We start from the raw sequence: 57,671 nt of genomic DNA on the forward strand, positions 1-57,671 counted from the left end.
TGCCAACACCGTGTATAATTAATTGCGGCTGAATTTCCTCTCGGAAATTCAATCTTATTAATTATCTTTCGGTTACGGCGGAAAATGACTGCGTCCTTTCCCGCAACTAATCATACACAAGACCGTTAGCAAACATATGACCGACAAATGAAAATATTGAAAACCATCATATTTACTCTTCTTATTTTTAGTTGTTCTAACAAGTCAAGAATTACAGAATTTGAAAACATTCTAGGTAAGGAGAATAGTGATACACTTGATTGGCTGGTAACTGATTTTGAAACAAACTATCTACAAAAAAAATATTCGAACTCGACTCTTGAAAAAGCTTATATAAAATATTTGACCGAAATTGAATCGGATTCATTCGGAAATTGGGAAAGACCATCTATTGAGAGTGTAAAAAAATTTAATGATAGCAAATTAAAAGAACTCGTTTATGGAATACCTGATTCCATATGGGTTGTGCCAATACCGAGCAATTACAGAACTGAATATAGAATTAGAAGGAAATATTTGAATTTAAAAGGAAAGTATGATACTGGAACTTCAGAAGTTTCCATACCTAAAGTTCATGATGAGGATTCTTTAATTGAAACGCTTAAAAATCATTACGACATAAACTATTTTGGCAAATATAGGGAAGCGTTAAAACAAGTTTCCAAAAAAGAAAAATTTGTCGAAAAATATCTTGAAATGACCCAAGCGGCTGGAATAATAGACCAAAGAGGAATCGCCTATGAGATGTTAATTTCGGATTTGGATTTTGACAATTATTTCATAAAGCGCCTTATTATAACTGAAATTGTACATAGATTATAAAAAAATACGTTTGCTAACAAAGTGTAAAAATAATTGCTTGGTTCCTGCCTACTCGGAAAATCCTACGGATTTTCCTCTGGTTCGTTCCATTTTTACTAAGTTAGTTGCTCGCACACGCAACTATCCTTACACAAACCGTTAGCACCAATTTGAGAACGACAATGAGAAAACCAATATTTTTAGTTTTAATTTTAGCCATTCTTTCTTGCCAAAGTAAGAAATCTGAAAAACCTCAAAATGCGGAATTGAATACTGAAACGGAAATTATCAAACCTGAAAAATTAGTGCTTAACGATACAGTTGTTTATTTAAGCGGAGATAATGACTTGGCTCTTATAAAGCTGACTTTAATTCCAAATGGAACTTTTGATTTTTATATGAGCATTTATCCTGAACCAATGCAAGACGCTGAACCAGAATCTGACATAATAAACTCGAACGGAACTTGGAGCGGAAATGGAAAAACTGTATCGCTAAACTTTGCGGAACGAAAAAAAGACACACTGAATTTAAATGACCTTTTTGACTCAAACTATAAGGAAGGAAATGAATTTAAGGTTATTGACCAAAATACTGTTGAGATAGACTATTCTTTGGACAAATTAAATATTTGGGGAATTAGTTGTTATAAAACTGAAAAATAAAAACTGGTGCTAACATCGGCTATAATTCAGCGTGGCTTATGCCCTATTCTGGAAAATATGTAAATTTAACCAAGCTGATTTCTTACGCGGAATGTCCTACGGACGATTCCACGCCGAAATCATAGCCCAACCGTTGGCGTGCATTTAAGCAGAACGCATTGACAGAAAAAGAGAAAATAGGACATTTAGTTAGATTCGGACTCGCTCTGAAAAAAATTCCATTGACGGAAATTAGCAAATGGGCTGATTACCAAATTGAAAATGGAAAAAATGACAACCTGTATTTTGATTTATCTTTTGCAAAATCGACCAACGAAGTAATTGAATTTCTGACCAAAGACATTGAATGGAATTTTAAATCGTCAGAAATCCGAGAATTAATTCTTGGATATTACAATGAGTATCTGAAATCTGACAACTCAAATTGGAAAAAAATCCAAAAAGAACTAATAGATTTCTATAATTACATTGAATATGAAGATTCAAATGAGCGTGTAGAGGATTTTATTTATTACTTAATTGACGATTACCATTTGAGAAATGACGGATTTGGAGGCTCTTTAACAATGCCTGATTTCTTAACCGAAAAACTATCTGAATTTGACACCTATCAGGAATTACAAAAATTGCTGAAACGGAATAAAATGAATGGATTTGAAATAAAAAACGACACGCCAACAACGTGTAAGCGCAATAACGGCTGAATTTCCTAATCGGAAATTCAACTCGTTTTGCTAAATTAGGTGCGTCAGCGGAAAATACTCGCGCATTTTCCCGTTACTGACGCTTACACAAAACCGTTGTATGCCATTGCGGAAAAGCCAACCGCACATTAAGCACATTTGGTTTTTGCCGACACACAATCCAACCCTAAAAAACCAAAAGAGCTTAACCTTCCCACCGTTCCCAATAGTTACGAGTTTGACTTTCTTCTGGTCGGATACATGACTTGTTACTCTTTGAATTGACCGATTTCTTCTCTGAGCGTCTGATTGATATTTTGGATTAGGTCATTTTGGACTTTCATAATTCTTAATAAATCATGCATTGCGTTTAGATTATCTAATTGTTTGTAGATAATCTCTTCTAAATCGGCTTTGGTATATCTTTTGCTCATATCAATTGTTTAGTTTTCATAAACTATAGTTCTTAATTCTGGACTAAAGTAACTATTTTCTGGATTAAACCAAAATTATAGTCCAGAAATTCTAAACTAAAATTCTAAACAGCTAAATTTGAATATCGAAAATCGAAAAAAAGAATGACTGAACTCGGGCAATATTTATCAAAGAAATCAGCAAGTAAAGCAGGTATTTCCAAAAAGACTGGAATTAGTAAATCCAGAATTAGTGAACTTACCCTTAACCCATCTACTCAACTTCGAGCGTGGGAATTATACCTCATTGCTTTAGCATTAGATGTAGATCCTGGAGAAATGTTCAAAGACATTTTTAATGAATTAAAATTACCAAACGAATAATGGCAAAAGTACCTTTCAAAGTTTCTGCAAGGGCAGGTAAATTATTAGGTAGAGAAAATTTCTCTAACCCTGAAGGTGCTATTATTGAACTAGTAAAAAACTCTTATGATGCTGATGCAAATAATTGCTTTGTGTTTTTCGATATTCCAACCAAAAAAATAAAGGACAGTAAGGGTGAAGAATTTGAAGTTCCTATAAAAGAAAAAAGCGTGTTGTATGTGATAGACAATGGTGAAGGAATGACTGAAAAAGTCATTAAAGATCATTGGATGCAGATAGGAACTGGGAATAAGGAAAAAGATTATATCTCTGACGACAAACGAACGAAAACTGGTGCAAAGGGAATTGGAAGATTTGCTTTAGATAGACTTGGATATGAAACAGAAATGTGGACGGTATCAAAAAAATCTAATGACCAAACTGGCTCATTTTGGAAAATGGATTGGAATCAATTTGACCACTCGGACAAATCAATATCTCAAATTGAAGCAGAACTAGAGCCTATAAAAATTGACCTTAAGGATAAAATTAAAGAACTCACAAACAATAATGCATCTATAGCAAAGATCACCAAAGATGTAAATTTTGATAAAGGTACTATCATCAAAATATCTAATTTAAAAGATGACTGGTTTGATGAAGAAACTTCTTCTGTTTTTAAAAGCTTAGAAGCATTAATTCCTCCGAAGGAATTGAATATTCCTTTTGAAGTTCACTTTAAACATATTCAAATACCTAAAGAGTTTGGAAAAGTCGAAACAGCGTTTTTTAATGATTTCGACTATAAATTAAAAGCTTCTTATGATTCTAAAAAGCTAAATGTTGATTTTGAAATAACAAGAAACGAAATTGACATCAAGCTTCTAAAAAAGAATTACCCAAATGTTTATAAAGGAAAAAGTAAGCCATATGATTTGAAAACATTGGAAGCTAAAACTTTTAAGTATTCTAAGTCAATAGACAAAGTCCTAAAATGGAAACTGAATGATTCAAACAAGAAATTATTAGAAAATGTAGGGAGTTTTGACTTGACGTTCTATTATTTAAAGTTTTCAAATTCTATAAAAGAAGGATATCCTTTCAAAACGGTTGTTGCTAGTGAGAGAAAATCAACATTAGATAGATTTGGAGGAGTTAAAATTTATAGAGATTCTTTTAGGGTAAGACCTTATGGAGACCCTACAAATGACTGGTTGAAACTAGGGGCAAGAGTTGCTCAAAGTCCTGCAGGTGCTGGACAAAGAATTGGAGATTGGAGAGTCAGGCCTGAACAAACAGCAGGGATTATTACTATTTCAAGAAAAAGCAACCCATTATTAATAGATAAATCCGACAGGGGAGCATTGCAAGAAAATGATGCTTTCGACACATTTAAAAAAATCATTGTTGCGGTAATTCATGAATTTGAATTTGATAGAACAAAAATTTTAAACCCTCTCTTTCTCAAGAATAAAAAAGATAAGGAAGCTAAGAAAGAAAAGGAAATACAAAAGAGAGCTGAAGCACTTGCAGATAAGATAGTAGAACAAAGGAAGAAAGTAGAAGAATCTATTTATGGGAAAAAAGTATCTAACGATTTATTCCAAGAAAAGAAAGAAGAGGAAGAGCGAAAAACTTATGAAGAAGCATTCAAAGACACTTTTAAAGCTATAGATGAGGAAAAAGAACAACGAGAAAATGAGGAAATTGTTCAGGTTAGATCCCTAGCAAGTTTAGGCTTGGTTGTATCTTCATTTGCTCACGAACTTAAAGAAATAAAAGATGATGCAATAGAGGCTAAAAACTTAGAGAAGATATTCAAATCAGTAGTTTCAAAAGAGAAAAAAACATCAGAAGAATATAATGACGGGATTGATATTATCGAGTTATTAGATGAAAACTCTAACAAAATAATTCATTGGGTAGACTATGCGTTAACAGCGATAAAAAAAGACAAAAGGACAAGAGGTAAATTTGAATTCTCTCCATTCTTTAAATCATTAAAGAAGTCTTGGGCTAGAATATTTAAGAAAAAGGATATTCAATTGAACATAGTTGACAATATTGAACAGATGCCCTATAATTTCAGAGCTTTTGAAATGGATATATCAACTATTTTCACGAACCTAATTAATAATTCAATTGACTCGTTTAATAACTTAACAGAAATTCAAAAACGAAACATTGAAATTGAAATTAATCTCAATGGTGATTTCATTGAAATTCTATATTCTGATAATGGAATAGGATTAGATAAGGTTTTTGAAGACGACAAAGATGAAATCTTCTTACCATTCAAAACTTCAAAAAGAGATCGTAAAGGAAAAGAAATTGGTACTGGTTTAGGTATGTATCTTGTCAAATCAGTAGTTGATGATAATAACGGAACAATTGATATTCTTGATCCTGAAAAGGGGTTTTCAGTTTTAATATCGTTTCCAATAAGAAAAAAATAAACTATGGCTGCAAAATATAAAATCGGATACATTGACGAAGACATTAAACAAGTTAAAAAGTACCGAAGAAGATTTCGAGATTTTGACATTGAAATAATCGGGTATGAATTTCATCAAGGAATGACCTTGGAAGAATTAATGAGTCAGGTATATGAATCTGATATTGATTTACTAATGATTGATTATAAGCTAAATGAGACAAATCAAGTAACATTTAATGGAGAAGCTGTAGAAAGTGAATTTTATGATAAGAAACCTTTGTTTCCTCATATTATTTTCACTAATAAGGTTGACCAAGCAGAACCATTTGTTGAAGATTGGAAAATCATTTTCGATAAAGACGATATTTTTAGTGAAGGTGAAGAAGACGAAAAGAAAGTACAACATTTCATTACAACACTTATTAAGAGTATTGAGCAATACAGAAATCATGTAGAGAAAAAGAAAAAAGTCGTTGCGGATTTATTAGAAAAGGGAGAACAGGAAGGCTTATCTGCTAGTGAAAAGGATTTGTTAATATCGAATCAAAATGAATTAGCAAATCTTGACAAAACAGAAAGAAGTGAAATACCAAAGCATTTGATAACCGAGAATAAATTAGAGGATTTATCAAAAACAAAAAAAGAAGCAGAAGAATTCTTGCAATCATTAATTGATAAAAGAAAAAAATAATTGGTTTATGACTGTAAGAGAAATATTGCCAATTAGAAGAACGGTTACGACAAAACAACCAACAGGGAAAAATTGGAGCGAACACAAACCAGATTTAAGGGAAGACTTTAATTGTTCTTGTGGATATTGTGATTCGTATGACGGTTTTAGGCATACATATTTTGAAGTAGACCATTTCATTCCCAAAAGTCTCTTTGAGAAGAATGGAAATATTGAATATTGTCAGTATGATAACCTTACCTATTCCTGTAAGTTTTGTAATAACAAAAAGGGAAGTTTATGGCCTTCAAAAGATGAAACTATTCCAAATATAAATGAAGAAGGATTTGTTGATGCTTGTTCAACTGAGTACGAGGATCATTTATATAGAACGTCATCAGGAAGTATTATGTGGAAAACTCCTCTAGGCAAATGGATGGCAACCAAAGCATTTAGGTTTGATGAGAGGGAACGTTCGATAATCGTGCTTTGGAATTTAAATGAATTAAGAAAGATTATCAATGCATTGATTATTGAACAAGAAAATTACCAAGCTGGTGACGAATCATATCAAATGATTAAAGAGAAGTTAGGTGATTATTCTTTAAAATATTTTATCTACCATCAAGAATTGATGGACTATTATAATGAATAAAAAAAATACTGGTTCATATTATACGCCTTCATATTTGGCAAGCTTTATCTCAAAAAGAGTTCTTTCTCATTTTGAGGATAAAACACGTATGTCTATTTTAGAACCAAGTGTTGGTGATGGTGCTTTTGTTTCTGAATTAGCCAAGACAAGTTCTATTAAAATCAAACTTTCTGCTCTAGATATTAATCAAGAAGAACTAGATAAAGCTTCTGAAAAGTGGCATAAGAAAAATGCATCATTTGTAAAAACTGATTTTCTTGATTTTTCCGACACAAAAAAGTATTCTGCAATTGTTGGAAATCCTCCCTATGTCAAAAAAAATCGGCTTACCAAGAAACAGATTGATTTAAGTAAAGAGATTCACTTTCAAGAGGGGCTCTCTGAAGCTTCCGTGAAAAATATTTGGACAACATTCTTAATTAAATCCAATAAACTGCTGAATAATAATGGCGTCCTTGCATTTGTTTTACCCTCCGAATTATTGCAAGTAAAATTTGCAGAAGAGGTTCGAGAATATTTGAAAAAAGAATTTCAAAGAATTGAAATCTTTACGTTCAATGATTTAATGTTTGAATGTAAGGGTCAAGATACGATTGTACTTTTTGCGTTTAAAAAATCAAATAATAAAGGTGAGTATTTTGCTAACATAGATTCAAAAGAGACACTTGAATCTGGAAACTTTACTTTGAAAAATAACAACTTACTTGTTACTTCCAATGTAAAATGGACACATCATTTTTTAACAGATGATGAATTGATATTTATAGAAAACCTCAAAAAAGAACTTCAAACAGTTAATCATTATACGGATTCCAAACCAGGAATTGTAACAGCTGCAAATAAGTTCTTCATTATTAATAAAGAAACTGAAAAGCAATATAATCTATCAAGATTTACCAAGCCAATCATTCAAAAAGGACTTTTTGTTAATGGTAGTGTTATTTTCAATAGTTCAGATCTCGAAGAACTAGAGGCTAATGATTATCCAACTAAATTATTACAACTTACTGATGAAGATAGAATCTCTAAGAAACTTAGGGAATACTTATCCCTCGGTGAGAAAGAAGAAATCCCTAATAGATATAAATGTAAGCTTAGGAATAATTGGTATGTTATCCCAAATATATCAGATGTGCCAGATGCATTTTTCTTTAAAAGAAGTCATTTATACCCTAAGCTGTTGAAGAATAATTCAAATGCTTTTGTGACTGATTCAGCGTATAAAATTAAAATGAGGGATCAATTTGATTTAAACAGTTTTATATTCTCGTTCTATAATACTTTAACTCTTTTATTGTCAGAAATAGAAGGAAGATACTATGGTGGCGGTGTTTTGGAATTAGTCCCAAGTGAATTTAAGAAACTGCCAATACCTTACGTTGAAATAAATAATACTCAATTTGAAAATTTCACAAAGAGATTTGAAAACAAGAAAAATATTGAAGAAATCTTCTCTCAAAATGATTTAGCAATACTTAATCCTACATTAGGGATTAATACTGAACAACTTGAAAAGCTGACTAAGATTAGAAATAAACTAACAAAGAAGAGAATGAGAAAATAAAGCCAACGCAAGTTCAAGCACATTGCAATCCTCGTTCCTGCGGTTGCAAAGAGCTTTCTCGCCAACGCTAAAAACGAAATGAATAAAATAAAAACGGCATACAACAAGGCATAAAATGCATAGCCACCCTTCGGGATGGCTACGACATCTTATACAAACCGTTAGCTGTAATACAAATGAAATGAGAATAATATCGATAATATTTTTAGTTCTTCTAGCTGTATCATGTGATAATAATAAGCAAAAAGAATTGACTGACCATATAAATCTACTTGAATCGGAGAACAAGAAATTAGTGGAAAGGATTAAACAACTGACTGAGACTCATATTATCGGAACTGTTATGGTTCCGTCATTTGACAAAGATGAATATAACCCTGATGAAAAAGGAAAAATTACCTTTAAGGCTTATAAATATGGCTATTTTGATTCTAATTACAGCGTACATGAAGTATTAAGTAATGGTGAAAACGGAAGAGTTTTGTTGGAAAATTTAAAAGACTCAAAATTTGAATATTCATTCGACCTTAGTAAAATGGAGTCTAACAAAATAAACTTATCTATGGTGTTTGAACTAAATAATACTTTAATAAACGTTCCTGCAAAAGCTGAAATAAAAATAAAGGAATAGAGTACTACAGCTAACATTGTATAAAAATAATGCGTAAGTTTATTCCTGAATCATGAGTTAGTGCTTGTTTGCTTGCATCTGATTTTCCTTCGGAAAATCCTCGCACTCAAACTACGCACTATTCTTATACGTAACCGTTGGCAAACATTAAAACCAAGAAAAATGGAAAATTGGAATTTTAAAATAAAAAAGAGACCAAAAGAAATTATTGAGAAATTAAAATCTGAACTTAATTCTATCGGAGGCTTCGTATTTGACGAAAAAAAACCGACAACTTTTAGTTTTAGAAAACGAATTCTTTACCCCTTCTATATGGTTTTTCAAAATTGGACTATTATCAACGGAAAACTATTGAATGATAATGTAGATAATGACACAAATGTCGAAATCTCATTTAATCAGCATTTTTTAATTCGATTAATAATATATATTCATATCATTTTTGGATTAGGACTTGTTTTTGGATTATTCCTAACAACGAAAAATTATATTTTCGGCGGACTAATAATCGCTTTAGGCATAGTTCTTTGGATTGCAGCTAACAGAAAATTTAAAAAGGATACTGAAAAATACAAAACCCTGATATCTGAAATATTAGACCTTTAAAAATAACGTTTGCCAACACCGGCTATAATCCATTGCTAACAACCAACCAAAACCAAAAATCAGTATATTTAACTTGACTCGATTCCTACTCCGAAAATCCTCGCAGATTTTCATCGCAACGGAATCATAGCCAAACCGTTGTGGGCAATTTGAAAAAAAATGACAATTACGGAAAACCTCAAAGATTTTTATAATCAAAAGTTTTAATTTATCCATTGGAAATAAATCGAAAAGCCAACTAAATTCAGAAGTAAGTAAAATATAAACAAAATTTAATAATGAAAAAAATACTACTAACCACTACCTTATCATTTTTCTTTGGTCAAATTTTATTAGCTCAAATAAATGCTACAACGGACGATGGAAAAAAAGTTTTGTTAAAAGAAAACGGAACTTGGGAATATGTTCAAGAGAAAATTAATGAAACTACTGAAACAACCGAATTAAGTTCAGATTGTTCAAACTACATTTTAACAGAAACTGATAAAATGACTGGAAAATCTTCAACTGGAGCGAAAGAAACTTTAATAATATCGCAAGACGGTGGAAAAACTGGTTTTGGAATTTTCGCGTTAAATAGTTCGAATTCCAATGCTTTAATTTTGTCCATTCAAGCAGTCGGTGCCGGAAGTTGTATAGACGATGATAATAAAATAAATATTCTATTTCGAGATGGTTCTCGACTTGAACTCTATAATGATGGAAAATTCAATTGCGATGCTAAAATGACGTTATATTTTGGTGGAATATTTGGCAAGAAAAAACAGTTAAATGAGTTGGCCACAAAAGAAATTGAAACTATGCGAGTGTGGACATCAAAAAGTTATGTAGAAAAAGATTTCACATCCGAACAAAGTAAACGACTAATGAAAACTATTAGTTGCTTAATGGCGGAATAAAAAAACTGCCCACAACAACGGCTATAATTCAGCGTGGCGACAGTACAAAAACCAAAAGTAAAAACATTAAATTAGCTTGATTTCTCTGCGGAATAGTCCTGCGGACGATTCCACGCCGAAATCATAGCCAAACCGTTGTAGGTAATTTTGAAAATGACAAAAAACATACTTTTAATACTTCTACTTATCTCAATCACATCATATTGTCAAACAATCAACACTTCGGAATTGTATGGCGATTGGATTAAGTATAAGATTGAGATGAAAGATAGCAGCAATTTAATTGACCGATTTTTGACTGATTCTTCATATGTAAATTACAGTTTTAAAAAACTGGAAATGTGCACAAATGGCAATCCAACTCATCGAGTAAACGAGGTTTGTTTTCCATACTCAATAAATCAAAATTTCATCAAAACATCTTCAACTTCTGGCTATGAAATTGAAAAAATAAAAAATGACACTCTCATACTTTGTGAATCGATTGACGGAATGGACAATGACAAGCTGAAAAGATTTTTTTTCGTCAGAGAACAAAAGCTGTTTAATGAAATTAAAGAAGCAAAAGGCGAAAGTAAAAATCAGATTGCAAATGAATTTTACACACCAACTTTAAAGTCAAGTTTAATGTTAGAGTTAAACAACGCTTTTAAGAATAAACACAGTAACTTTAAAGCCAAAGGAGTTATAACAATTGATTTAAAAAATAAAAAGGTTATTACTTTAATAAATTACTCTGATACTTCTGATTCAACCAAAATTGAACGAGTAAAAAAAGTAATTGACAAATCTTATAAACTTTGGAATATAGAAAGATTTAAACACCTTGAAATATTAGAAATGCCTTTTGTTTTAAAAGATGAAAAAACCAAGACTTTTCGCGGAATTTCAATGAAATTTTTCACTGATTCTTTTTATCAATTAGACCATTTTTATGGAGGAGATACGAGAATAATTCAAGAAGCCGGAGAATATTTCAATAAAGCAATAAATGATTATCAAAATAAAAATTATGAGAGTTCAATAAAAAATTTTACAAAGAGCTATGAGCTTGACCCAAAAAATATAGATGCGCTATACAATAGAGCTGCTATTTATTATGAAACTGGGCAATTGGAATTAGCTTGTAAAGATTGGAATGAACTATCTGAACTCGGACAGAAAAGAGGAATAGAATTATTAAAAAATAACTGTAAAAAAACTACCTACAACAATGGCTATAAGTAATTGCTTGTCCTCGCCTACTTCTGAAAATCCTTGCGGATTTTCAGTTTGGTGTGTACTTGCTAAGTTTTGTGCTAAACCACGCAACTACTCATAGCCGAACCGTTGCCAACCATTTGAGAAAAACGCTCTGAATTAAAAATGGAAATACAAAAAGACATTCAAAATATTATCGATTATTCACACAACTTTGCGGAAACGATGCTGAATAATGGAAAAGAATATTATCCTTTCGGTGCAAAAATTGACAATAACGGAGAATTAATTGCAGTTGGATACAAAGACAACGAAACGGATTTTCCTGAAAGCCAAAAAGTGATTGACGAACTGACAGCGGAATTTGAGCAAGAACTAAATGACGGACGAATAAGAGCATACGGACTGACCTATGATGTGAGAGTTCAAACAAATAGTTCAAAGGACAAAACAGATGCGATTCTGATTGATATTTATCATCGGAATTCAAATGAAATACCGAAATACTACTTTACCTATTCTTGGAATGAAAAGAGTGAATTGGTTTTTGGAGAAAGTTTTGGAATGAAAAAATAAAAACGGTTGGCAACAATGTATAACCGCAATTACGGCGGATTCGACTACGTCCGAATCCACTCGGAATTGCTAAAGTCAGTGCTAAACTGAAAATTAACGCATATTAACCCGTAACTGACGGTTATACGAGACCGTTGTATGCAATAGTGACCCGTCCTGAATAAAGGCTACATAATTTAACACAATTATGTATAAAAACGACAAAGTCATCAGACGGTATTCAGAACCTTTCAAACTGAAAATTTTAGACGAACTTACAACCGGAAAATTAAACAAAAACCAATTAGGTAAACTCTACGGAATCAATCCTACGACCATCAATGAATGGATCAGGAAGTACAATCGTAAAGACCTAATGAACACTAGAATTAAAGTGGAAACCAAAGACGAAATAACACGTATCAAAGAACTGCAAAAGGAAATCAAACAGCTAAAACAACTCTTGCTCAAAAAGGATCTGGATGCCTTGGTATTAGACTCCTACCTGGAAGTAGCGGCTGAACAACTAGGTTATAAATCAGTTACTGAACTAAAAAAAAAGCTAAATATCTAGCTCTAATTAAGGCCAAAGAAAAATCTAAGGGATTTGCTTCTTTAACTACTATAACACGCTGTTTCGGGCTTAAACGAGATGCTTATTACAAGTTCAAAGACAGAGCTGATAAACGTATCAAAATCGAACAACAGGTCATTGAAATAGTACAGAAAAGACGTAAATCCCTTCCCAGAGAAGGCGTTCGTAAACTTGCTAAAGCTTTAGATGAGGAATTCACTAAAGCAAACCTTAAAGCCGGTAGGGATACCCTGTTCAACATCCTTAGAAAACACAATATGCTTACACTTAGAAAAATACAGTAGCAGAACAACTAACTCTTACCACCGCTTTTATAAGTACAACAATATTATAAAAGATTTGGAAGTGACCAGGCCTAACCAAGTTTGGGCGTCAGACATAACCTATATCAGAACCGTAAAAGGGTTTTGTTATCTAGCCCTCATTACAGACATGCACTCCCGTAAGATCATTGGCTACGACTTAAGCAACAGTTTAGAGTTAGCCGGATGTGTCAGGACCTTGAAAAAGGCTTTATACCACGCCAAGGGCATTAAAGGGCTTATACACCATTCAGACAGAGGAATACAATATTGCAGCAATGTGTATACACAAATACTCAAAAGAAACAAAATTGGAATCAGTATGACCGAGGAAAACCATTGCTACGAAAATGCAATGGCCGAGCGTGTTAACGGCATCTTAAAGGACGAATTCTATCTCGACCAAACCTTTGATAGTGCAGCTCACGCTAAAAGAGCAACAAAAAATGCAATTAATCTATACAATGAAGTAAGATTACACTTATCTTTAAACTTCAAAACACCCAATATGGTATATAAATTAACAGCGTAAAACCAAGTTTAACCTGTAGCCATATTTCAGGACTAGACAGCGTAAAATCAATTTTAACCTGTAGCCATATTTCAGGACGAGACATTAAAACCATTCAATGAACAATGATTAAATTCTTTAGAAAAATTAGACAAAAACTACTCTCTGAAAATAAATTCAGCAAATATCTGTTCTATGCCATTGGAGAAATTGTTCTTGTGGTACTTGGAATCTTAATTGCTTTACAAGTCAACAATTGGAATGAAGGTAATAAGAAAAGAGAAATTGAAATTACAATCCTAAAAGAGATTAGGAATAATCTGATTTTCGATTTAGAGGATTTTGAAAGTAACATTGCGCATCTTAAAAATAAAACTACCTCCAGTGCATCCCTTTTAAAAGCCTTCGAAGACGATTTGGATTATAATGATTCTTTGGGATATTTCTTCTTTTATCTTAAGACCTATCCACATTTCAGTTACAAATCAAATGGTTATAAACTATTACTGTCTAAAGGACTCGATATTATCAAAAACGATACCATTAGAAATCGAATCACCGATTTATACGAAGACAGATATCAATATCTAAAAACCCAAGAAAGTGAGCGTATTAACTACAATAATTCGTTAGAATCTAAGATCTCACCCTATTATGGGACTCAGATTTTAATGTTGGAGCAGATACCTGCTGAACTTATCGTAAAAGGAAGCGTTGAAACTTTATTGAAATTTCAATTCTTTAGAAACATCAGAAATTACGAAATCTTAAAAAAGGATTTCGAATTGCACGGAATTATTAAACACATTGAAACTATGTCCAAAATACTCTCGGCTATTCATACAAGTGTAAAAAATGACAACTTAGAATTAATAAATATGATAGAAAAAGAATTGGAGATAATTAGTTCAAAAGTTAATAAAAATTTATGATTAAAACAAAATAACGAAGCACAACAATGCCTATAAGTAATTGCTTGTTCTCGCCTACTTCTGAAAATTCTCGTACACAAACACACAACTTTCCATATATAAACAGGTTCCACATTATATAAATCATGAGAAACACATTATTACTATTACTGATTCTATTCATCGGATGTCAACAATCTCAGGATAAAACAAGCGATTTCATTGTTCTTCAAGAATTAGAACAATTAATTGACAATCAGAATTACTTTAAACTTAAACAAGTCTTTAAATCTGAAAAAGATAAGCTTTCAAAAGATCATAAACTATACTTTAAGGCTATCATATCTAATGTTTTTAACAATCTGGAAGAATCAAATTCCATAATTGATGAGATAATTAACAAAAAGACAATTAATCTGACAGATACAATGCTGAATGCATTATACAACACAAAACTCCTTAATCACATAAACCTTAACGAATATAATGACGCTGTACTAACTAGTGAGATCATCCAAAATAAATACCGTCAATTAAATGATTCATCTAAAATAGAAACACTAAATAATGAAATAAAAATCTGGAAATCGTTAAGAAACACCCCTCGACAAGAAATTATAAGAAATAGTGATATTTCATTCCCTATGGTTAGGGATAAAGTAGGTTTATTTAATGTAGATGTAACCATAAATGATACGATTAAAAATTTTGTGTTTGACACAGGAGCCAATATTTCAGTAATAAAAAGATCGTTAGTAAAACATCTTAATTTGACCTATATCGAATCCGATTTTTATGTTACAGCATTTACTGGGCAAAGGGTAGATAGTGACATAGCAATTGCTGAAACTTTAAGAATAGGGGAACTTACTTTTAAGAATGTGGTCTTTTTGGTGCTGAATGACGAGGATATTTCATTTCCTCAAATAGATTACTACATCAATGGAATTATCGGCTTTCCCGTAATTGAAGCCATGGAGGAGATTAGAATTTCTAAAAACGATTCAATACATGTTCCACAAAATCCAGTTGAGTACAACCTATCTAATTTTGCATTAGATGGTTTAACCCCTATAATAGCAGTAAACTATAAGAAAGATACCTTGAGTTTTGGATTTGACACAGGAGCTAGAGTTAGTACGTTGTACGCACCATTTTATGAGAAATATAAAAACGAAGTTGATAGCAATTATGAACTACAAAAATTTAAGTCTGGTAGTGCTGGTGGTGTTATTGAATTTGAAGGATATATCATTGAAGATATCGTTTTAAAAGTTGGAGAATCTAATGCATCATTAAAGGATTTACAACTTCATAAATATAAAATAGGAACAGAGGCTAATAACTTATATGGGAATTTCGGGCAAGATTATATAAAGCAATTCGATGAAATGATCATCAGTTTTAAAAATAGCTCTGTTTTATTTAAATGAACACTGTAAACAAAAGACGTTAAGTAACATTGGTCATAGTTCACTGCAATTTCCTATCTTCGGTTTACAACGGAAAATCCTAGCTGATTTTTAAACTACAAACCCATAGCCAAAACCAATGGCTAAAATTATAGGACTAGAAAAAAACGTGAAAAGCGAATGAATAAAACAATATTTGAAATTACCAAAATGGACTGTCCATCGGAGGAGAATTTAATCCGAATGAAATTGGACGGAATTTCAAGTATTGCCAATTTGGATTTTGACATTCCGAATCGAAAATTGACCATTTTTCACAGCGGAGAAATTGACCAAATAGAAAAGTCAGTTATCGAACTAAATTTAGGCGGCAAGAAAATCTCTACCGAACAAACCGACCAAACTGAATTTATTGAAAACGTAAACCAGAAAAAACTACTCTGGACTGTACTAGGAATTAATTTCGCTTTTTTCCTAATCGAAATGACAACTGGACTAATCTCAAAATCAATGGGGCTGATTGCTGATAGTTTGGATATGCTTGCCGACAGTTTCGTTTATGGAATTAGCCTGTTTGCAGTTGGTGGAACTTTAACAAGAAAAATGCGAATTGCCAAACTTGCTGGATATTTTCAAATAACACTTGCAATTATTGGATTTGTAGAAGTTTTAAGGAGATTTTTCGGAGGCGAGAAACTACCCAACTTTTCGACAATGATTATTGTTTCAATTTTTGCTCTTATCGCAAATGGAATTTGCCTTTACATTTTGCAAAAGTCAAAAAGCAAGGAAGAGGCGCATATGAAAGCAAGTATGATTTTCACTTCAAACGATGTGATTATCAATTTAGGAGTAATTACAGCTGGACTTTTGGTAAATTGGTTGAGTTCAAACAAACCTGATTTGATTATAGGAACAATCGTTTTTGTTTTGGTAATTCAAGGTGCTTTCCGAATTTTAAAGTTAAGCAAATAACAAAGCACTACTTACAACAATGGCTATGCGCAATGTGGGTTTTAGTCATTTAAATTAAAGTCTCTACTCCCATTCCACTCGCATTGTTTATATTTATATCAAAAATTAACAAAATATAAAACAAGGCTCGTTTACAGTCGTGCGAGGATTGAAAATTTTCGCTTCCAATCTCTCGCACTTCGCATAGCCTAAACCGTTGGCATTCATTTTGACCAACCTTAACCAATGATAAAATTCTTTAGAAAAATCAGACAAAAACTGCTGACTGAAAATAAGTTCAGCAAATATCTTCTTTATGCAATTGGAGAGATAATTCTTGTAGTAATTGGGATTTTAATTGCGTTGCAAATAAATAATTGGAATGAAAACAGAAAAGATTTGTTACGTGCACACCATGTTTTAAATAATTTAAGCGAGGAGATTAGACAGGACTCAATTTATTTTAATAATGTTTACAATGCTGAAAAAGACATTTTTCTATATGGAGCCGAGGTATTATTTAATTTACATTCAAATAATCTTAATTCTGAAGAAATAGATTCCATAGTCGGAACCTCTTTTAGACTAGCATGTTTCACTCCCGCTATTAAGTCCTTAAACAATGCATTTAACGAACTGATGGCCTCCAACTTATTATCGCAAATAAGATCGGAAGATTTAAAATATAATTTGAACGAATATTACGGACAAATTGACTTCCTCAAAAGTTATTCTTTACAATCTCATCAGCTAAGCAATGACTTAATTTATGAATTATCTCAGTATTATGAGGTAATCCCCATAAAACTTGGTGATGCCAGAGAAATATCAAATTTTTCTGGTGCCGCTGAAAGTCAATTTACCGCAACGTATGATTTACAATCTTTTAGGAATAACAAAAGTTTAAACCCGAAACTATATGATATGATTGACATTCATAAAGACAGATTGGGTGGATTTGAAATATTAAGAGATTTATCCATAAAAATTCAAAATGGAATTCTAATGGAGGTGAAGAGAAAATAACGAAAGTACAACACTGGCTATAGATATCATTACGGCTAAATCATTCTGGCGCACCATTCCTTAACAAAACCATTATATGTAATGCAAACCGACTGAGAAAATATGAATTTAAACCAAATAACAGTTCCTTCATTGGATTTGACAAAATCAATCCCTTTTTATGAAAAATTAGGACTTAAATTAATAGTGAAATCTCTACCACATTACGCACGATTTGAATGCCCAAATGGAAACTCAACCTTTTCAATTCATCAAACAGCCCAATTACCAAAAGGAGATGGAATTTATGTATATTTTGAATGCGAAAACCTTGATGAACATGTTGAAAATATAAAAAGAAATGGCATTGAATTGGACCAAGAACCAACGGACCAAAGATGGTTATGGAGAGAAGCAAGATTAAAAGATGTTGATGGAAATCAACTGATTTTATTTTATGGTGGAGAAAACCGACTAAATCCACCTTGGAGAATAAAAAACTAAAATGAGACTCTAATAAAACACAACATTCAACACCGTACAAAACGGCTATAGCTGTAATTTGAAAAATAAATGGAAATAAGAAGTTTAGAAGGAATTGATAATAAAGATATTTTAAAGGTCTTCAATGAATCATTTTCAGACTATTTCGTTCCTTTAAAATTAACTTCCAAACAATTAACATCAAAAATGATTGCTGATAAAACCGACCTCCAATTGTCAGTTGGTGTATTTGAAAATCAAAAGCTCATTGCTTTCATTCTACACGGGTTTGACACCATTAACAATCAAAAGGTAGTATATAATGGCGGAACAGGTGTTATTCCCGAAAAACGAGGTTCTGGATTAACTAAACGAATGTACAGTTTTAATTTACCTATTTTAAAAAAGAAGGGAATCGATAAAATTATACTTGAAGTTATAGCCAAAAATACTCAGGCTATAAAATCTTATGAAAAATCTGGATTTAAAACAGTAAGGGAATTAGTGTGTTATAAAGGAGAATTTATACCTAATAAAACAAATGAAGAGGTAGTTATTAAAGAACTTCAAACCTATCCATGGAAGATAATGGAGTCTTTTTGGGATATAAACCCCACTTGGCAAAACTCGAAAAAGGTAATGACAAAACTGAGGACAGAAAACACTGCATTAGGAGCTTACCTTAAAAACCAGTTCGTTGGTTATATTATTTACAATCCAGAAACCAAACGCGTGCAACAAATTGCCACTCACAAAGATTTCAGAAAAAAAGGAATAGCTTCGAGTTTAATAAACGAACTGGCAAAAAAGCACGGAAATGCTTTTTCAATAATTAATGTGGATAAAAAAGCTGAGAGCGCAACCAACTTTTTTGATTCAATAGGATTTAAAAATGATCTGGAACAGCTAGAAATGGAATTGAAAATCAATAAAAACTAAAGTCATCAATAACTGAGTTAAAAACTGTTGTTTGTAATTTGCATGTGTTACCTTGATTTGGTTTATACTCTCATTAGCATGATCTAAAGAACAAGCTTGTAGGTATTAAAAATTTATTTACTCCTATTGCATGAAATCGCCCTAGCTAAACACCATGGTTTTGTATCCTCCTACTTCTTCAACATAAACATTAGCAAGTTTTTGTACTTTTACTCCCAGACGAACGACCACACCCTAAAGGCAGTGTGCTACGTCCGTTTATTAAAAACATAACCATATTTTTAGAACGAGACCGTTTACATGTCTCTAAAACAAACTCATAAAAATGCCGACAAAACAATTAAGTTTCCTTGATAGAAACCTAACATTATGGATTTTTGTTGCTATGGCTATTGGAGTTGGACTTGGGTATTTCATTCCAACTTTTCCAAATATCATAAACTCATTAAGTAGTGGAACAACAAATATCCCAATTGCCATTGGATTGATTTTAATGATGTATCCGCCTTTGGCCAAAGTCAATTATGCCTTATTGCCCTCGGTTTTTAAAAACACCAAAACCCTTTCTGTTTCACTCATTCTAAATTGGGTAATTGGTCCTGTTTTAATGTTCTTTTTAGCTATAGTTTTTTTACGGGATTATCCAGAGTATATGGTAGGACTAATTTTGATTGGTTTGGCTCGTTGTATCGCAATGGTTTTGGTTTGGAACGACCTTGCAGAAGGTAGTAGCGAATATGGGGCCGGTTTAGTGGCATTGAATAGTATTTTTCAAGTTTTTGCCTATAGTTTTTATGCTTGGATTTTTATTACAGTTCTTCCACCCTATTTTGGTTTTGAAGGTGCCATTGTAGATATTTCTATTGGAACAATTGCAGAAAGTGTTGCCATTTATTTAGGCATCCCGTTTTTAATGGGCATTTTAAGCAGATTAATTTTAGTGAAACTAAAAGGAGAGGAATGGTATACAAAGAAATTCATTACTACAATATCACCAATGACCTTAATCGCATTGTTATTTACTATTGTGGTTATGTTCTCCCTAAAAGGAGAATTGATTGTTGAAATACCAATGGACGTCCTTATAATCGCCGTTCCGCTTTTAGTATACTTTACGCTAATGTTTATTATTGGCTTCTTCTCTACCAAAGCAATGGGAATAGAATACGACAAAACAGCTTCGGTGGCATTTACAGCAGCAGGAAACAATTTTGAATTGGCAATTGCAGTAGCTATTGCGGTTTTCGGACTCAATTCAGGACAGGCTTTTGCTGGAGTGATTGGACCATTAGTTGAAGTTCCAGCCTTAATTTTATTGGTTCGGGTTTCATTTTGGTTACGTAAAAAGTATTACGGCAATACCAATACTTAAAGCCATACCCATTTGCGAGAACTCACAAACATTATATTGTCTTTATAACGTTTGTAAACCTAAGATATGTTTAATAACAAGTAACCTTCTGAAACGAAAGGTAGTTGTTAAAATCAATTTTTAAACTATAGTCATATTTCTATGCCGTGATCAGAAAAAACATTAATTAAATTAGTAACTTTGAATAAAACGTTTTATCATGAGATCAAAATTACTTCTTCTTCTATTTTTTGTACAAAGTTTTAGTTATGCACAAACGCTAGTATTTCCGCTTTCTAATGGTGGAAATAAAGACCAGGGATCTATTTTTAAATATGACTATACTAATGGAAACCATGAAGCTCTATTTTTTGATCATGAGATCGAAAAATCAGATCATCGTGGCGTAGGAACCACAAGTCGAGAAAGTAAAGGTCTTTATGTAAGTTCAAACAATTGTATTTATTTCACTTTCGCTGCCGGAGGAACGCACGTCTATGATGCGGACGCTAATGGACAAATTATAAAATATAATTTAACAACCCAAGAATTTTCGGTTGTTAGAAGCTTTAGCCTACTAAACTATGATCAAGGAAGCCACCCTACAAATGGTTTTACAGAATACAATGGAAAATTATACGGTGTCTGTAGTGTTGGAGGTGCTAATGATAATGGTGTAATTTATTATATTGATTTAGCAGATGATAGTTACCATATTGTTCATAATTTTTTGGAATCTACAGACGGTGCTTTCCCCTCAACATCTTTGATTTTGGAAAACAATAAATTCTACGGAGGCACAACAGCATCCACTGATGGAAAGGGCTTTGTTTTGTATGAATTTGACCCTTCAAACAATAACTATTCTATATTACATGATAATACCGGCTGGGGGGTGCTGGAAACAGTTACTGACCTTAGTTTTAAATCGGGCAGATTATATTATTGTAGTAATAGTTTAATTGGTTATTATAATTTTTCAAATAATAACATAACTACAGTCCATCAATCTACCGGTGCAAATGATGTATTTGGCAATAATTATCAAGGTATTAACTTCTCATCAAACGTTAACAAACATTTTGTTACCGCTGCTGGTGGAGGAAGTAATGGCAAAGGAGCAATTTTAGAGCTAAACATTGGTAGTCCAAATATAGTGAATGTTCATTCTTTTGGTGCAAACGGTTATTATCCACAACAGGAATTAATAGATCTGGGAAATGGAAAACAAGCCGGGGTAACACTTGAAAATGCTACTGACATAAATGGATCTCTATTCGAGTTTTTAGCTACTAATATCGTAAACCCTATATATAGTTTTCCAAACGCAAATACAGATGGTTATAGAATTTCAGGGATCCCTGTATTAGTAAATAATGTATTGTATGGTTTTGCTGACGAAGGTGGGGCTAATGGATCTGGTGTTTTTTATCAATACGACCTTGCTACACTTACCTATAGTAAAATAATGGATTTAGGAAGTTCTATTGGCAGATCGCCCATAGGTGCAATTGTTCCAACAGGAAACAATGACTATATTGGATTAAATGCAAGAGGTGGCGGTAATGGTTATGGTTCAATATTTACCACCAATCTGTCAACTGTTACAAGTACCTATGAAAATATTAATAATAACATCGTAGAAAAATTTCAAACTAATTTAGTTCTTTACAATGGTTTATATTATGGTGTGGGTCTTGCCTATGTTCCAAGCTCTATACAAAGTTTTAGTGTTCTTTATTCTTACGACCCTAACACAAATACTATTTCCTCAGTAGCTGCAATAGACCCAAGTGGAATTGCAGGGGTTGCATTACCTGGATCTATATCACAAGGCAATTTACTTATTGAAGGAGATAAATTATACGGTTTTACCTCTTCAAAGATATTTGAATATAATCTTACAAATAGCAGCTTAACTTACCCTCATACGTTTAATGTCGGGGTTGATGGAACTACAACTTTTAAAGCAGAAATTGATGCTGGAATAATATATGGTGTTAATTATAATTCCGGTAGTAACGGAACAGGGACACTTTTTAAGTTTGATATTTCAAATACCACTTTTACAGTACTAGATAGTTTTACGGCATCTACTGGTTTTCCCATTAATATTGGTTTGTCTGGAAACTTTTTATATGGGATTACCTCAACAGGAGAAACCAATTCTTTAGGGGCTGTTTTTAAATACAATCTTACCAATAATATCTATTCTACAATCCATGATTTAGACATAACTGATGGTTATTATAGAGGTTCTAAGTTATTTCTGGCATCAGATGGAAATCTATATGGTACTTTAGATGAAGGAGGACAAAATGGTTATGGTAGTATTGTTAAAATTAACACTAGTAATGACCAGGTTACTTTTCCCTTTCATTTTTCAGAATCAACAGGAAACACAACATCAAGAAGTATGATTACAGAAGTTAATTCTTCGCTATCTGTTTCAGATATAGCTAAAAACAACCTTAATATTTATCCTAATCCTGCAACTGACATAGTAAAGATATCCGGCAAAAACATTGTTAATGTTGAAATTTTTAACCTTAGTGGTAAAAAAGTCCCTACCCATTTCTTTAATAGTCAAATTGATGTTTCAAAGCTTAATTTGGGGATTTATATTGTAATTATACATACAGAAAATGGTTTTATTCCAAAAAAATTAATAAAAATCTGATAAACTAATTCATCTTTAAGGATTATATAAATAAACTTTATAAAACGGACTTCTTCAAACTTGGGTTATTAGGGGCCAGGGTGATTTCATGTCCCCAGAAAAAAATTGGCTATTGCTTTTTAGTGCCAATAAAGATGAAACTAAAAATAATAAGAACATGGTTTATCTTGAAAGGCGTTTGGCCCTGTTGGAACAATTTGACAATTAGTAGGTTTTTAAATAAAAACCACACCTTAAAAACTAAAGTTGACCATGACATGCATGAGAATTTTGGTAACATCTTTTAACCCATTGTAAACTATAGTGAAATGAAACATACTATTAAATCAATTACAATTTTAGTGTTTGGCTTAAGCTTTATAACAGCATGTAAAAATGAAAATACTAACAATACAAAGAAACAAGTAGAAAAAACATTCAGCGAAACAATAACCTATATTTCTAACAATGGAATTCAAAAATATGAATTGCAAATTATGAAAGACAGCATCCATCTTCAAGACATTGCCAATAACAAATTGTATAAAATGGCTCATGTTCATTCTGGAAGTGGCTCTAAATACAAAAGTGCAGATGGTTATGTTTTTTGGAGTAAGGGAAAAGAATATACCTTTTATAAAAATAACAACACCATCTCTAAAGGCACTTTATTTGAAGGTGATACTTCAAAACATCTTGGAACTTATGTCTCCGAATTTTACGAAAAAAGAAACGAAGGCTATGACTGGATTGCTGTAAATGTTAGTAATAGCGGAATTAATAAATTAAATATTAGTGTACGTTCTCGTGCAGATAAAAAAAAGCCGACCTGTACATTGAATACCATGGCTTACAAAGTTGATGAAAACAATTTTAAAGCCTATGAAAACGATGCAATTATATTATTTTCTTTTGAAGATGGGTACATTTCAATAGATACTGAAAATAAAGATCAGGACAGTGTTTTGCTATATTACTGTAACGGAGGTGCTAGCCTAAAGGGAAAATACAAGTTGATTGTTGGTAATGCAGATGAGTCACAAATTGACAAAACGCGATATAGAAAAGTACTTTCATGGCAAAATATTAGATTTAATATTTCATCGGTAAGAAAGGAATACACCAACCAATTAACCATTAACCCTTATGGGCTAACCCAACAAAATACAGCGGTTACGCACGATATTGAAGGCGAAGTTACAAATGCGGAAATCGAAGATCTAAATGCAGACGGATTCCCCGAAGTACTGGTGTATATTAATTCAACCGGGAGCGGCAGTTATGGTAGCGTAATTGGTTATTCTGTAAATAATGGTAAATCAATGAGTCAAATATATATGCCCCCAATTTTTGAAAACAAGGAGCTTAATAAGGGATATATGGGACATGATGAATTTGCTATTGTAGAAACTACTCTCGTTCAGCGATTCCCTATATATAATGATGATGATACAAATTCAAACCCAACAGGAGGCACGCGCCAAATACAATACAAGTTAAAGGATGGAGAAGCATCTAGAAAATTTGTGGTGGATAAGGTCATTGAATATTGATAGAGGTAATATGTAAACATATTTGAAAGAGAGTTAAACAATAGTAATATATTTAACCGCAGCTATATTTTAAGGGCAAAGATTTTGACAAGAATTTCTAGAATTGAAAAATGTACTCCTATGATATTTTCAGGGATAGGATTACATGACAAGTATAAATCGATGTGAGAACAAAAAGCTATCGCCAATAGCAATAAAAAACACGTGGTCAGCTGGCCAAACTCCACTAAACGGTTTAGGCACTGTTTTAAAAGCCCTAAATAACACGTCTTAAAATCCAGCAATCTAATTTTTGTCTTGTTACAAATCCTAAGTTTTCATACAATTTGATAGCAGCTTTATTGGATTCGACAACATGTAAAAAAGGGGTTTTATTTTCATTTAAAATTTGATCCGTAAGATGTTTTAGCAGTTGCTTGGCATAGCCTTTTCCTATATACTCTGGGTGGGTTACCACTGAACTTATTTCTGTATATCCATCCATTTTCATTCGTTCTCCAAGAGCAGCTACCAGATTATTCTTTTTATATATCCCATAATAATTTCCCAAATCTGATGATTTATTTTTAAATAGGGTTGGAAGTATAGATTTAACCAAATTTGATAGTTCAGCTTTCTGTTTTCTTGATTTCAAATCAACAATACGCTCCTTGATTTTTATACCAATTGGTTTTTTAAGAATCATTTGACAACAAGATAGATAACCACTAAAAGTAAGACCAATTCCAATCGAAGGTTTTTTTCCAAACACATATAGGTCATCATTAAAGTTGGTGGCGTCAAACATTGCTTCTATTTTCCTTCTATTTGGTGCCAATGCCAAAAAAGGACAATATTCTGGGTTATAAAATTTCAATCCATCACATTCAATAGAATATGGTTTATCTAATTCATTTAAAGAATACCAGACAGGATTGTCTAATTTATACTCTTGTGTATTCACGTGCACTGCATTTTTATTTAATAACCTATCAGAAAAACAACAAAGACCCCCAAAATGGGTCCTTGTTATTTTTTCCAAATACAAAAGTTAATTTAATCCTGAAGTTGTAGAGATACAGGTACCTTATTAGTTACAATGTCAAATACTGGCGACTTATAAGCAAAGGATATTAATTTTTGTTTTTCTTCTTCTGTCAAGTCTCCTTCAATCTTAAAGTTTACCCTAATTTTTTGATACCCATTTCTAATCGTATCATCTAACCCAAGAAATCCCTGTACATCTAGGTCACCTTCCAAGAAGGACTCTACATGGTCAACAGAGATGCCATTTGCTGCAGCATGAAGCATCATTGTAGTAGTCATACATCCGGCCAGTCCATGAAGAATAAATTCCACTGGATTTGCACCTTCATTATTACCCAATAAAATTGGTGGTTCACTGTTGTCAAATACAAATGGATGCTCTCTGGTCTCATCTTCTGTACATCCTCCATAGAAATCTTGAATAGTACTTCGGTTATGTCCTCCAGAAATCCATTTGTTTCTGGCTCTAAATTTAAATTTTGCAATTTCTGGGTTAGCTTGAATTGCTCCAACGGTATCCATTATATCTTTTGAATTGAATCCGTTTACTTGTCTTTGTAATGTTTCCATTTTTTTAAATTTTTAAGTTAATACTGATTCTTATTAAGCAGCGATTATGCCAAAATTGCAAGGTATTGAATACCAGTAAATTATATAGTGTGTTGTAAATTTTAAATGTCGATATTTCGTCATTATTAAATTTTTAGGTAACTTAATTTCGTTAAACAGATAAAAGGTTATAGTTATGGGAGAAAAAAAAAGAGTACCTGGATTAATTGCACTTAAGCAAATTATTGAAACGACATCCTCGTACACAGGAAAAGACTTTTTTAAGGCTCTTGTTAAGCATCTTGCTGAAATTTTAGACGTATATGGCGTTTGGGTAACCGAATTTTGGCCAAAACAAAACAAGCTTAACGCGCTTGCTTTTTATCTTGATGGAGCTTTTGTAGAGGAATACATATATGAGGTAGCTAATACGCCATGTGAACCTGTTTTGGGAAGTGAGGATATCTGCCATATTCCAAAAAATGTTATACAACTCTATCCAAAAGATCCCGATCTAAAACCTTTGGGAGCGGTTAGCTATATGGGTATTTCGTTAAGAGATAATAATGGCAGTGTAATTGGTCATTTAGCCTTGTTAGACAATAAACCCATGATTGAACTCCCAGAGGTATTTGCTATTTTCAAAATCTTTGCGTCCAGGGCAGCAGCAGAATTGAGAAGGGAAAAAGTACAAAAGAAAATAATTGAAAGCGAGTCAAAACTCAACAGATTGGTCAACGGCACCTCTGATGCTATAATAGAGTTTAATGCCGATTTTAAAATTACACAAGTAAATGAAGCGGCCACCAACCTATTTACTCGAAACACCAACTCCTTTTTAGACAAGGACATAAAAGAACTGTTTAGTGCCAAATCGTATTCTAAATTAAAATTTATTATTCCTCAGCACGAGGTATTAAGCAATAAATATGGCGCCCTACATATTAATGAACCATTGCTATGCATTAATTCAAAAACAGAATCTTTCCCAGCAGACATCAATCTTTCATGCTATAAATTCAATAATGAAATGTTTTATGTTTTATACATTAAAAACATAAAGGAGCAGGTTTCCGACAAAATAAAAATCAAAGCCTTAAATACTGAAACCATCATCCTTAGGGAAAAAATTAAATCGCAACAGTTTGATTATATAATTGGCAGGAGTGATTCTATTAAAAAATGTCTTGAACTGGTAAGCCAAGTTGGTCCCACAGGAGCCAATGTTCTTATTCAAGGAGAAACTGGAACCGGTAAAGAGTTATTCGCCAAAGCTGTACATGACGCTAGTGAACGTAAAGACAAGAGTATGATTACTTTAAACTGTGCTGCCCTCCCTTCAGAACTCATAGAAAGTGAATTATTCGGGCATGTTAAAGGAGCTTTCACAGGTGCCATGAGCGCTAGGGAAGGTCGATTTTCTTTGGCTGATCAAAGCACCCTTTTTCTTGATGAAATAGGAGAATTACCTTTAACCCTCCAGGTCAAACTATTAAGGGTTTTACAGGAAGGAACTTTTGAACCTGTTGGAAGTTCGGAAACCAAAAGTGTAGATGTGAGGATCATTGCTGCCACTCATAGAGACTTAAAAGAACTGGTAGAAAAAGGAACATTCAGGGAAGACCTTTACTATAGACTTAATGTTTTTCCCTTACAAATTCCTCCACTAAGAGAACGAGGTAAAGACATAGAACTTCTGGCTATTGCCTTTTTGGATAAACTAACAAAAAAAAGTGCATTATATTTATCCCCACTATCGAAATCAGATATCAAAAAATTATATAACTATCATTGGCCAGGAAATGTCAGGGAATTACAAAATGTTTTAGAACGTTGTGTGATAACCAGTAGTGATGGCAATTTAAATTTAAATGGATTTTTACCAATTACACCAATTAAAGAAAAAAAGATTTTAAATGCTTCAAACATTTTTACCTATAAAGAAATGGAACATATTGAAAGAGAAAACATTGTTAAAGCACTAAATCTAACGAATTGGAAAATATCAGGAGCAGGTGGTGCTGCCGAGTTATTAAAAATCCCTAGAACCACACTTACCTCTAAAATCAATAAATTCTCAATAAAGAGAATGGCAATGTAATATTTTAAACCCAAAAAAGTATATCCATGATAAATTAGAAGCAACAGATGGCTATTGCATTATTATACAAAAGGTAAAAAACCCTATTCTACTTCTCTTTGGAGGACTGGTTTATTGAACTAATAAATGAGGAACACAGGCAATTTCTCGTATAACTCATAAAACCATACTCATTGACCAATATAACAGATAGGTTATAGCCTGATTGTTAAACCCTAGACCGTAAACCAACCAAACCATCATACCTCCTTGTAAAAATGGCAATTGGTAAATGTGAGATAACTGTAGATTTACTTTTCCATTCCAATAGGAACATACAATACGATTCATAAGAAGTCTAGAAAATTACTATCATCAATGAACAGGTCGCTCAATATGGAAAAAAACGATAATTACAGGTATAATTCTTCGGCTAAAAGCTTCTTTAAATTACAAAAAATCACCTTTAAAAATGGAAAACAAATTTCATCATTTAATTAATCCTGTGCATAGTCATTAAAAAATATCCGTCTTTTTGTTGCAAGTTCAAACCAGTAACACTAATTTAATATCTCTTTTTGCTAGTTGAAAATCATCACAATTTTGCTATCTTGCTTTGTATCCTATATAAACATCTTAGCTAAAAGCTAACGCTTAAATACATTAATTAAATGAAAGACACCAATTATGTGTTTTTGCTTCTGGCATTGATAGCCGAAATAATTGGTACTATAGGTGGTTTTGGATCTTCGGTGTTCTTTGTTCCGCTAGGAAATTTTTATTTCGATTTCTATTCTGTACTTGGGTTGACGGCAATTTTTCATTTGTCGAGTAATTTGAGCAAAATTTTTCTCTTTAAAAAGGGATTGAACATAAGACTATTACTATACATTGGTATTCCTTCAGTAATTTTTGTAGTGCTGGGAGGTATAATGTCAAAATTTCTTGATACGTACTTTTTAGAAATCTTTTTAGGAATATTTCTTATAGGCTTGAGTATTTTATTTTTAATAAAAAATAAAATTGTAGTTCATGCAAAAAACAAAAATGCTATAATTGGGGGGTCCCTATCTGGATTTTCAGCTGGATTGCTTGGCACCGGTGGTGCGATCCGCGGTTTAACCATGGCCGCTTTTAACTTAGAAAAAAGTGTATTTATCGCAACATCGGCTTTTATTGATTTTATAATAGACTTTTCCAGAACATTTGTTTATTACAACAATGGTTACATTCATAAACATGACTTAAAGTATGTACCATTTTTATTTGTTATTGGATTGATGGGGTCCTTTATAGGCAAAAAGGTTTTGGCTTATATACCACAATCAAAATTTAGGAGGTTATCATTATTATTCATTTTGTTTATTGGTGTTACAACTTTACTTAGAATTTTCATAACACAAATTGAATAATGCAATCAGCTAACAAGACATGATCTGTATTGTTTTTTGTTAAAACAAAAAACACTGAAAATCATTCGATTAACAGTGTTTTATTTTAACCTAATACTAGGTTTGTCGGGGTGGCAGGATTCGAACCTGCGACCTCCTGCTCCCAAAGCAGGCGCGATGACCGGGCTACGCTACACCCCGAAAAGGGATGCAAATATAATTTTATTTATCTGTATCGCAATCATATTTTTTTAATTTTTTATTACAAAAACTATACTTTAGCCCAATAATTGCAAGTAGCATAGTGCATTTGTTTATAAATAGATATTTCATTTATTTTTTTTTAGCCTTATCTAGTTTAGGTTATGGACAAGCTATGATAAAAGGCAAAGTTATTGAAAGCGAAAATGGTACAGCTCTACCAGATGTTGTAATCGTCAATAACGATAACCAGACCAAGACCTATTCACTTTTTGATGGTACTTTTCAAGTTTTAACGGAAGGCACTTACCTGTTTAAAAAAGATGGTTACATATCAAAACCATTTAAGTTAAAGAAAAACACTTTTTATGTTATTCAATTAAACCAAAACCCTTCTCTGCTAAATGAAATTATTGTTCAATCCAACCTTATCCCTAAAGTACTAAAAACCTCAACAGCATCAATAAATCTTATTAACACAAAAGACATCCAACGTTTAAATAATATTAATTTTTCTCATGTTTTAAACAGAGTACCAGGCATTTTTATGCAAAGTGGCGCTCTTAATACCAATAGAATCACGATAAGGGGCGTTGGATCTAGAACTGACTTTGGAACCTCAAAAATTAGAGCATACTTTAAGGATATTCCATTAACCAATGGCAGTGGTGAAACCACCATTGAAGATTTTGAGCTTGCTTCCATTTCAAGTTTCGAGATCGTTAAAGGTGCTGTATCCAGTAGTTATGGTGCTGGTCTAGGTGGTGTTATACAACTTAAACCTAAAAAGACACTATTTAACCAAACCAACATAAACACTGAGTTTTCTTTTGGATCTTTCGGACTCTCCAAACAGGTTATAAATCTAAATTATGGAAGCACAAAAAATAGTGTTAATGCTATTTATAGCAATACGGATAGTAATGGTTACCGCGATAACAACAACTATGCTAGGCAGACTTTTACTTTTAATACCAATCACTTCTTAAATGCAAAAAACAAACTATCCATTTTAGCCAGTTACGTTGACTTAAAAGCTTATATACCGAGTTCACTTAACGAAAACGATTTTATGAACAACCCAAAAAAAGCAGCTTTTACTTGGGGACATGCACAGGGTTACGAAGATAGTGAGCGGGCTATTTTAGGACTGTCATGGCAACACGACTTTAACACAAAACTAATCCAACATACTAGTTTGTTTAGTACATACAGAAAGGCTTATGAACCCAGACCCTTTAACATTCTGGATGAAAGTACATGGGGCATAGGTTTAAGAACACGTCTTTTAGGCAATACAAAATGGTTAAATAAAAAACTAAAATGGACTATTGGAATAGAACTATTTAAGGATTTGCACAAATACAAAACACTTGAAAACTTGTATAAAGATTTCCCTATCGGCACAGGAAGTGTAAAAGGTGATATATTAACTCACTTTAAAGAAGATAGAAGTTATTACAATATTTTTACAGAATCCTATTTAGAAGTTTCCAAAAACACCACCCTATCCTTAGGTTTGAATCTTAATAAAACGGCTTATAAATTGGATGACAGGTTTCCTGTCTCCCAAGCAAATCCAGATCAATCGGGAAGTTATAAGTACAAGTACATAGTCTCTCCAAAATTTGGGGTGAATCATTTAGCCTTCAAGGATATTAGCATATTTTCCAGCATCTCACATGGTTTCTCTCCGGTTTCGGCTAATGAAACACTCTTACCTAATGGACAAATTAACAACCAATTAAAACCTGAAACTGGTTGGAATTTTGAAATCGGTTCTCGTGGTATGGCACTAAATAACAAGCTTTGGTTTCAGTTATCCCTATATCGCTTAGCCATTAAAAATCTTTTAGTCTCTAGAAGAACAGATTATGATGAGTTTATAGGTATCAATGCTGGTAAAACACGACACGATGGTCTGGAACTGGATTTAAACTATAATTGGTTGCAAACCAAAACACTTAAAATGACTTCTTTTATTAGCTACTCATTGAACAATTATAAATTCAAAGCATTTATAGACGACAACAACGATTACTCCGGAAATGATCTAACAGGGGTCCCTTCAAATGTGTTTAATGTGGGGCTAGATATTAATTTTAATCTGGGATTATATGGACATATAAACCATCAACATGTTGGAAGCATACCGATAACAGATAATAATAGCCTGTACTCTAACAGTTATAATTTAACCCATTTAAAAATGGGGTACCTTTTAAATCTTAATAAATCATTAAAAGTGAATGTTTTTATGGGTATAAACAATATATTTGACACGCATTATGCCTCACAAATACTAATTAACGCTACTGGGTTTAATGGAAGTGCACCGAGATATTATTATCCCGGAAACCCTTCCAATTATTTTACAGGATGCAGTTTAAATTATATTTTTTAAAACATTGAATTGTATATTATGAAAAAGATCAACTCCCTTCTAGTTATACTATTTATAGCATGTGCAGCTTGTGCGCAACAAACAGAATCTGAAGTAAAAGCTGAAAATCCGATTACTTTAAATTACAGTACAGAATTGATTGTTCCAGACTTAAACATACCTTGGGGCTTAGCTTTTTTGCCAGACGGCAGCATGCTAATTACCGAAAAATCAGGAACACTCATTCATTTTAAGGATGGACAAAAAACCACTATCGAAGGCGCGCCAGAAGTATACCCTAGAGGTCAGGGTGGTTTTCTGGATATACAATTGCATCCCGATTATGAAAACAATGGGTGGATTTACATGACCTATAGTTCACAGGAAGGCGAAGGTGATGGTGGAAATACGGCTTTAATGCGAGCAAAACTAAGCAGTAATTCTCTGGTAGAAAAGCAAGTACTGTATAAAGCAGTACCTAACACCAAAAAGGGGCAGCATTGGGGATCTAGAATCGCTTTTGACAATGAGGGATATTTATACTTTTCGGTTGGAGACAGGGGTAACAGGGACGTTAATCCACAAGACATCACCAAAGACGGCGGTAAAATTTATAGGCTAAACGATGATGGCAGTATACCCGCCGACAACCCTTTTGTGAATACCGAAAACGCTAAAATCGCTATTTTTAGCTATGGACACAGAAACCCACAAGGCATGGCAAGAAACCCATTTACAGGTGCCATTTGGGTAAACGAACACGGCCCACAGGGCGGCGATGAAATCAATATCATCCAAAAAGCAAAAAATTACGGTTGGCCCATAATATCTTACGGTATTAATTACGACGGTTCCTCCTTTACCGATTTAACCGAAAAAGAAGGCATGGAACAACCCTTGTTCTATTGGGTCCCTTCCATTGCTCCTTGTGGGATGACTATTGTATCTTCTAATAAATACCCCGATTGGAAAGGCAATGTGCTTGTAGGCTCCTTAAAGTTTAAGTACCTAGAACGTCTTGTTTTGGAAAATAATAAAGTTATAAAACGCGAAAAGCTATTTGAAGATATTGGTAGAGTAAGAAATGTTATTGAAGCCCCTAATGGATATATCTATATAGCCGTAGAAGGAAAAGGTATTTACAAAATAGTTCCAAAACAATAGTATTTATAGAAATAAAAATTTCAAACAGTGGTTAACCACTATAATTAAGAAGCACTTAGTACATGAAATTATTCACCATTTACCTCATTACCCTAACATCACTTTACCTATTAAACCCCAACAACAAAGAACACCTAACCCAACAAACACCATTAGAAGCCAGTATCGCACGAGGCAGTGAAATTTATACCGATTTCTGTGCTACCTGCCATATGCCCAATGGGGAAGGCGTTGAAATGGTTAATCCGCCATTGGCAAAATCAGATTTTCTACTGAAAAATAGGGAAGAAAGTATAAGAGGCATTAAATATGGTCGGGAAGGAGAAATAACTGTTAATGGCAAAACTTACAATGGCATTATGGCTCCTTTAGGACTTAGTGATGATGAAGTTGCTGATGTGATGAATTATATTACCAACAGCTGGGGTAATAAAAACGATAAAATGGTCACAGAAGAAGAAGTTTTTAAAATTAAAAAATAAGTTTCAACATTTAATTAATTTTGTAAGACTAACTCAAACATGAATTATGTTGATTATTGGAATTGCTGGTGGAACTGGCTGTGGTAAAACCACGGTTGTCAATCAAATACTAAATGAACTACCCGAAGGCGAAGTGGGTGTGATTTCACAGGACTCCTATTATAAAGATACTTCACACTTAACCTATGAAGAACGTGTAAATATTAATTTTGACCATCCAAGATCTATTGATTTTGATTTACTGGTATCACAATTAAAAGACCTGAAAAACAATATACCAATACACCAACCTGTTTACTCATTTGTTAAGCACAATAGAACGGGAGACACTATTTTAACCCATCCCAGAAAGGTGATTATTGTTGAAGGTATTTTAATTTTAACCAACCCTGAACTTAGGGACATGTTCGATATAAGAATGTTTGTTCATGCCGATACGGACGAACGCCTAATAAGGCGTTTAAAGCGTGATATTTCTGAACGTGGCAGGGATTTAAACGAAGTGCTCACCCGATATCAAACCACGCTAAAACCCATGCACGACCAATTTATTGAACCAATGAAAGAATATGCAGACATCATCATACCAAACAATAAATACAACACCGTGGCTATAGATATCGTTAAAACTATTATATACAACAAACTTTAAAATGGGCATCTTAAAAAAGAAATATTTAAAACCCTTTAAAAACTGGTTTGTGATCATCATTATAGGATTTGTTGTTTGGATGCTATTTTTTGATGCCAATTCATGGCTAATACACAACGAACTCAATAATGATATTGATGCATTGGAAGCCGAAAAGGAATATTACAAAAGGGAAATTGAAAAGGATAACAAAGCCATTGAAAATTTAAAAACCGATGAAGGTTTGGAAAAATTTGCAAGGGAAGAATATTATATGAAGCGGGAAAATGAAGAAATTTATATTATTGAATATGAAGACAGCTTAAAAACCAAACCAAATGAATAACCGTTTGTTTGATGATTTTAATGATGTTTCGGCCAAGCAGTGGAAACAAAAAATTCAGTTCGATCTAAAAGGAGCAGACTATAACGACACCCTTGTTTGGAATACCGATGAGGATATTGCCGTAAAACCCTTTTACCATGCCGATGATTTTAAGGAACTTCCCGAAATATCAAACACGGAGACAACCCAGTGGAAAATTTGTCAGTCTATTTTTGTTTCAAATGCAGAAAAAGCAAATACAAAGGCCATTGATGCCATTGAATGTGGTTCAGATAGCATCAAGTTTGTTTTGCCCCATGCCAATATTTCTTTAAAAAACTTATTGAAAAGCATCGATTTAAACAAAACTTCTCTTCATTTGGAATTACAATTTGTTTCCGATGATTTTATAAGCAAATTATCATCCTTGGATTCAAAGTCTATATTTGTTCATACCGATATTATAGGAAATCTTGCCAAATCAGGAAATTGGTATAACAACCTAAATGAGGATTTTAATCAATTTGAAGACATCCTCAAAAGCACCAAATCATTTACCGTTAATACATCACTATATCAAAATGCAGGAGCTACCATGGTACAGCAATTGGCCTATAGCCTAGCCCATGCCAATGAATATTTGAATCATCTGGATAACTCTGTCATCACGAGACAAACAAAGCAATCACTTCAATTAACTTTTAATGTTTCAATTGGCACTAATTATTTCTTCGAAATAGCCAAACTAAGGGCACTAAGGTTACTTTGGAAAACACTGGCTTCAGAATATCAAGTCAATACCGATTGTCATATCTTAGCGACCCCTACCAAACGCAATAAAACGCTTTACGACTATAATACCAACATGTTACGAACAACCACCGAATGTATGAGTGCTATTTTAGGAGGTGCCAACACAATTTGTAATTTACCTTACGATGCCATTTACCATAAATCGAATGCCTTTGGTGTACGCATCGCTAGAAACCAACTGCTAATTTTAAAACATGAAAGTTATTTCAATAAAGTGGATAATCCATGCGATGGCACTTACTATATTGAAACCCTAACCCAGCAACTAGCCGAAAAAGTCTTAAATCTGTTTAAGGATATTGAAACCAATGGAGGTTTTCTAAAACAGCTTAAAAATGGTACCATTCAGCGTAAGATAAAAGAAAGTGCCCAAAAGGAACAAACAGCCTTTAACAATGGTGATGAAATTTTATTAGGCACCAATAAGTATCCCAATCCTAATGATAAAATAAAAGACGATCTGGAGCTTTATCCTTTTGTAAAAACCAAACCCAGAAAAACATTAATAGAACCTATTATAGAACATCGGTTATCTGGACCATTAGAACAAAAACGTTTAAAAAATGAACAGTAATATGAACCCAAAACTTAATTTAATTACTTTTTTATCTGTATTAACCCTGCTAGGTTGCAAAAAAGAACAATCTTTTACCGATTTTGAATTCACCGACAAAGGTATAGTGTTAAACTGCGAAACCCTAGATACTAAATTATATAATGAAGCCCTGTTTGCTTTCGAAAGTGATGTGGTTAATTTTTATGGTAAAAACAACCCAAACCCAAATCAATTAAGGGCTTATTCACAGTTTGTTCGAGATGCAATATACAATCGTGCAAAATATACCGAAATGGTGTCACCACATACTGTAAAGGTTTTTCAAGCCTTAAAGAATGACAACGATTTATGGGATGCCAATAACCCAAAAAGTCATTTAAATTATAACAGCACTTTTTTTAACTGTATCGCCAATAACATTCAAAACAAAGATTTAAAAACAACGCTTAACGCCCTGGTCTCTACCAACAGCATGAGCCCTAAACTTTTTGGAGCACCATTAAGCTCACAATATAGCTTAGCCATTAGGGACAAATACCTAGCGGCCTATATAGCTTTTGATTTATTTTACGCAAAATTATTTGATGTAGATCTTTCTACAATCAGTTCAAGAAACACTAACGAATCAAAACTGGGTACTAATACAGAGCATAATCACTAAATGCGAAAAAGCCTCCAACATATTAGCCTAAAGCCTGAAACTGTAAATTATAAGCGGGAAGAAAGATACTTTGATACAGCCGAAGGCATCGCGGTAAAATCGACTTACACCAAGGATGATATTGAAAACTTGGAACACCTTAACTTTACTGCTGGTATTCCGCCTTATTTGCGTGGTCCATATAGTACCATGTACGTTCGAAGACCATGGACTATTAGGCAATATGCAGGTTTTTCTACTGCCGAAGAAAGCAATGCTTTTTATAGACGTAATTTAGAAGCAGGTCAAAAAGGGCTTTCCGTTGCCTTTGATTTGGCCACCCATCGGGGTTATGATAGTGACCATGAACGTGTGGTTGGCGATGTGGGAAAAGCAGGTGTGGCTATAGATTCAGTTGAGGATATGAAAATTCTCTTCAATCAGATTCCGTTAGATAAAATGAGTGTTTCCATGACCATGAACGGTGCAGTATTACCCATTATGGCTTTTTATATTGTAACAGCTGAAGAACAAGGAGTTAACTTGCAGCAGTTATCAGGTACCATTCAAAATGACATCCTAAAGGAGTTCATGGTTCGTAACACTTATATTTATCCGCCAACAGCTTCCATGAAAATCATTTCAGATATTTTTGAATTTACCAGTAAACACATGCCTAAATTCAATAGTATTAGTATTTCAGGCTACCATATGCAGGAAGCTGGAGCTACCTGCGATATTGAATTGGCCTATACCCTAGCCAACGGATTGGAATATCTTAGAACAGGAATTAAGGCAGGCATGGATATTGATACCTTCGCTCCTCGCCTATCCTTCTTTTGGGCCATTGGCATGAACCATTTTATGGAAATCGCAAAAATGCGTGCGGCACGTATGCTTTGGGCCAAATTGGTGAAGCAGTTTAATCCAAAGAATGAAAAATCATTGGCATTACGCACTCATTGTCAAACATCGGGCTGGAGCTTAACAGAACAAGACCCTTTCAACAATGTGGCTCGAACCACCATTGAAGCGGCGGCCGCTGCTTTTGGTGGCACACAAAGCTTGCACACCAATGCCTTGGACGAAGCCATTGCCCTGCCCACTGATTTTTCGGCACGTATAGCCAGAAACACCCAATTGTTTCTGCAAGAGGAAACCAAAATCACTAAGACTGTCGATCCATGGGCTGGAAGTTATTACGTCGAAAGACTAACACACGACATTGCACACAAAGCATGGCTGCTTATTGAAGAAGTTGAAACTTTGGGAGGCATGACCAAAGCCATTGAGGCCGGCATACCTAAAATACGTATCGAAGAAGCAGCTGCAAAAAAACAGGCCCGTATTGATTCTGGGCAAGACTTAATAGTAGGTGTCAATAAATACCGATTGGAAAAGGAAGACCCAATTACAACTTTAGAAGTTGACAACCAAACCGTTAGAAACGAACAGATAGCACGTTTAAATACTATAAAAGCCCACAGAAACAATATTAAAGTTAAAAGTGCTCTTACCGATTTAACCCAAGCAGCAAAAAATTCCTTAAATTCGAAAAAAACAGATACCAACTTACTGGCTTTAGCAATTGAAGCTGCCCGAGCACGTGCCACATTAGGTGAAATAAGCAATGCTTTGGAAATAGCCTTCGGACGTTTTAGAGCTGAAATAAAATCATTTTCTGGCGTGTACAGTAAAGAGATAAAAGACGATACGTCGTTTAAAAAAGCCCAACAATTGGCAAATATTTTTGCCGAACAGGACGGTAGAAGACCACGTATAATGATCGCAAAAATGGGACAAGACGGTCATGATCGTGGGGCAAAAGTAGTGGCCACTGGCTATGCAGATATAGGCTTTGATGTAGATATTGGACCGTTATTCCAAACACCACAAGAAGTTGCTAAACAAGCTGTTGAGAACGACGTACATGTTTTAGGTGTATCGTCATTAGCTGCAGGTCATAAAACCTTGGTGCCGCAAGTTATTGAAGCCCTTAAAGCTTATGATCGAGATGATATTATGGTTATTGTGGGCGGTGTAATACCCAAACAGGACTATCAATTTTTATTTGATGCAGGTGCCATTGCTGTTTTTGGTCCCGGAACCAAAATAAGCGATACCGCCATTACCATTTTAGAGATTTTAATTGATTAGGTTTTTTATCTACAAACACATTATGTCATAGATATACATTTTTTATACATACTGTTAACAAGTTCCATTTTTATTCCTCATAAATAATTGTATTTTTACCGCTTACAAAACCAAATCATTTAATGGGTAAAATCATTGCTATTGCTAATCAAAAAGGAGGTGTAGGCAAAACCACAACGTCCATAAACTTAGCAGCTTCACTTGGTGTTCTAGAAAAAAAAGTCTTGCTTATTGATGCCGATCCGCAAGCCAATGCTACTTCGGGTATTGGAATTGATGTAGAATCTGTTAAAATAGGCACCTACCAACTTTTAGAGCATTCCAATACGGCTGAAGAGGCCATTATAAAAACCGAAACCCCTAATCTAGATGCCATACCGGCTCACATAGACTTAGTGGCAATTGAAATAGAGCTTGTAGACAAGGATAATAGAGAATACATGCTCAAAACAGCAATAAGCACAATTAAAGAAGCTTATGATTATATTATCATAGATTGTGCGCCATCACTGGGTTTACTCACCCTAAATGCATTAACGGCTGCAGATGCTGTAATTATCCCTATCCAATGCGAATATTTTGCTTTGGAAGGTTTAGGAAAATTATTGAATACCATTAAAAGTGTTCAAAAAATCCATAACCCTGAGTTGGACATAGAAGGATTACTGTTAACCATGTACGACTCACGTTTAAGATTATCTAACCAAGTGGTGGAAGAAGTACAAAAACATTTCAATAATATGGTATTCCAAACTATTATTCAACGAAATGTACGGTTAAGCGAAGCACCTAGTTACGGTGAAAGCATAATTAATTACGATGCCAGTAGCAAAGGTGCAACGAATTACTTAAGTTTGGCAAAGGAAATTATCAATAAAAACGATTAATATGGCTAAGGCAACTAAAAAACAAGCTTTAGGTAGAGGGTTGTCGGCGCTTTTAAAAGATCCTGAAAATGACATTCAATCGGTTCAGGATAAAAATGCCGATAAAGTTATAGGTAATATCATTGAGTTGGATATTGATTTTATTGAGGTTAACCCGTTTCAACCTAGAACCAATTTTAGTGAGGAGTCCATTCGCGAACTAGCATCATCCATAAAAGAATTGGGGATTATACAACCCATAACGGTTAGGAAATTAGATTTCAACAAATACCAATTGGTTTCTGGTGAACGCCGTTACAGGGCATCCAAACTTGTAGGATTGGAAACCATTCCTGCCTATATTAGGATTGCCAACGACCAAGAATCTCTGGAAATGGCTTTGGTTGAAAACATTCAACGCCAAGATTTAGATCCCATAGAGATTGCATTATCTTACCAACGTTTAATAGATGAAATTAATTTAACCCAAGAGCAGATGAGTGAACGTGTTGGAAAAAAACGTTCTACTATTGCCAACTATTTGAGGTTGCTAAAGCTTGATCCTATTATTCAAACAGGTATGAGAGATGGCTTTATAAGTATGGGACACGGCAGGGCGTTAATTACTATTGAAGACCAAGCATCACAATTGGATATTTATGAAAATATCCTTGCCAATAAACTTTCTGTTAGGGAAACCGAGGAATTGGTGCGCAACTACAGTACTTCTCCTGAATCAAAAACAAGCATCAATAAAACTACAGAAGAAGACATCCCTAAGTACATTAAAAAAGGAATTACTGCATTTTCAGAATACTTTGGACATAAAATAGACGTTAAAGTTTCTAAAAACGGGAAAGGAAAAATCACTATACCGTTCCATTCCGAAGAAGATTTTAACCGGATTAAAAAATTAGTTCAGAGTGCCAAATAAACGTAGCATAGCAGCAAGTATATGTTCTCTACTGTTTTGCTTTTCAGTTCTTGCCCAAGACAAAGAGAATCAAAACCAAGAAGGCTCTCCAAAGATTATAAATGAAGAAGCCATAGTGTTTAGTGAAGATATCAATCCGCTATCTCCTGCTAAAGCTGCATTTTTATCGGCAGTATTACCAGGCTTAGGACAAGCCTACAACAAAAAATATTGGAAAATTCCTCTTGTATATGGTGCCTTGGGTACTGGAATCTATTTTTACATCAACAACAATAAGGAATACAATAGATACAGAGATGCTTTTAAAAGTCGTTTAGCAGGTTTTAAAACAGACGAATTTTACTTTGGACCGCAAGGTGAAGAATTAACAACACCTCGAATTACGGACGATGGCTTACAACGTGCACAAAAATTTTATAGAAGAAATAAAGAACTCTCCCTATTAATAACCATAGGAATTTATGCCCTAAATATTATCGATGCTAATGTTGATGCGCATTTATTACAATATAATGTAGACGATAACCTATCTTTGTCACCACATTACAGAATAAACGAGATTGATGCTAAAGGTAATTTGGGTTTAACTTTAAATTTTAAATTTTAGATATGAACATTGCTTTGTTAGGATACGGAAAAATGGGACAGACCATAGAGCAAATAGCTATTAATAGAGGGCATAATATAGTACTTACCGTTGATAAAGACGATAAAGACTTTGACATCACCAAAGCAGATGTGGCTATAGATTTTAGCATCCCAAATGTAGCATTCAACAACATTGCGCTTTGCTTGAACAACAATGTACCTGTAGTTTCTGGGACTACAGGATGGTTAGATCACTACGATAAGGCTGTGGCACTATGCAAGGAAAAACAAGGCGGGTTTATTTATGCTTCGAACTACAGTTTGGGCGTAAATATCTTTTTTGAACTAAATAAGACCTTAGCAAAAATGATGAGTTCGCTCAATCAATACAATATAAGTATGGAAGAAATTCATCATACCCAAAAACTGGATGCCCCAAGTGGTACAGCTATTTCTTTGGCCAACGATATTATTGAAAATCACAATAAGGTTAATGCCTGGAAATTAGATGAGGCCAGTGAAAATACAATCCCTATTATTTCTAAACGTATAGCAGATGTTCCCGGAACCCATAGCATTCACTATAAAAGTGAAGTAGACACCATCAATATAGAGCATGTTGCACATAACCGCCAAGGGTTCGCCCTAGGCGCCGTTATTGCAGCAGAATGGTTAGTAGGTAAAACGGGGGTTTTTAACATGAAAGATGTACTAGGGATTTAATCAATTTCCAATGATAAATCTTTGTTAAAAATAAGCCAATCAATGAACAAGGATTTTTATTTCATCTAGAAAAACTGCAAATTTGAACATTAAAAATTAATCTCTTGCCAAAAGGCAAACCACAATAGAAAAGATTATGACGTTAACACAATGGTTTACATTTCTATTAGTCATCCAACTTATGCATGGTCTAGGTACATGGAAATTATATATTATAGCGGGCAGAAAAGCCTGGGAAGCATTTGTTCCTGTTTATAATGGTATTATCCTAATGAAAATAATTAACCGTCCATGGTGGTGGATTATTTTAATGTTCCTGCCCATTGTTAACCTCATTATGCTTATTGTAGTTTGGGTAGAAACGGCAAGGAGTTTTGGCAAAAACTCCTATAACGATACGTTTTTGGCCGTTGTTACCCTAGGGTTCTACAACTACTATTTAAACTATGTTGCTGATGTAAACTATGTTGAAGATCGAAGCATACAGCCTAAGTCTGGCTCTGGTGAATGGACCAGCTCCATTTTGTTTGCTATTGTTGCGGCAACCATTGTGCATACCTATTTTATGCAACCTTTCACCATCCCGTCGTCCTCTTTGGAAAAATCGTTATTGGTAGGCGACTTTTTGTTTGTTAGTAAATTTCATTATGGGGCAAGGGTGCCTATAACGACCGTAGCTGCCCCTATGGTTCATGACACTATCCCAGGGTTAAAAACCAAATCCTATTTATTTGATGACCATAAAGGCAGTAAGTCATGGAAAAACAAGTTACAGTTACCCTATTTACGACTTCCGGGTTTTGAAAACATAAAGCGTAATGAAATAGTGGTGTTCAACCAACCAGCAGACACCTTGTTGAACATGAACGATTTTCATCCTGATAGAAACTATTATAAACCCATAGACAAAAAAACCAATTTGGTAAAGCGTTGTGTGGGTTTACCAGGGGATTCCTTAGAAGTGCGTGATGGCTATGTTTATATAAATGGCAAACAAAACCAATTGCCCGATAGAGCAAAATTGCAGTTTAGTTATTATGTGCAGCCAAAAAATGGTGGATTCAGCCTTAATTTTCTAAAGGAACGTTATGATATTACAGATCCTCCAAGACCTTTCCCAAACACCTATGTTTTTCCTGCGATTACCGATGATGGTGTTACTAAATTTAAAAATCATCCAAATGTAGCGACTATTATCCCTGCTAAAGCTGAAAAAGGGGTTAGGGACGCCAATATATTTCCACATCACCCCGATTATAAATGGAATACCGATTTTTTTGGGCCTTTATATATTCCAGAAAAAGGAAAAACTATTGATATCAACTTAGAAGTACTTCCGCTTTACAAGCGTGTCATTACCGAATACGAAGGGAATACGCTTCTGGTAAAAGGCAACCAAATTTTAATTAATGGTGAAACGGCAAACACCTATACTTTTAAACAGGATTATTACTGGATGATGGGTGATAACCGCCATAACTCTATCGATGCCCGCGCCTGGGGATTTGTCCCTTTTGACCATGTAGTTGGAAAGCCCGTGTTTATTTGGATGAGTTGGGACGGACTTAAAAATCCACGTTGGGAACGCTTTTTCACTACCGTTCATGGGAAAGGTAAAGCAACTTCCTATTTCATTCCTTTTTTAGTTGTTCTGTTTGGTTGGATAGGTTTTAGCAAATGGCAAAAGCGAAAGAAATCAAACAGTTGATTGTCATTCCTGCGAAGGCAGGAATCTTATAAATTGAAACTTAAAGTACTAAAAAATGGATTCCTGCCTTCGCAGGAATGACATGAAAATGAACATATTAATCCACCCTACATACTTCCCGACTATAGCCCATTTTGTTGCCATGGTTAAAGCCAAGGAAGTGATGTTTGAAATGGACGATAATTTTGTTAAGCAAACCTATAGAAATCGAACTTATATTTACGGTGCTAATGGTAAGTTAGCTTTAAATATTCCTGTAATACATACCCAGAAAAACAGACAAAAGTATAGGGATGTCAAAATTTTCAATACAGAAAATTGGCAGGGCATCCATTGGAAATCATTGCTTACTGCTTATAGAACATCACCTTTTTTTGAATATTATGAAGATGATCTAGCACCCCTTTTTCAAAAACAGTATGACTATATTTTAGACTTTAACCTTAATTGTTTTGATGCCGTTTGTGATTGTTTACAACTGGATTTAAACATCTCAAAATCTGAAATTTATAAAGAAACCGTTGAAGATTACATTGATTATCGTCACTTGGTTAAGGCCAAAAAAGAACATTCTTATAACTTCAAACCATATACTCAAGTGTTTAGTGACAAACATGGTTTTATTCCTAACTTGAGTGTTTTGGATTTACTGTTTAACGAAGGCCCTAATACATTAACCTATTTGGAATCCCAAGAATTAAAATTAATGTAATGCTACAGTCCTTTGCCCATTATGGTTGCCATTTTTTATTACCCTTGGCAATAGCTTTATTATTTTATAAATCCAATTGGAAAATGGCTTACCTAATTATGTTAGCTGCTTTTGTAATTGATTTAGACCATTTATTGGCTACTCCTGTTTTCGATTCCAATAGATGTAGTATTGGTTTTCATCCTTTACATTCGTCTTTTGCCATTACATTCTATATTTTTCTCTTGGTGCCAAAAAAATCAAGGCTGATAGCTCTAGGATTGGTTATCCATATCCTTTCTGATTTAGTGGATTGTAGCTTTATGTAGATCCTTTCCCTATAGGAAAGTAATTAGTTATTGGGTTAATGGTTAATAGGGATTTTACCATCACTGCCTACAGAATACTGCCCACCTATTCTTTATCCAAGCTCAACGTTGTCATTATGGGGTAATGGTCTGAATAACTCTCACTATATGTCTTAAAACCATTAACAGTAAAGTCTTCATCAGCAAAAATGTAATCAATACGTACTGGAAAAAATTTAATATTATACGTACTACCAAAGCCATTACCAGTTTCTTTAAAAGTATCGTTTAAATTGCCTTTGATTTTTTGGTATACATACGAAAACGCCGTGTTATTAAAATCACCACAAATAATCATTTTATATCGGCATTGCTTTTTGTGCATTAAAAACAATTCGGTTTGAAACTGTTGCATTTTAAAGGTTTGGCTTACCCGCTTAAACAAGCGTTCGGAATCTTCTTTTTTAAGACTTTCAACATTAGTATTGATGTGCATGGATTCTAAGTGGATATTATAAACCCTAATCGTATCTTCTCCTTTTACAATATCGGCAAAAACAGCATTGTTACCAGTATCGGGAAACTCTACAGAACCACTATTTATTATAGGAAACTGTGAAAAAATGGCCTGACCATGCTTTACCTTTTTACCAGAAAGTTTTTCGTATTTATATTTAAAGAAAGAGAGGTTGACATTATTATGTGGATGATATTCCTGCAAACTTAAAATATCAGGTGTCTGGGCTTTTATAAAATCGGTGATTTTGGTTTCAATGTGCTTTTCGGGGATCCATTCGTACAAATTGAATAACCTCACATTATAATTCATTACTTTTAAACTGTTGGTTGCTTCAATATTCTTTGATCCTGAAAACTTATACAACGACCCATAAAAAAGATAACCTATAAATAAGGCAATAAACGATAAGAGCAGTTGTTTTTTAAGCTTTAGCAACCAGTATAAAAAACATAACGCATTGGTGAGTATCAAAAAAGGTACACCTAAATTAAGTACCGCCAATATGGAAAACGTTTTTGGGGGTAGTAAAGGCAATAAATAAGATAATAAAAGAACTGCAGCCAATATCGCATTGACACCATAAATTATCCTATTAAATAAACCCAATTTCTTCACTTTAAATTAATAGTTATTGGTTATTACATTAATGGTCATTTTGGTGTATTATTAATCCATCCTGACATTTGAACATTAGAACTGCACACCCAAAGCTATTTACCTGCCCTAAACAAAAGCTCCTTTTCTTCTGCCGTTAGGCTATCGTAGCCACTCTTACTAATTTTATCCAAAATAATATCAATCTGTTTTTGCTTGTTAAATGCATTAAAATCACCTTTAGTAAAACCGCCAACCTTACTTTTATTTTTATGCACAGTTTTTAATGGTTTTCTTTTGGGCGACTTAAACAGACTTACCACAGTATCCATAAACCTTTCAAAACCTTTACCAATATCGGTGCCCTTGGTTAACTGTTTGGCATAAAAATAGCCTAAAAGCGCACCCCCTAAATGGGCTATATTACCTCCAGAATTTCCCAAAATAGGATCTTTTATTCCAGAAATAACTCCTAGTACATCCAATACAACTATAACCAAACCAATATACCATAATTTTATGTTTACGGTAAAAAACCGGAATTCCATATTGGGTATATAAGCACATAAAAAAATAAGCAAGGCCCTCACAGAAGCCGAAGCACCTACCAACCGTGAGTTTACAAAAACGTCTGGAAACAGGTTGTAAAGCAATAAATAGAGCATAGCCCCACTAATGGCTCCAAGAAAGTAAATGTTTAAAGCCATTTTAGGGCTGAACAGGTTCAAAATCCATTGGGCTATAACATAAAGCCATAACATATTGAACAGAATGTGCATAAAATCATAATGCACAAAAGCATAGGTCACCACACTCCATGGCTGGAGTATAAATGTATTAAAGTTACTTGGCAATTCAAACCAGCTAACAACCGATTTAAAGATTGCACCTAAAAGAAAGACCGCTAGATTAATGGCGATTATCTTTTCTAATACATTTAGGCGTTGCAACTTATTTTTTATGTCCTGTGATAACGATGTCATAAATCCCACCGGTTTTTATTAAACTGTGTTTTTTTCCAATACCACATAATAAAACCACCCGTTATCGCTCCACCCACATGGGCGAAATGTGCAATATTTGCTCCACCAAAAATAGATTGACCTTTGAGTCCCAAAATAGTTTCAATAATAAGTAGCGCAGGAATAAAATATTTTGCTTTTACAGGAATCGGCAAAAAAATCAACATTAATCTAGCTTCGGGATTCATTATTCCAAAAGCCGCTAAAATTCCCATCAAGCAACCCGATGCTCCAACCATAGTAACACTATACAAATAATATGCTTCCTGCAAATATTGATGCTGTACAGAAGTCATTCCATCAACACCCCTTGCTTTTGAGAGCATTTCTAAAATTTCTGTTTTTGAATAACCTGAAGCAACCAAATCGTTAAAATGGGGTAAAAATCTAAAATAATATTCACCTAACTGTAAAGCCAAAGCACCAAGACCTGCTGAAAAATAAATAAATAAAAAGCGATTTGACCCCAAAACCTGTTCTACTGGCGTACCAAACATCCACAAACCAAACATGTTCAAGGCTAAATGCATTAAACCGCCATGCATAAACATATGGGTTATAATCTGCCAGTAGTTAAAACTTTCACTTTTTGGAAAATGCATAGCAAACCAATCATAGAAAGTAGTTCCTCCAATAGCCAATGTTCCAATAAACATGAGCACATTAATAATTAATAAATGCTTAACCGTATCTGAAATCCTCATCATAAACTATATAAATTTTTTATCCAACTCGTCTACCCCAACCGTAATAAAAGTCAACCTATTGGTTGGAGACACATTGGGTTCTTTGCAAGCAAAAAGTTTATTCACTATATGTTCCTGTTCGTCCTTTTTTAAGGTTTGTCCTGTTTTTATGGCCAAACTTTTAGACATTGATTTTGCAAGCAAATCCGTTGTACTAAAGTTGGCATCAGGCACCTCGTTCTGTACATCGCTTATAAGCTGCTCCAAGATAATGGACACCTCACTTTCTGGCACACCTAAAGGGAGTCCTGTAATTTCTATCGATTCGTTTTCAATACTTGAAAACATAAAACCCATATGCTCCAAATCGTCCCTCAACGGTTTAATGATTTCTATTTCCTGAACCGAAAAATGCAACTGTAAAGCAAACAACAATTGTTGACTTACCCCCTGCTTAACTGTTATATTTTGGAGAAAATCTTCGTACAATATACGTTGGTGGGCACGGTATTGGTCTATAACCAACATACCTGATTTAATGGTACTAATAATGTATTTATTATGAAGTTGATAGGTAGTACTTATGTGTTCCTTTTGGTCGTCGTTTTCAAACAGCGAGCTCTCCGATTTTTCGGTTTCAAATTCTACATTAGTAAAGTTATTGTCAGTCGCCATTTCCCTAGATTCCAAGCCTACATATAAACCATCCCAATGACCAGTAGACTGTTTTTTAAAACTGGATGTAAGCTGTCTGTTGGATTGCTTTTGTTCTTGAAACGGATTAAAATTTCGATCCACTTCAATCTTTGGAGGTTCTATTGTTGACTTTGAATAATTATAGGGTGTATCTAAATTGGAATCCCGTTCAAAATCAAGTACGGGCGCAATATTAAACTGTCCAAGGCTGTGCTTTACTGAGGAACGCAAAATGGCATAAAGGGTATGCTCGTCATCAAACTTGATTTCGGTTTTTGTAGGATGAATATTGATATCAATGGATTGAGGGTCTACTTTTAGGTTTAAAAAATAACTAGGGTGCATCCCAGTTTTAATCAACCCTTCGAAAGCCGACAATATGGCATGGTTTAAATAGGCACTTTTAATGAAACGGTCATTCACAAAAAAATACTGTTCACCTCTTGTTTTTTTGGCAAACTCTGGTTTTCCTATAAAACCGGATATTTTTAAAACATCTGTTTCTTCTTCAACAGGCACTAATTTTTCGTTGGTCTTATTCCCAAAAACATTTACAATGCGCTGCCTATAATTACTAACCGGTAAATTAAAGGTGTCACTACCATTATTATACAACAAAAAATGAATACTGGGATGCGCTAAGGCCACACGATGGAATTCATCAATAACATGGCGTAGTTCTACAGTATTAGATTTTAAAAAATTGCGTCTTGCAGGAATATTAAAAAATAGGTTTTTAACTGAAATAGAGGTACCGCTAGGAGTAACCACTACTTCCTGGGAGATTACTTCACTACCTTCAATGGTTATTGAAGTACCTACTTCATCCTGTTCTTGTTTGGTTTTAAGTTCCACATGTGCTATAGCAGCTATACTTGCTAGTGCTTCTCCCCGAAACCCCTTAGTATGCAGTTGAAATAAATCGTCGGCCGTTCTAATCTTTGACGTGGCATGCCGTTCGAAGCTTAAACGGGCATCGGTAGTGCTCATCCCCTTACCGTTATCTATAACCTGAATAAGGGTTTTTCCGGCATCTTTAACAATTAACTTTATGGTTGTTGCTCCAGCATCAATAGCATTTTCCAATAGCTCTTTAACTACCGAAGCTGGTCGTTGCACAACTTCACCTGCAGCTATTTGATTGGCTACATGATCGGGTAATAGCTGAATAATATCTGCCATGAATTATTTTGAAAAGAAAATAGAGAGATCGAAATCAATAATAAAAAGAAAAATCAAGACAAAAAAACCTATTAATACTAAAATTGTTTTATTAAATCCAGAATTATTTCTATTTCTATTATTCATCCTAGCTTCATGCCATTGGCCCGAAAAGTCACTTTTATTATAGGCATCTGCATAAGCATCAAATCTTGTAGCATATTTTGTTTCGTCTGTTTCCTCTTTTCCTTTATAATACCTTGGTGTATAATTAAACCTTTTATTTCTCGGCAATTTCTTAATTAAAGTGAATTTTATTGGTCCCATGATTTTTAAGTTTTAGGTTACAGGTATCTCTTTTCCAACAAATACATACAAATCAATAATAATACCAAAACCAGAATTAAAGTAGTGAGTTTCACTCCACCTTTAAGCTTTCGCTTACCAGATTGGGCTTCTTTCCATTTCGAAACAAAATCTGATTTTCCAGAAGCATCTAAGCCAGAATCACCTTCATTAATTTTAGTAAATCTAGGCTTATAATTAAAGGTCCTATGCTTTCGCTGTTTAAACAAAGTACATTGTGCTTATCCCCAAAAATACAAACTAAAGTTTGAAGTTAAAAGTTAAAAGTCAGAAGAATAGTGAAACTTATCAAGAAGGTATACACCATAAAATATTAGTAATATATTAGCGGAAGATTGATGTAGATTGGGTATTGCTTTTTTCCAACTATCTACCAAAAAGCCCTGATGCAAAAAATATTTAACTATTTTTTCTTAGCACTGCCATTTTAATAGCCGCTATAGCCGCTTCAGTACCTTTGTTCCCGTGTTTACCTCCGGAACGTTCTTGAGCCTGCTGCATTGTATTATCGGTAAGTACACAAAAGATAACAGGGGTTTCACGATTCACATTAAGGTCTTTTATGCCCTGTGACACAGCTTCGCAAACAAAGTCGAAGTGTTTGGTTTCTCCTTGAATAACACTTCCAATGGCAATAACGGCATTTACCATTTGCTCTTGCATTTTTTTACAACCATAGATCAGTTCAAAGCTACCGGGCACATTCCACCTTATGATATTATTAGGTAAAACGCCTTGCTCGATAAGGGTATTATATGCCCCTTCAAACAGTTTTTCTGTAATGGTATTGTTCCATTCTGAAACAACAATCCCAAACCGAAATTTATTCGCGCTTGGGATTGTTGCTTTATCATAGTCTGATAAATTTTTGTTTGCCGTAGCCATATTATTTATTTGCCAATACTTGTGCTTTTCCTATAAATACATCTATATTGGAAGCCTCGGTAGCATTGGAATAGTCTTCCTTAATACGCTCAAAATAATCTAACGCCTTCTTTGCCTGTCCCAAATCTAATGCTATGGTGCCTGCCTTAAATAAATACATAGGCGTTGTATATTCATTATCTCGCATATTAGCAGCTTCTTCATAATAACTTAAAGCATCATCAGGTTGATTTAACTGTACAAAAGCATCTCCAATATTTCCTTTAGCCAATGGTGCCAAAATTTCATCATCGCTTTTAAAATTACTTAAATACTCAACGGCATTCTTGTAATCCTTTAATCTTAAATAGGCCGTTCCAGCATAGTAATTGGCCAAATTGGCTGCAGGCGTACCACCATATTCCTTTACAATATCCAACATACCATATTTCCCTTCACCACCGTTTAACGCCAAATTGTACAAAGAGTCTTTTTCAACGCCATTAACGGCATCCTCAAAATATTTTTGCGCTTGGAACATATCGTTCATAGCCATAATCTGTTTTGGTTTTGCTATAAACTCTTTATATCCTAGAGACCCCAATACAACAACAGCAACAATACCTATAATTATAAAGATATATTTTTGGTTCTTTTCAACAAATGCCTCTGTCTTAGATGCCGTTTCATCCAACGTGTTAAAAACCTCTGCGGTTGTCGAACCTTCCTCTATATTATGTTCCTTTTCTACTTTAGTTTTTGGTTTGTAACCTCTTTTATTATAAGTTGCCATATATTCTATATTAATGCGCCGCAAAAATATAATTTTTCTTTATAACTAAAAGGGTATTTATTTGATTATTTTCAATAATTTGCATCCCTCATTGTTTTGGCATTACCACGAATTAAATACGCTAATAGTCTTTATTTTTATGATTTTAAAATCACTTTCTTTAATCAATTACAAAAATTTTGACAGCAAATCGCTTGACCTTAACGAAAAAATAAATTGTATTGTTGGTAATAATGGCATTGGAAAAACCAATATTTTAGATGCCATTTATCATCTTTCGTTTGGAAAAAGCTATTTTAATCCGGTAGCAACCCAAAACATTAAACACGGTGAAGATTTTTTTGTAATTAATGGTGAGTACATAAAAAATGAAAAACCGGAAAAGGTAGTGGTAAGCCTAAAACGAGGTCAAAAAAAAGTGATTAAGCGCAATGGTAAACCTTACGACAAGTTTAGTGAACACATTGGTTTTTTACCATTAGTCATTATTTCACCTGCCGATAGGGATTTAATTGTAGAAGGTAGCGATGTACGCCGTAAATTTATTGATAGTGTGATTTCACAAAGCGATAAAACATATCTATCCAATCTTCTTAATTACAACAAAATATTGGCACAACGCAATGCACTTTTAAAATATTTTGCTTTAAACCACACCTTTAACCCAGACACTATTGCTGTTTATAATGACCAACTAACTCAATATGGTACAGTTGTTTTTGAAAAAAGGCAACAATTTTTAGAAACGTTTACCCCTATTTTTAAAACGCGATACAAAACCATTAGCAATGGTAATGAAAAAATAGGCTTAGTTTACAATAGTCATTTGTTTGAGGATCATCTTAAATCTTTACTTAAACAACAAATCAATAAAGACAAAGCGCTTCAATATACTAGTGTAGGTATCCATAAAGACGATTTGTCTTTTAATATTGAAGGGCATCCCATAAAGAAGTTTGGAAGTCAGGGCCAACAAAAATCATTTCTAGTTGCATTAAAATTGGCACAATTCGATTTTATCAAAGCACAAAGTGGTGTCAATCCTATTTTGTTATTGGATGATATTTTTGATAAATTGGACGAGCACCGTGTAGCACAAATTATTAAATTAGTTGGTGAGGATAGTTTCGGACAAATATTTATTAGCGACACACATGCCGAACGTACCGAAAACACTGTGAAACAAGCTCACCAATCGTATGAGGTTTTTAAATTGTAATTAATTGCCATGCCAAAACGAAACAACGAACATATTAGCATAAAAGACGCTTTAAAAGAATTTGTTGAAACCAATAAATTAGATAAAGGTCTGGACAAAGTAAATGTTGTAGATGCTTGGGTTAAACTAATGGGTAATGGGGTAAACAATTATACCACTGGTATTCGTTTGGAACGTGAAACACTTTACATTCAATTAAGTTCCAGTGTTTTGCGGGAAGAATTAAGTTATGGCAAGCAAAAAATAATAACCATGCTTAATGAAGAGTTAGGCAAGGAAATTATTAAAAAATTGATTTTGCGCTAATTACATTTTAAATCAAATTAAAAAAAAAACTGTATAAAACCTGCAAGCTATTATTATTTAAACTACCTTTGACACTTAATTTTTTTAATACAAATACAATGAGTAAAGGTACAGTAAAGTTCTTTAATGATTCCAAAGGGTTTGGTTTTATCATTGAAGAAGGAAACAACAAAGAACATTTTGTTCACATTTCTGGATTAATTGATGAAGTTCGTGAAGGTGATGAAGTTGAATTTGATCTACAGGAAGGTAGAAAAGGTTTAAACGCAGTAAACGTAAAAGTTATCTAATCTAAATTATATACACTTTAACATTACAATGAAAGCCTGTCATTATTTTGACAGGCTTTTTTTGTAAAAAACCCTTCGATCTTTAATTAATAAGGAAATAAATCTTTTTAAAAGATTAAATTACCGTCCTTTTCATGAAGGATATATTTAGTCCCTAGAAAACCTAATAAAGTCAAAAAAGATTTTTAAAAGTCAAAAAAAAAAGCTTCCGAAATTTATCGAAAGCTTCATTTTTAACCAATTTATAAAATATTTAAAATATTTCCCTTCCCGAAAAATGGAATGCGCTTTCAATAGCTGCATTTTCATCACTATCACTACCATGTACGGCATTCTCGCCCATTGAAGCTGCATATAATTTTCTAATGGTCCCTTCTGCTGCATCGGCCGGGTTGGTAGCACCAATTAAGGTTCTAAAATCTTCAACAGCATTATCCTTCTCTAACACAGCTGCAACTATTGGTCCACGGGTCATATACTCTACCAATTCCCCAAAAAATGGACGTTCGCTATGGATCGCATAAAATGTTTCTGCATCAGCCTTAGACATTTGTGTTAATTTCATTGCTACGATCTTAAATCCAGAAGCTGTAATTTTTTCTAATATTGCACCAATATGCCCTTTCTCAACAGCATCTGGCTTAAGCATTGTAAATGTTCTATTTGTTGCCATTTGTTCTTTTAAATTTTGTGCAAAAGTAATCTATTTCCACTTAAAAACAAGATTTGGCAATTTTAAAAAAATTGTATATTCGTTTCCTATGAACAAACAAGATATTGAACAGATAAAACAGTTACTCTCAACCCCTAAAAAAATAGTAATTGTAACCCATAAAAATCCAGATGGCGATGCCGTTGGCTCTAGCCTATCACTATATCACTACCTTTCGAAATATCAGCATAAAACAACTGTAATTTTACCTAATGACTGTCCCAGTTTTTTAAAATGGATACCTGGAGCAGAAACCGTTTTGGTATACGACTATCAAACAGAATTATCAAATAGATTAATAAGTGAAGCCGAAATTATATTTACTTTAGATTTTAATGCTTTCCACAGAACTGGCAATATGGAAATTCCATTATCTGAAAGTGACGCATTAAAAATCATGATAGATCATCATCAGGCTCCTGATGGTTATGCAACTTTTATGTTTTCGGATGTGAGTATGAGCTCTACTTGTGAAATGATTTATCATTTTATAGACATGCTTAAAGACACCAATAATATTGATGCTACCATGGCCACCTGTCTTTATGTTGGTATCATGACTGATACTGGTTCCTTTAAATTTGATTGTACCACAAGCACCACTCATCATATTATAGCTAAACTTATTGATAAAGGTGCCAACAATTCCCAAATCCATAACAATGTTTACGATACTAACAGCTATGAACGCCTACAGCTTTTGGGCTGTGCACTCAAAAATTTAAAAATACTACCTGAATACCGTACTGCATATACTAGCTTATCTCAAGAAGAACTTAACCAATACAATTATAAAAAAGGCGATACAGAAGGAGTAGTAAATTATGGTCTATCGTTAGACAATATAGTGCTTGCAGCAATTTTTATTGAAGACAAACAGGAAAACATTGTTAAAATTTCGTTACGCTCCAAAGGTCATTTTTCTGTTAACGAAATGTCCAGGGCACATTTCAACGGGGGTGGGCATACAAATGCCGCAGGTGGTAAAAGCTATTTATCCTTAAACGAAACCATTGAAAATTTTATTAGTATATTGGCTAGTTATAAAAACGCCCTAAATGATGAATAAACTCATACCCATATTATTTGCAAGCCTCTTTATTATTGGTTGTAAAACACCAGAAGCCAGAAAGCCCATTTCGGTTAAAACAGGTTCTTTTATAGACGATTCGGTAGAACGAAATAAAAAACTCAACGCTAAGGAACAATCCCATATCCTTAAGGTTATGGAACAACAGAACGATAAAAATTATATCGCTTCAGAAAGTGGATTTTGGTATTACTACAATACAAAAACAGAAATCGACACCTTAAAAACACCTAATTTTGGTGACGTCATTGATTATAATTACGATGTTAAAACCCTTAGCGGACAAACTATTTATTCTAAAGATGACGTCAAAATACAGCGCTACGTTATGGACCAACAAGAACTTTTCACAGGGCTTAGGGAAGGTTTAAAACTCATGAAAACTGGTGAAACCGTTACGTTTTTATTTCCCTCCCAAAAGGCCTATGGCTATTATGGAGACCAAAACAAAATTGGCAGTAATATGCCATTAATGTGTGAAGTCACGGTATTTTCAATTACTGAAAACAATAATTAATCAAAAGAAAATGAGATATACAAAATGGTTTATGTTCTTCTCTCCCGTTCTGTTAATTATACTTAACCTATATTCCTGCAAAGCACAATATCCTGAATTGGAAGACGGACTTTATGCCGAAATCGTTACTGGAAAAGGAGTTATGATTGCCAAATTGGAGCATGAAAAAACACCTGTAACTGTTGCCAATTTTGTTTCCTTGGCAGAGGGCACCAATACAATGGTTGATGATGAATATAAGGATAAAAAATTTTATAATGGTTTGAAATTCCATCGTGTCATCCCCGATTTCATGATTCAGGGAGGTGATCCTAAAGGGGATGGTTCTGGAAATCCTGGCTATCGCTTTAACGATGAATTTGACATAAGTCTAAAACATGATAAAAAAGGGACATTGGCCATGGCCAATTCGGGTTATGGCACCAATGGCAGTCAGTTTTACATTACCCATAAAGAAACGCCATGGTTGGATGCCTATGACGATGAGGGCAATTTAAAAAATTGTGAAAACAGACGTATTAGTTGTCATACCGTATTTGGGGAAGTTATTACGGGACTTGAAGTTGTTGACTCTATTAAACAAAATGATGTTATTGAAGCTGTAAATATTATTAGAAAAGGAAAAGTAGCTAAAAAGTTTGATGCAGTCTCCATTTTTAAAAATCATTTTATTGAAGCCAAACGCATTAAGGAAGAAAAAGAAGCCCAAGCCCAAGCCATAGTAACAGCAACACTTGAAAAATTTGAAAAACAACGTACACAAGCCACTACGCTACCATCTGGTTTACAATATTTAGTTACCGAAAAAGGCGATGGAAAAAAGCTATCTGAAACCTCTAAAGTACTTGCACATTATGCTGTTTATTTTGAAAACGGAAAACTACTTCAAACCAGTAAGTTAGAAACAGCTGAAGCTTTGAACGCGGTAGATGAACAACAAAAAATTACGGGTAGGTATGAACCTATAACTTGTGATATTGGGCCAGACGCTAGAATGATTCCTGGATTTAAGGAAGGTTTGAGACAGTTAAATGTAGGTGATAAAGCTACACTATTTATTCCATACCACTTAGCTTATGGCGAAGCAGGAGGCAATGGTATTCCACCAAAATCAAATATTATATTTGAAGTTGAAATTCTTAAACTTTTAAACTAGTTAAATAAAAATATGTACGTATTAAAATTCGATTGGAACCCTATAACAGGTATAGACATAGCAGGCAATTTTAAACTCCATTTTTATAGCTTAATGTGGGTAGTAGCCTTTATTATTGGTTGGTATATTATGAAGCGTATCTTCACTAAGGAAAAAATTTCCTTGGAGTATTTAGACCCGCTTTTTATCTATACCGTTTTAGCCACCATGCTTGGTGCTCGATTAGGGCATGTACTTTTTTATCAATCAGAATTAATTACTGAAGATTTTTTCAGCATATTTCTCCCCTTTAAATTTAAGGGCGGCTTTGAATTTACTGGTTTTCAGGGTTTGGCCAGCCATGGTGCCGCTATAGGCATTATTATAGGCATGTATTTATACCGAAAAAAATACAACTACAAATCCTTGCTTTGGATTCTGGATCGCGTGGTAATATCGGTAGCCTCTGGTGCCGTTTTCATTAGAATAGGTAATTTCATCAATTCAGAAATTATTGGAAGGGTTGTTGAAAATGAAAACTTCCCACTTGGTGTTCGTTTTATCCAAGATTATTACAATAAATATGATATTGTAAGAGTAACAGGCATTAAAAATGTTGAGGAAGCTTATAATGCTGTAACCAATAATCCGCAATTTGCGGAATTAC

General features: G+C 33.7%; 61 protein-coding genes and 1 tRNA gene (1 of these 62 running past the window's edge). 48 read left to right on the forward strand and 14 right to left on the reverse strand.

Going from position 1 to position 57,671, the window contains the following annotated elements; genetic code table 11:
- Window positions 1-156: 156 nt before the first annotated feature.
- The 3 genes from MR053_RS11615 to MR053_RS11625 all read left to right on the forward strand — a co-directional run bounded on the left by MR053_RS11615 (window position 157) and on the right by MR053_RS11625 (window position 2,170).
- Window positions 157-822 (forward strand): hypothetical protein, encoded by a 666-nt coding sequence (locus MR053_RS11615; RefSeq protein ID WP_242132602.1) that lies wholly within the window; start codon window positions 157-159, stop codon window positions 820-822.
- A 161-nt stretch (window positions 823-983) separates the two neighbouring features.
- The gene (locus MR053_RS11620; protein ID WP_242132603.1) at window positions 984-1,466 is read left to right on the forward strand and encodes a hypothetical protein; all 483 of its coding nucleotides are present in this window, start codon (window positions 984-986) and stop codon (window positions 1,464-1,466) included.
- Between the two features lie 158 nt (window positions 1,467-1,624).
- Window positions 1,625-2,170, forward strand: a complete 546-nt coding sequence (locus MR053_RS11625) for a hypothetical protein (RefSeq protein WP_242132604.1) — start codon at window positions 1,625-1,627, stop codon at window positions 2,168-2,170.
- Window positions 2,171-2,418: 248 nt separating this feature from the next.
- On the opposite strand, the gene MR053_RS11630 is transcribed toward MR053_RS11625, so the two are convergent.
- Window positions 2,419-2,583, reverse strand: coding sequence for a hypothetical protein (locus MR053_RS11630; protein WP_242132605.1), 165 nt, complete (start codon window positions 2,581-2,583; stop codon window positions 2,419-2,421).
- 144 nt (window positions 2,584-2,727) lie between these two features.
- On the opposite strand from MR053_RS11630, the gene MR053_RS11635 reads away from it, so the two are divergent.
- From MR053_RS11635 to MR053_RS11735, 21 genes are all read left to right on the forward strand, one after another.
- Window positions 2,728-2,946 (forward strand): helix-turn-helix domain-containing protein, encoded by a 219-nt coding sequence (locus MR053_RS11635; RefSeq protein WP_242132606.1) that lies wholly within the window; start codon window positions 2,728-2,730, stop codon window positions 2,944-2,946.
- Window positions 2,946-5,381: a sensor histidine kinase gene (locus MR053_RS11640; RefSeq protein ID WP_242132607.1), complete on the forward strand. Its 2,436-nt coding sequence runs from the start codon at window positions 2,946-2,948 to the stop codon at window positions 5,379-5,381. The genes MR053_RS11635 and MR053_RS11640 overlap by 1 nt, the downstream gene beginning before the upstream one ends.
- 3 nt (window positions 5,382-5,384) lie before the next feature.
- Window positions 5,385-6,053 (forward strand): hypothetical protein, encoded by a 669-nt coding sequence (locus MR053_RS11645; protein WP_242132608.1) that lies wholly within the window; start codon window positions 5,385-5,387, stop codon window positions 6,051-6,053.
- Window positions 6,054-6,060: 7 nt separating this feature from the next.
- On the forward strand, window positions 6,061-6,687 hold the full coding sequence (locus MR053_RS11650) for an HNH endonuclease (RefSeq protein ID WP_242132609.1): 627 nt from the start codon (window positions 6,061-6,063) through the stop codon (window positions 6,685-6,687).
- Window positions 6,680-8,251, forward strand: a complete 1,572-nt coding sequence (locus MR053_RS11655) for an Eco57I restriction-modification methylase domain-containing protein (RefSeq protein WP_242132610.1) — start codon at window positions 6,680-6,682, stop codon at window positions 8,249-8,251. Before MR053_RS11650 ends, MR053_RS11655 begins: the two co-directional genes overlap by 8 nt.
- Window positions 8,252-8,546: 295 nt before the next feature.
- The gene (locus tag MR053_RS11660; RefSeq protein WP_242132611.1) at window positions 8,547-8,882 is read left to right on the forward strand and encodes a hypothetical protein; all 336 of its coding nucleotides are present in this window, start codon (window positions 8,547-8,549) and stop codon (window positions 8,880-8,882) included.
- A gap of 162 nt (window positions 8,883-9,044) precedes the next feature.
- The gene (locus tag MR053_RS11665) at window positions 9,045-9,488 is read left to right on the forward strand and encodes a DUF423 domain-containing protein (protein ID WP_242132612.1); all 444 of its coding nucleotides are present in this window, start codon (window positions 9,045-9,047) and stop codon (window positions 9,486-9,488) included.
- A gap of 278 nt (window positions 9,489-9,766) precedes the next feature.
- Window positions 9,767-10,387: a hypothetical protein gene (locus tag MR053_RS11670; protein ID WP_242132613.1), complete on the forward strand. Its 621-nt coding sequence runs from the start codon at window positions 9,767-9,769 to the stop codon at window positions 10,385-10,387.
- Between the two features lie 261 nt (window positions 10,388-10,648).
- Window positions 10,649-11,614 carry a tetratricopeptide repeat protein gene (locus MR053_RS11675; protein WP_242132614.1) on the forward strand — a complete coding sequence of 322 codons (966 nt, stop codon included), beginning with the start codon at window positions 10,649-10,651 and terminating at the stop codon, window positions 11,612-11,614.
- A gap of 138 nt (window positions 11,615-11,752) precedes the next feature.
- Window positions 11,753-12,163, forward strand: coding sequence for a hypothetical protein (locus tag MR053_RS11680; protein ID WP_242132615.1), 411 nt, complete (start codon window positions 11,753-11,755; stop codon window positions 12,161-12,163).
- Window positions 12,164-12,350: 187 nt separating this feature from the next.
- Complete coding sequence (locus MR053_RS11685) at window positions 12,351-12,716, forward strand: transposase (RefSeq protein ID WP_242132616.1); 366 nt, start codon at window positions 12,351-12,353, stop codon at window positions 12,714-12,716.
- A 207-nt stretch (window positions 12,717-12,923) separates the two neighbouring features.
- Window positions 12,924-13,571, forward strand: coding sequence for an IS3 family transposase (locus tag MR053_RS11690; RefSeq protein ID WP_242132617.1), 648 nt, complete (start codon window positions 12,924-12,926; stop codon window positions 13,569-13,571).
- A gap of 104 nt (window positions 13,572-13,675) precedes the next feature.
- Window positions 13,676-14,482, forward strand: a complete 807-nt coding sequence (locus MR053_RS11695) for a DUF6090 family protein (protein WP_242132618.1) — start codon at window positions 13,676-13,678, stop codon at window positions 14,480-14,482.
- A gap of 125 nt (window positions 14,483-14,607) precedes the next feature.
- Window positions 14,608-15,894, forward strand: coding sequence for a retropepsin-like aspartic protease (locus MR053_RS11700; protein WP_242132619.1), 1,287 nt, complete (start codon window positions 14,608-14,610; stop codon window positions 15,892-15,894).
- Window positions 15,895-16,053: 159 nt separating this feature from the next.
- Window positions 16,054-16,848, forward strand: coding sequence for a cation transporter (locus MR053_RS11705; RefSeq protein ID WP_242132620.1), 795 nt, complete (start codon window positions 16,054-16,056; stop codon window positions 16,846-16,848).
- A gap of 225 nt (window positions 16,849-17,073) precedes the next feature.
- On the forward strand, window positions 17,074-17,853 hold the full coding sequence (locus MR053_RS11710; RefSeq protein ID WP_242132621.1) for a DUF6090 family protein: 780 nt from the start codon (window positions 17,074-17,076) through the stop codon (window positions 17,851-17,853).
- Window positions 17,854-17,955: 102 nt separating this feature from the next.
- Window positions 17,956-18,336: a VOC family protein gene (locus tag MR053_RS11715; protein ID WP_242132622.1), complete on the forward strand. Its 381-nt coding sequence runs from the start codon at window positions 17,956-17,958 to the stop codon at window positions 18,334-18,336.
- A gap of 69 nt (window positions 18,337-18,405) precedes the next feature.
- Window positions 18,406-19,254 carry a GNAT family N-acetyltransferase gene (locus tag MR053_RS11720; protein WP_242132623.1) on the forward strand — a complete coding sequence of 283 codons (849 nt, stop codon included), beginning with the start codon at window positions 18,406-18,408 and terminating at the stop codon, window positions 19,252-19,254.
- A 325-nt stretch (window positions 19,255-19,579) separates the two neighbouring features.
- The gene (gene arsB, locus MR053_RS11725; RefSeq protein ID WP_242132624.1) at window positions 19,580-20,626 is read left to right on the forward strand and encodes an ACR3 family arsenite efflux transporter; all 1,047 of its coding nucleotides are present in this window, start codon (window positions 19,580-19,582) and stop codon (window positions 20,624-20,626) included.
- A gap of 199 nt (window positions 20,627-20,825) precedes the next feature.
- Window positions 20,826-23,285: a T9SS type A sorting domain-containing protein gene (locus tag MR053_RS11730; protein ID WP_242132625.1), complete on the forward strand. Its 2,460-nt coding sequence runs from the start codon at window positions 20,826-20,828 to the stop codon at window positions 23,283-23,285.
- A gap of 308 nt (window positions 23,286-23,593) precedes the next feature.
- Complete coding sequence (locus MR053_RS11735; RefSeq protein WP_242132626.1) at window positions 23,594-24,817, forward strand: MliC family protein; 1,224 nt, start codon at window positions 23,594-23,596, stop codon at window positions 24,815-24,817.
- 256 nt (window positions 24,818-25,073) lie between these two features.
- Here the strand turns inward: MR053_RS11735 and MR053_RS14020 are convergent, their stop codons facing one another.
- Together MR053_RS14020 and MR053_RS11745 are read right to left on the reverse strand one after the other, a co-directional pair.
- Entirely contained in the window at window positions 25,074-25,760 is a 687-nt protein-coding gene (locus MR053_RS14020) for a GNAT family N-acetyltransferase (RefSeq protein ID WP_242132627.1), read from the reverse strand.
- 92 nt (window positions 25,761-25,852) lie between these two features.
- Window positions 25,853-26,413 (reverse strand): OsmC family protein, encoded by a 561-nt coding sequence (locus MR053_RS11745; RefSeq protein ID WP_242132628.1) that lies wholly within the window; start codon window positions 26,411-26,413, stop codon window positions 25,853-25,855.
- A gap of 175 nt (window positions 26,414-26,588) precedes the next feature.
- On the opposite strand from MR053_RS11745, the gene MR053_RS11750 reads away from it, so the two are divergent.
- Window positions 26,589-28,493, forward strand: a complete 1,905-nt coding sequence (locus MR053_RS11750) for a sigma 54-interacting transcriptional regulator (RefSeq protein WP_242132629.1) — start codon at window positions 26,589-26,591, stop codon at window positions 28,491-28,493.
- Window positions 28,494-28,649: 156 nt separating this feature from the next.
- On the opposite strand, the gene MR053_RS11755 is transcribed toward MR053_RS11750, so the two are convergent.
- Window positions 28,650-28,823 carry a hypothetical protein gene (locus tag MR053_RS11755; protein ID WP_242132630.1) on the reverse strand — a complete coding sequence of 58 codons (174 nt, stop codon included), beginning with the start codon at window positions 28,821-28,823 and terminating at the stop codon, window positions 28,650-28,652.
- Between the two features lie 320 nt (window positions 28,824-29,143).
- On the opposite strand from MR053_RS11755, the gene MR053_RS11760 reads away from it, so the two are divergent.
- On the forward strand, window positions 29,144-29,884 hold the full coding sequence (locus tag MR053_RS11760; RefSeq protein ID WP_242132631.1) for a sulfite exporter TauE/SafE family protein: 741 nt from the start codon (window positions 29,144-29,146) through the stop codon (window positions 29,882-29,884).
- 105 nt (window positions 29,885-29,989) lie between these two features.
- Here the strand turns inward: MR053_RS11760 and MR053_RS11765 are convergent.
- Window positions 29,990-30,064, reverse strand: a tRNA-Pro gene (locus MR053_RS11765).
- A 175-nt stretch (window positions 30,065-30,239) separates the two neighbouring features.
- On the opposite strand from MR053_RS11765, the gene MR053_RS11770 reads away from it, so the two are divergent.
- The 15 genes from MR053_RS11770 (at window position 30,240) to MR053_RS11840 (ending at window position 45,054) form a co-directional block, all read left to right on the forward strand.
- Window positions 30,240-32,468 carry a TonB-dependent receptor domain-containing protein gene (locus tag MR053_RS11770; RefSeq protein ID WP_242132632.1) on the forward strand — a complete coding sequence of 743 codons (2,229 nt, stop codon included), beginning with the start codon at window positions 30,240-30,242 and terminating at the stop codon, window positions 32,466-32,468.
- A gap of 18 nt (window positions 32,469-32,486) precedes the next feature.
- On the forward strand, window positions 32,487-33,611 hold the full coding sequence (locus MR053_RS11775; RefSeq protein ID WP_242132633.1) for a PQQ-dependent sugar dehydrogenase: 1,125 nt from the start codon (window positions 32,487-32,489) through the stop codon (window positions 33,609-33,611).
- Between the two features lie 62 nt (window positions 33,612-33,673).
- On the forward strand, window positions 33,674-34,093 hold the full coding sequence (locus MR053_RS11780) for a c-type cytochrome (RefSeq protein ID WP_242132634.1): 420 nt from the start codon (window positions 33,674-33,676) through the stop codon (window positions 34,091-34,093).
- 46 nt (window positions 34,094-34,139) lie between these two features.
- Complete coding sequence (gene udk, locus MR053_RS11785; RefSeq protein ID WP_223551707.1) at window positions 34,140-34,745, forward strand: uridine kinase; 606 nt, start codon at window positions 34,140-34,142, stop codon at window positions 34,743-34,745.
- A gap of 1 nt (window position 34,746) precedes the next feature.
- Window positions 34,747-35,070, forward strand: coding sequence for an FtsB family cell division protein (locus MR053_RS11790; protein WP_242132635.1), 324 nt, complete (start codon window positions 34,747-34,749; stop codon window positions 35,068-35,070).
- Window positions 35,063-36,436 (forward strand): methylmalonyl-CoA mutase subunit beta, encoded by a 1,374-nt coding sequence (locus MR053_RS11795; protein WP_242132636.1) that lies wholly within the window; start codon window positions 35,063-35,065, stop codon window positions 36,434-36,436. The genes MR053_RS11790 and MR053_RS11795 overlap by 8 nt, the downstream gene beginning before the upstream one ends.
- Complete coding sequence (locus tag MR053_RS11800; RefSeq protein WP_242132637.1) at window positions 36,426-37,079, forward strand: hypothetical protein; 654 nt, start codon at window positions 36,426-36,428, stop codon at window positions 37,077-37,079. Before MR053_RS11795 ends, MR053_RS11800 begins: the two co-directional genes overlap by 11 nt.
- Window positions 37,080-39,215 (forward strand): methylmalonyl-CoA mutase, encoded by a 2,136-nt coding sequence (gene scpA, locus MR053_RS11805; RefSeq protein ID WP_242132638.1) that lies wholly within the window; start codon window positions 37,080-37,082, stop codon window positions 39,213-39,215.
- A gap of 122 nt (window positions 39,216-39,337) precedes the next feature.
- Entirely contained in the window at window positions 39,338-40,102 is a 765-nt protein-coding gene (locus MR053_RS11810; RefSeq protein WP_242132639.1) for a ParA family protein, read from the forward strand.
- A 1-nt stretch (window position 40,103) separates the two neighbouring features.
- Window positions 40,104-41,015 (forward strand): ParB/RepB/Spo0J family partition protein, encoded by a 912-nt coding sequence (locus MR053_RS11815; RefSeq protein WP_242132640.1) that lies wholly within the window; start codon window positions 40,104-40,106, stop codon window positions 41,013-41,015.
- Window positions 41,005-41,622 carry a DUF5683 domain-containing protein gene (locus tag MR053_RS11820; protein WP_242132641.1) on the forward strand — a complete coding sequence of 206 codons (618 nt, stop codon included), beginning with the start codon at window positions 41,005-41,007 and terminating at the stop codon, window positions 41,620-41,622. Before MR053_RS11815 ends, MR053_RS11820 begins: the two co-directional genes overlap by 11 nt.
- 2 nt (window positions 41,623-41,624) lie before the next feature.
- A complete protein-coding gene (dapB, locus tag MR053_RS11825; RefSeq protein ID WP_242132642.1) occupies window positions 41,625-42,326 on the forward strand; it encodes a 4-hydroxy-tetrahydrodipicolinate reductase in 702 nt (233 codons plus the stop codon).
- Between the two features lie 136 nt (window positions 42,327-42,462).
- Entirely contained in the window at window positions 42,463-44,034 is a 1,572-nt protein-coding gene (lepB, locus tag MR053_RS11830) for a signal peptidase I (protein ID WP_242132643.1), read from the forward strand.
- Between the two features lie 88 nt (window positions 44,035-44,122).
- On the forward strand, window positions 44,123-44,746 hold the full coding sequence (locus MR053_RS11835; protein ID WP_242132741.1) for a WbqC family protein: 624 nt from the start codon (window positions 44,123-44,125) through the stop codon (window positions 44,744-44,746).
- A complete protein-coding gene (locus tag MR053_RS11840) occupies window positions 44,746-45,054 on the forward strand; it encodes a DUF6122 family protein (protein ID WP_242132644.1) in 309 nt (102 codons plus the stop codon). Before MR053_RS11835 ends, MR053_RS11840 begins: the two co-directional genes overlap by 1 nt.
- A gap of 85 nt (window positions 45,055-45,139) precedes the next feature.
- On the opposite strand, the gene MR053_RS11845 is transcribed toward MR053_RS11840, so the two are convergent.
- From MR053_RS11845 to MR053_RS11880, 8 genes are all read right to left on the reverse strand, one after another.
- On the reverse strand, window positions 45,140-46,168 hold the full coding sequence (locus MR053_RS11845) for an endonuclease/exonuclease/phosphatase family protein (protein WP_242132645.1): 1,029 nt from the start codon (window positions 46,166-46,168) through the stop codon (window positions 45,140-45,142).
- 95 nt (window positions 46,169-46,263) lie between these two features.
- Complete coding sequence (locus tag MR053_RS11850; RefSeq protein WP_242132646.1) at window positions 46,264-47,130, reverse strand: rhomboid family intramembrane serine protease; 867 nt, start codon at window positions 47,128-47,130, stop codon at window positions 46,264-46,266.
- A complete protein-coding gene (locus tag MR053_RS11855) occupies window positions 47,127-47,876 on the reverse strand; it encodes a rhomboid family intramembrane serine protease (protein ID WP_242132647.1) in 750 nt (249 codons plus the stop codon). Before MR053_RS11855 ends, MR053_RS11850 begins: the two co-directional genes overlap by 4 nt.
- Window positions 47,877-47,879: 3 nt before the next feature.
- Window positions 47,880-49,733, reverse strand: a complete 1,854-nt coding sequence (gene mutL, locus MR053_RS11860; RefSeq protein ID WP_242132648.1) for a DNA mismatch repair endonuclease MutL — start codon at window positions 49,731-49,733, stop codon at window positions 47,880-47,882.
- A 3-nt stretch (window positions 49,734-49,736) separates the two neighbouring features.
- On the reverse strand, window positions 49,737-50,039 hold the full coding sequence (locus MR053_RS11865) for a hypothetical protein (protein ID WP_223551692.1): 303 nt from the start codon (window positions 50,037-50,039) through the stop codon (window positions 49,737-49,739).
- A 17-nt stretch (window positions 50,040-50,056) separates the two neighbouring features.
- Window positions 50,057-50,287, reverse strand: coding sequence for a hypothetical protein (locus MR053_RS11870; protein WP_242132649.1), 231 nt, complete (start codon window positions 50,285-50,287; stop codon window positions 50,057-50,059).
- Between the two features lie 190 nt (window positions 50,288-50,477).
- Window positions 50,478-50,963: a 6,7-dimethyl-8-ribityllumazine synthase gene (gene ribH, locus MR053_RS11875; protein WP_242132650.1), complete on the reverse strand. Its 486-nt coding sequence runs from the start codon at window positions 50,961-50,963 to the stop codon at window positions 50,478-50,480.
- A 1-nt stretch (window position 50,964) separates the two neighbouring features.
- Window positions 50,965-51,735, reverse strand: coding sequence for a tetratricopeptide repeat protein (locus MR053_RS11880; RefSeq protein WP_242132651.1), 771 nt, complete (start codon window positions 51,733-51,735; stop codon window positions 50,965-50,967).
- Window positions 51,736-51,874: 139 nt separating this feature from the next.
- Here MR053_RS11880 and recF point away from each other — a divergent pair, with 139 nt between their 5' ends.
- From recF to MR053_RS11895, 3 genes are all read left to right on the forward strand, one after another.
- On the forward strand, window positions 51,875-52,954 hold the full coding sequence (recF, locus tag MR053_RS11885; protein WP_242132652.1) for a DNA replication/repair protein RecF: 1,080 nt from the start codon (window positions 51,875-51,877) through the stop codon (window positions 52,952-52,954).
- 9 nt (window positions 52,955-52,963) lie between these two features.
- Complete coding sequence (locus MR053_RS11890; RefSeq protein ID WP_223551687.1) at window positions 52,964-53,260, forward strand: DUF721 domain-containing protein; 297 nt, start codon at window positions 52,964-52,966, stop codon at window positions 53,258-53,260.
- A gap of 98 nt (window positions 53,261-53,358) precedes the next feature.
- On the forward strand, window positions 53,359-53,550 hold the full coding sequence (locus tag MR053_RS11895) for a cold-shock protein (RefSeq protein WP_223551686.1): 192 nt from the start codon (window positions 53,359-53,361) through the stop codon (window positions 53,548-53,550).
- A 253-nt stretch (window positions 53,551-53,803) separates the two neighbouring features.
- Here the strand turns inward: MR053_RS11895 and MR053_RS11900 are convergent, their stop codons facing one another.
- Window positions 53,804-54,223, reverse strand: a complete 420-nt coding sequence (locus tag MR053_RS11900; protein ID WP_223551685.1) for a nucleoside-diphosphate kinase — start codon at window positions 54,221-54,223, stop codon at window positions 53,804-53,806.
- An 88-nt stretch (window positions 54,224-54,311) separates the two neighbouring features.
- Here MR053_RS11900 and MR053_RS11905 point away from each other — a divergent pair, with 88 nt between their 5' ends.
- The 4 genes in view from MR053_RS11905 to lgt are tightly spaced (at most 12 nt apart) and all read left to right on the forward strand, a layout consistent with a single transcriptional unit that may run on beyond the window.
- Entirely contained in the window at window positions 54,312-55,331 is a 1,020-nt protein-coding gene (locus tag MR053_RS11905) for a DHH family phosphoesterase (RefSeq protein ID WP_242132653.1), read from the forward strand.
- Window positions 55,321-55,869, forward strand: a complete 549-nt coding sequence (gldI, locus tag MR053_RS11910; RefSeq protein WP_317221715.1) for a gliding motility-associated peptidyl-prolyl isomerase GldI — start codon at window positions 55,321-55,323, stop codon at window positions 55,867-55,869. The genes MR053_RS11905 and gldI overlap by 11 nt, the downstream gene beginning before the upstream one ends.
- A 10-nt stretch (window positions 55,870-55,879) precedes the next feature.
- On the forward strand, window positions 55,880-57,025 hold the full coding sequence (locus MR053_RS11915; protein ID WP_242132654.1) for a peptidylprolyl isomerase: 1,146 nt from the start codon (window positions 55,880-55,882) through the stop codon (window positions 57,023-57,025).
- A 12-nt stretch (window positions 57,026-57,037) separates the two neighbouring features.
- Window positions 57,038-57,671: the 5' portion of a prolipoprotein diacylglyceryl transferase gene (gene lgt, locus MR053_RS11920; protein WP_242132655.1), read on the forward strand. 305 nt of this gene lie beyond the right edge of the window; the window shows 634 of its 939 coding nt (coding positions 1-634); its start codon is at window positions 57,038-57,040; the stop codon falls past the right edge of the window.

Origin of the sequence: Aestuariivivens marinum (assembly GCF_022662175.1) — a bacterium.
In the GTDB taxonomy this organism is placed as follows: domain Bacteria; phylum Bacteroidota; class Bacteroidia; order Flavobacteriales; family Flavobacteriaceae; genus Aestuariivivens; species Aestuariivivens marinum.

Coding starts and splice junctions, on each gene's coding strand:
- MR053_RS11730 (WP_242132625.1), top strand. CDS start 20,826: ATGAGATCAAAATTACTTCTTCTTCTATTTTTTGTACAAAGTTTTAGT.
- MR053_RS11630 (WP_242132605.1), bottom strand. CDS start 2,583: ATGAGCAAAAGATATACCAAAGCCGATTTAGAAGAGATTATCTACAAA.
- MR053_RS11665 (WP_242132612.1), top strand. CDS start 9,045: ATGGAAAATTGGAATTTTAAAATAAAAAAGAGACCAAAAGAAATTATT.
- MR053_RS11745 (WP_242132628.1), bottom strand. CDS start 26,413: ATGGAAACATTACAAAGACAAGTAAACGGATTCAATTCAAAAGATATA.
- MR053_RS11800 (WP_242132637.1), top strand. CDS start 36,426: ATGAACAGTAATATGAACCCAAAACTTAATTTAATTACTTTTTTATCT.
- lepB (WP_242132643.1), top strand. CDS start 42,463: ATGACGTTAACACAATGGTTTACATTTCTATTAGTCATCCAACTTATG.
- MR053_RS11795 (WP_242132636.1), top strand. CDS start 35,063: ATGAATAACCGTTTGTTTGATGATTTTAATGATGTTTCGGCCAAGCAG.
- MR053_RS11840 (WP_242132644.1), top strand. CDS start 44,746: ATGCTACAGTCCTTTGCCCATTATGGTTGCCATTTTTTATTACCCTTG.
- MR053_RS11645 (WP_242132608.1), top strand. CDS start 5,385: ATGGCTGCAAAATATAAAATCGGATACATTGACGAAGACATTAAACAA.
- MR053_RS11705 (WP_242132620.1), top strand. CDS start 16,054: ATGAATAAAACAATATTTGAAATTACCAAAATGGACTGTCCATCGGAG.
- MR053_RS11900 (WP_223551685.1), bottom strand. CDS start 54,223: ATGGCAACAAATAGAACATTTACAATGCTTAAGCCAGATGCTGTTGAG.
- arsB (WP_242132624.1), top strand. CDS start 19,580: ATGCCGACAAAACAATTAAGTTTCCTTGATAGAAACCTAACATTATGG.
- MR053_RS11780 (WP_242132634.1), top strand. CDS start 33,674: ATGAAATTATTCACCATTTACCTCATTACCCTAACATCACTTTACCTA.
- MR053_RS11715 (WP_242132622.1), top strand. CDS start 17,956: ATGAATTTAAACCAAATAACAGTTCCTTCATTGGATTTGACAAAATCA.
- dapB (WP_242132642.1), top strand. CDS start 41,625: ATGAACATTGCTTTGTTAGGATACGGAAAAATGGGACAGACCATAGAG.
- MR053_RS11790 (WP_242132635.1), top strand. CDS start 34,747: ATGGGCATCTTAAAAAAGAAATATTTAAAACCCTTTAAAAACTGGTTT.
- MR053_RS11815 (WP_242132640.1), top strand. CDS start 40,104: ATGGCTAAGGCAACTAAAAAACAAGCTTTAGGTAGAGGGTTGTCGGCG.
- scpA (WP_242132638.1), top strand. CDS start 37,080: ATGCGAAAAAGCCTCCAACATATTAGCCTAAAGCCTGAAACTGTAAAT.
- MR053_RS11865 (WP_223551692.1), bottom strand. CDS start 50,039: ATGGGACCAATAAAATTCACTTTAATTAAGAAATTGCCGAGAAATAAA.
- MR053_RS11720 (WP_242132623.1), top strand. CDS start 18,406: ATGGAAATAAGAAGTTTAGAAGGAATTGATAATAAAGATATTTTAAAG.
- gldI (WP_317221715.1), top strand. CDS start 55,321: ATGATGAATAAACTCATACCCATATTATTTGCAAGCCTCTTTATTATT.
- MR053_RS11750 (WP_242132629.1), top strand. CDS start 26,589: ATGGGAGAAAAAAAAAGAGTACCTGGATTAATTGCACTTAAGCAAATT.
- MR053_RS11810 (WP_242132639.1), top strand. CDS start 39,338: ATGGGTAAAATCATTGCTATTGCTAATCAAAAAGGAGGTGTAGGCAAA.
- MR053_RS11775 (WP_242132633.1), top strand. CDS start 32,487: ATGAAAAAGATCAACTCCCTTCTAGTTATACTATTTATAGCATGTGCA.
- mutL (WP_242132648.1), bottom strand. CDS start 49,733: ATGGCAGATATTATTCAGCTATTACCCGATCATGTAGCCAATCAAATA.
- MR053_RS11915 (WP_242132654.1), top strand. CDS start 55,880: ATGAGATATACAAAATGGTTTATGTTCTTCTCTCCCGTTCTGTTAATT.
- MR053_RS11655 (WP_242132610.1), top strand. CDS start 6,680: ATGAATAAAAAAAATACTGGTTCATATTATACGCCTTCATATTTGGCA.
- MR053_RS11895 (WP_223551686.1), top strand. CDS start 53,359: ATGAGTAAAGGTACAGTAAAGTTCTTTAATGATTCCAAAGGGTTTGGT.
- MR053_RS11890 (WP_223551687.1), top strand. CDS start 52,964: ATGCCAAAACGAAACAACGAACATATTAGCATAAAAGACGCTTTAAAA.
- MR053_RS11685 (WP_242132616.1), top strand. CDS start 12,351: ATGTATAAAAACGACAAAGTCATCAGACGGTATTCAGAACCTTTCAAA.
- MR053_RS11670 (WP_242132613.1), top strand. CDS start 9,767: ATGAAAAAAATACTACTAACCACTACCTTATCATTTTTCTTTGGTCAA.
- MR053_RS11680 (WP_242132615.1), top strand. CDS start 11,753: ATGGAAATACAAAAAGACATTCAAAATATTATCGATTATTCACACAAC.
- MR053_RS11700 (WP_242132619.1), top strand. CDS start 14,608: ATGAGAAACACATTATTACTATTACTGATTCTATTCATCGGATGTCAA.
- MR053_RS11755 (WP_242132630.1), bottom strand. CDS start 28,823: ATGAATCGTATTGTATGTTCCTATTGGAATGGAAAAGTAAATCTACAG.
- MR053_RS11640 (WP_242132607.1), top strand. CDS start 2,946: ATGGCAAAAGTACCTTTCAAAGTTTCTGCAAGGGCAGGTAAATTATTA.
- MR053_RS11735 (WP_242132626.1), top strand. CDS start 23,594: ATGAAACATACTATTAAATCAATTACAATTTTAGTGTTTGGCTTAAGC.
- recF (WP_242132652.1), top strand. CDS start 51,875: ATGATTTTAAAATCACTTTCTTTAATCAATTACAAAAATTTTGACAGC.
- MR053_RS11650 (WP_242132609.1), top strand. CDS start 6,061: ATGACTGTAAGAGAAATATTGCCAATTAGAAGAACGGTTACGACAAAA.
- MR053_RS11675 (WP_242132614.1), top strand. CDS start 10,649: ATGAAAGATAGCAGCAATTTAATTGACCGATTTTTGACTGATTCTTCA.
- MR053_RS11635 (WP_242132606.1), top strand. CDS start 2,728: ATGACTGAACTCGGGCAATATTTATCAAAGAAATCAGCAAGTAAAGCA.
- MR053_RS11695 (WP_242132618.1), top strand. CDS start 13,676: ATGATTAAATTCTTTAGAAAAATTAGACAAAAACTACTCTCTGAAAAT.
- MR053_RS11880 (WP_242132651.1), bottom strand. CDS start 51,735: ATGGCAACTTATAATAAAAGAGGTTACAAACCAAAAACTAAAGTAGAA.
- MR053_RS11620 (WP_242132603.1), top strand. CDS start 984: ATGAGAAAACCAATATTTTTAGTTTTAATTTTAGCCATTCTTTCTTGC.
- MR053_RS11770 (WP_242132632.1), top strand. CDS start 30,240: ATGATAAAAGGCAAAGTTATTGAAAGCGAAAATGGTACAGCTCTACCA.
- MR053_RS11760 (WP_242132631.1), top strand. CDS start 29,144: ATGAAAGACACCAATTATGTGTTTTTGCTTCTGGCATTGATAGCCGAA.
- MR053_RS11690 (WP_242132617.1), top strand. CDS start 12,924: ATGAGGAATTCACTAAAGCAAACCTTAAAGCCGGTAGGGATACCCTGT.
- MR053_RS11850 (WP_242132646.1), bottom strand. CDS start 47,130: ATGACATCGTTATCACAGGACATAAAAAATAAGTTGCAACGCCTAAAT.
- MR053_RS11835 (WP_242132741.1), top strand. CDS start 44,123: ATGAACATATTAATCCACCCTACATACTTCCCGACTATAGCCCATTTT.
- MR053_RS11905 (WP_242132653.1), top strand. CDS start 54,312: ATGAACAAACAAGATATTGAACAGATAAAACAGTTACTCTCAACCCCT.
- MR053_RS11855 (WP_242132647.1), bottom strand. CDS start 47,876: ATGATGAGGATTTCAGATACGGTTAAGCATTTATTAATTATTAATGTG.
- ribH (WP_242132650.1), bottom strand. CDS start 50,963: ATGGCTACGGCAAACAAAAATTTATCAGACTATGATAAAGCAACAATC.
- udk (WP_223551707.1), top strand. CDS start 34,140: ATGTTGATTATTGGAATTGCTGGTGGAACTGGCTGTGGTAAAACCACG.
- MR053_RS11710 (WP_242132621.1), top strand. CDS start 17,074: ATGATAAAATTCTTTAGAAAAATCAGACAAAAACTGCTGACTGAAAAT.